The sequence below is a fragment of the Variovorax sp. W2I14 genome (genome assembly GCF_050435205.1).
Lineage (GTDB): Bacteria > Pseudomonadota > Gammaproteobacteria > Burkholderiales > Burkholderiaceae_C > Variovorax > Variovorax paradoxus_C.
The window spans coordinates 1,352,701-1,410,050 of record NZ_JBNDJX010000001.1 but is presented as its reverse complement, the minus strand read 5'-3'; the positions used below and the strand labels follow the sequence as shown (position 1 = coordinate 1,410,050).

The window sequence follows — 57,350 nt, the reverse complement described above, 5'->3', positions numbered from 1 at the left end:
CCTCGCGCAACTCGCGCTGACATGGACGCTGCGCGATCCGCGCGTGAGTTCGGCGCTGATCGGTGCGAGCCGGCCCGAACAGATCGTCGACAACGTCGCGGCCCTGCGCCATGCGCCGCTGAGCGCCGAAGAACTCGCCGAAATCGACAAGTACGCGGTGGAAGGTGGCGTGAACCTCTGGGAAAAGCCGTCGACCGACTTCGCGTAAGGACAGCCTTCGCTGCCGCGCTTATTCCAGCGTGAACCCGATCTTCACCGTCACCTGCCAATGCGCGACCTTGCCGTCCACCACATGGCCGCGCGTCTCGGTGACGGTGAACCACTGGATGTTGCGCACCGTCTCGTGCGCCTTGGTGATCGCGGTCTGCACCGCGTCCTCGATGCCGACGGGCGACGAGCCGGTCAGCTCGAGGGACTTGTAGACGTGGTTCGACATGTCTCTGCTCCTTGTGAATTGGCGTGGGGCCATCGTAGTCATGGCGTGCCGCGGCGGGTGGAATTTCTGCATCAGGTAACGCGCAATCCTTCTTTGAGAAAGCGAAGTGCCTGCGCAGAATCGCCCCAGCGTTCACCCGGAAGTTGTTCATGCCACAGCGCAGTCTCTATGTTTCCCCGGCGGCCCAGGCCCGCCACGTTCTCGCGCAGACCACGGCAGCGTGGCGCATCGCGCCGTCTTCGCCGCACGAGGTGGCGCGGCGTGCGCCGCACGGCTATGTGCCGATCCGCGCCATGCGGCGCTTCCACGCGGCAGCGGCCCTGGCCCTGCTGCCGCACTCATGGTGAGATGCTGATCGTTCTTTCAGGCTTGCCCGGCTCGGGCAAGACCACCGTCGCACGCGAGCTCGTGAGGCGGCTTTCGGCCGTCTATCTGCGCATCGATGCCATCGAGCAGGCGCTCGTGTCGGCGAAGGTGCTGGCGGGGGAGGTCGGCCCTGCGGGCTACGAGGTTGCCTATGCGCTGGCGCGCTCGAATCTTGCGCTCGGCCTCACGGTGGTGGCCGATTGTGTGAACCCGTTGCCGGTCACGCGCGAAGCATGGCGCGCGGTCGCGTCGAGTGCGTCGTCGCCTGTGCTGGAGGTCGAGATCGTTTGTTCGGATGTCGCGGAGCACCGCCGGCGCGTGGAGCTTCGCACGCCCGACATTCCGGGGCATGCGCTGCCCGACTGGGCCTCGGTCCTGCGACACGACTACGCGCCGTGGACCACGGATCGCCTCCTCATCGACACGGCCGCCTTCAGCGCGAGTGACGCGGCGCAGCGCATCGTGAGCGCCGCGCGCGCCTGAACACTCTGCAGATATCGATATAGGAAATCAGCGCAAACGGTGCGCGTGATGCCCAAGAGAATTCGCAGCAATTCTTTCAAAGGCATCCCTGCCGCACACCGTGTCCTATTCGCTCTCATTGCTCGACAAGAGCCTGATCCCCGAAGGTGCCGACGCCGCCCAGGCGTTCCAGCACACCATCGCGCTGGCACAGAGCGCCGAGCGCCTGGGCTACAAGCGCTACTGGCTCGCGGAGCACCACGGCAATCGCGGCTATGCCGGTTCGGCGCCCGAAGTGCTGGCCTCACACCTGCTCGCGAAGACGTCGCGCATCCGCATCGGCACGGGCGGCGTCATGCTTCAGCACTACAGCCCGTTCAAGGTCGCGGAGACTTTTCGGGTACTCGCATCGCTCGCGCCGGGCCGCGTGGACCTGGGTGTCGGCAAGGCGCCCGGCGGACTGCCGCTGACCAGCAAGGCGCTGCAGTGGCTGCACGATCCAGAGAAGAAGGAAGACTTCGCGGTGCGCCTCGCCGAGCTCGATGCGTTCCTGCACGACGGGGTCGCTGCGGACCATGCGCTGGCCGGCGCGGTCGCCACGCCGAACCCGCCGCAGTTGCCGCAGCGCGTGCTGCTCGGCGGCACGCCGGAGAGCGCGTTGCTCGCGGCGCGCCTTGGCTGGGAGTTCGTCTATGCGGGGCACTTCAACGGCGACCCGGTGAACATCGGGCAATCGATCGAGGCCTACCGCTCGGCCACCGGCCGCGCGCCTTTGCTCGCGCTCTTCGCCTTCGCGGCCGAGACGCATGAGAAGGCCGCTGAACTCGTCGGTGCGCTGCGCAGCTTCAAGGTGCACCTGCCCAGCGGCCAGAGCGTGAACCTCGGAAGCCTCGAGGCTGCAGCCGAGTTCGCGCGGCAGGCCGGCGTGACCGACTACCGCACCGAGGAGCGTCGCCCACACGTGATCGCAGGCACCGCCGACGAGGTGCGCGACGAGCTCGACGCACTGAGCGAGCGCTACGGCATCGAGGAGTTTGTCATCGACATCCCCGTTGCCGGTTTCGCCGAGCGCGCCACCGCCGTCGAACTGCTGGCCCAGGCGCACGAACCCGCGCTGGCCTGAACTCTTTCGCCTTTCCCTTTCCACCCCTAGAAGAACGAGTCGCGATGAGCAACATCAAGTTCGGCGTCATGCTGCAAGGTGCCGGCAGCCACATGAATTCATGGAAGCACCCGGGCGGTCCGGCCGATGCCAGCGTGAACCTCGACTTCTTCGTGCGCACCGCGAAGAAGGCCGAGGACAATGGCATCGCCTTCGCCTTCGTGGCGGACGGGCTCTACATCAACGAGAAGTCGATCCCGCATTTCCTCAACCGCTTCGAGCCTATCTCGATCCTGTCGGCGCTCGCGACCGTCACCTCGAAGATCGGCCTGGCGGGTACCGTCTCCAGTTCGTACAGCGACCCGTTCACGGTGGCGCGCCAGTTCGCCTCGCTCGACCTCATCAGCGGCGGGCGCGCGGGCTGGAACGTGGTGACCACGCCGCTCGAAGGCAGCGCGAAGAACTACAGCCGCAATCATCCCGAGCATGCGCAGCGCTACGAGATCGCCGACGAGTACCTCTCGGTGACGCAGGGCCTGTGGGACAGCTGGGATGAAGACGCCTTCACGCGCAACCGCGAGAGCGGGCAGTTCTTCGATCGAGAGAAGCTGCACACGCTGGATCACAAGGGACGCTTCTTCCAGGTCGCCGGGCCGTTGAACATCCAGCGTTCGCCGCAGGGGCAGCCGGTGATCTTCCAGGCCGGTTCGTCGGATGCGGGCGTGGGCCTTGCGGGCAAATACGCCGATGCGGTGTTCACTCATTCGCCCTCGATCGAGGAGACGCGCGCTTTCCTGAAGCAGGTGAAGGCCAGCGCGGTGGCGCAGGGTCGGCAAGCCGACGACGTGAAGATCTTCCCCGGCATCGGTCCGGTCGTCGCGGCCACCGAGGAAGAGGCCGAGGCCAAGTACCGAGCCATTCGCGAGCTGCTGACCATCGAGGAAGCGCTGGCGTACCTGGGCCGCTTCTTCGACCACCACGACTTCAGCCAGTACCCGCTGGACGAGGCCTTCCCCGAACTGGGCGACATCGGCCGCAACAGCTTCCGCTCGACCACCGACCGCATCAAGGCCAAGGCGAAGGCCGGCGGCCAGACCTTGCGCGAGGTGGCACTCGAAGTCGCGACGCCGCGCACGCAGTTCGTGGGCACGGGCGAGCGCATTGCGGACGAAATCATCCGCTGGGTGGACGAGGGCGCGGCTGACGGCTTCATCCTCGGCTTTCCGGTGCTGGGGCAGGGGCTGGACGACTTCATCGAGTTCGTGATTCCGGTGCTGATTGCGCGTGGTCGATACCAGCGCGAATTGCCCGGGCAGACCCTGCGCGATCACCTCGGGCTGCCGCGGAAGGCGAGCCGTTATGCGACGGCAAACAACGCCGGTGCGGCGAGAAAGGCCGCGTGATGAGCGAACAGTTCCTCTACACCACGCCCCTCGACCCGCGCGCCCAACCGCTGGTCGAAGGCCTGACCTTCGAATACGACAGCCGCTACGGCGACGTGCTGCGCGAGCCCGGCGCACCGCGCGAGATGGACCGCTATCCGCCCGAGGTGTTCGCACCGCCGCACGGCAACTTCGTGCTGCTGCTGCGCGGCGGCATTGCCATCGGCGGCGGAGCCTTCATGCGGCATGACGAACGCACCGCCGAACTCAAGCGCGTGTGGACGCACACCGATCTGCGTCGGCAGGGCCTTGCGAGCAAGGTGCTGCTGGAGCTGGAGGCGCAGGTGCGGCGCCAGGGCTACGAGCGTATCTATCTCACGACGGGATTTCGCCAGCCCGAGGCCGTGGGCCTCTACCGAGGCCATGGCTACACCGCGCTGTTCGAAGAGGTGGCGGACCCCGAGGTGCCGCGCAAGCTGCCGTTCGAAAAGCACCTTGTGGTGCCGCGCCACCATGGCCAGACCGCAGCGGTGCTGAGCGAGGCGGTGCAGCGATGAACACGACCACCCTCCTTGACGTCGGCGCCGAGCCGCGAAGCCCGGCGCCGTCCCGTCCTGTGGCCAGGCCCGAACCTCCGGCGCCGCTGCAAGTCGCGCCCGCCAAGGGCGACTACTCGCATTTCCGCGTGGTGCCCGCAAGGTACCCGGCGCGCACGGTGGGCACGGTGTTCGCAGTGCTGCTCATCGGCATCGTGCTGTATTCGGTGCTGACCAATCCGCGTTGGGGGTGGGGCGTCTTTGCCGAATGGTTCTTCGCCGAGCCGGTGCTCGCCGGGCTCGGCCGCACGCTGCTGCTGACGGCCTTGGGCGCGGTGTTCGGTTTCCTGCTCGGCACCGGGCTGGCGCTCGCGCGCGTCTCGCGCTCGCCGCTGCTGGCGCGGCTGTCATGGGTGTTCACCTGGCTCTTCCGCTCGGTGCCGATCATCGTGTTGCTGTTGATCATCAACAACCTCGGCTATCTCTACGAGACGGTGGCACTGGGCATTCCGGGCACCGACATCACCTTCTTCTCGTACCCGACCACGCAGTTGATCAGCCCGTTCGTCGCGGCACTGCTGGGCCTCACGCTGAACCAGGCGGCCTTTGCCTCGGAGATCGTGCGCGGCGGCATCCTGTCGGTGGAGCAGGGGCAGCTCGAAGCGGCGGCGGCGCTAGGGCTTTCGCGCAAGCGCCAGGCCTTTCGCATCGTGCTGCCGCAGGCGATGCGGACCATCTTGCCGACGGCGTTCAACGACATCATCGGCCTTGCCAAGGGCACGTCGAACCTCTACATCCTCGCGCTGCCCGAGCTGTTCTACACGATCCAGATCATCTACCGCCGCAACCTGGATGTGATTCCGTTGCTGATGGTGGCGACGGTCTGGTACCTCGTGATCCTCACGGTGCTGTCGGTCGCGCAGCACTACATCGAGCGGCATTTCTCGCGCGGTGCGCTGCGCAATCCTCCGCGCTCGCGGTTGGCCGGCGTGGCGCGCGGCCTGTGGCGGGCGAAGGCGCCGGTGGCCGCAGAGCCTGTGGTGTCGGCACCGCCCGCACCGGTGCTGGTGCCGCGCTGGACCGATCCGTTCACGCAAGGCGGCGAGGTCACGATCCACGGCGTCTCCAAGAGCTTCGGCGCGCTCAAGGTGCTCGACGATGTGACGCTCACCGTGCCGCAGGGCAGCGTGACCGTCATCCTCGGCCAGTCGGGTTCGGGCAAGTCGACGCTGCTGCGTTCCATCAACCACCTGGAGCGCGTGGACGACGGCTTCATCGCCATCGATGGCGAACTCATCGGCTACCGGCGCGACGAAGACACGCTGTACGAACTGCACGAGAAAGACATCCTCAAGCGCCGCGTCGACGTTGGCATGGTGTTCCAGAACTTCAACCTGTTTCCGCACCTCACGGTGCTGGAGAACCTCGTCGAGGCCCCGGTGTCGGTGCGCGGCCTTGCGCGGGCGGACGCCGAGGCGCTGGCTTCGGAGCTGCTGGTGCGCGTGGGCCTCGCCGACAAGACGCATGCCTATCCGCGCCAGCTCTCGGGTGGCCAGCAGCAGCGCGTGGCGATTGCCCGCGCGCTCGCGCTCAAGCCCAAGGTGCTGCTGTTCGACGAACCCACCTCCGCGCTCGACCCCGAACTGGTGGGCGAAGTGCTGGCCGTCATCAAGGAGCTTGCGCGCTCGGGCACCACGCTGGTCATCGTGACGCACGAGATCGGCTTTGCCCGCGAGGTGGCCGACACCATCGTCTTCATGGAGCAGGGCCGCATCCTGGAGACCGGCACGCCCGACAAGGTGTTCAACGCGCCTTCGCATCCGCGCACGGCCGAGTTCCTCGCCAAGGTGCTCTGATTTTTTCTTCTTTTCCCCCGACCGAAGTCCTTCCCATGATCCATCGCAAGAACATCCTTTCCGCGCTCCTGGGCGCCGCCATGCTGCTGCCTCTGGCGGCCTCCGCGCAGCAGCGGGCTGCTGCCGCCGACGACCTGAGTCCGGAACAGGCCGGCCGTCCGCGCTCGCAGAAGGTGGAGGAGGCCGTCAAGCTCGCCAAGGACTTCAAGTTCCTGAAGGAGGGCGTGCTGGTCGTCGGTACCACCACGGGACGGCTGCCGCTGGCGGCATACGCCACGGATACGAAGACGCCCGTGGGCAATGCGCCCGACATCGCACAGCTCGTGGCCGACAGCCTGGGCCGCAAGCTCGAACTCGTCTCCACCGTTTGGGCCGACTGGCCTCTCGGCCTGCAGTCGGGCAAGTTCGACGTGGTGGTGTCCAACGTGACCGTGACCGAGGAGCGCAAGGAAAAGTTCGACTTCTCCACCTACCGCAACGACCAGTTGGGCATCTACGTGAAGTCCGACAGCAAGCTCGGCGCGATCAAGGAGCCGAAAGACATCGCAGGGCTCAAGCTCATCGTGTCGGCCAGCACGAACCAGGAGCAGATCCTCTTGCGCTGGAACAAGCAGAACATCACTGCCGGGCTGAAGCCGGTGGAAATCCAGTACTACGACGACGATGTGGTGCAGCGCCTCGCGCTCCAGTCGGGCCGCGCCGATGCCTACGTCGGCCCCAATGCCCTGGCTGCCTACGAGGCGCGCGACGGAAAGACGCGGCTTGCCGGCCTGGTCTCCGGCGGCTGGCCGCTGAACGCCGAGATCGCGGTCACTTCGCGCAAGGCCTCGGGCATCGCCGAGGCGATCACCGTGGCGCTGAATGCGCAGATCAAGAACGGCAACTACGCGAAGGCCTTGTCGCGCTGGAACCTGAGCTCCGAGGCGATCGAGGTGGCGCGGACCAACCCGCCCGGCTTGCCGAAGAACTGAGGCGAGGGCAATGTCTTTCAGAAGCAAAGCCGGCGCACTGGTCGCCTTCGGCCTGATCGCAATGACGACGGCACATGCCGCCGACAAGTTCGACTTCAGCCCCGAGCAGAAAGGCCGCCTGCACACGGGCAAGGACGCCGAAGCGGTCAACGCCATTCCCCCGGGCTTCAAGTTCGTGAAGGAGGGCGTGCTGACCATCGCGATCGCACCCTTCGCGCCGCCCATCTCCACCTACGCAACCGATGCGAAAACCGTCGTCGGCTTCGACCCCGACTTCGCGCACCTCATTGCCGAGGCGCTGGGTCTGAAGCTCGAACTGCAGCCCGTCGCCTGGCCCGACTGGCCGCTGGGCCTCGCCTCGGGCAAGTACGACGCGGTGATCTCCAACGTGGGCGTGACCGAGCAGCGCAAGGAGAAGTTCGACTTCTCCACCTACCGGCTCGGCCTGCATGGCTTCTACGTGCGCACGGACAGCGCCATCAAGTCCATCAAGGAGCCGAAGGACGTGGCGGGCCTCAAGCTCACGACCGGCGCCGGCACGAACCAGGAGCGCATCCTGCTCGAATGGGACCGCCAGAACGTGGCCGCGGGCCTGAAGCCGATCGCGATCCAGTACTACGACGACGATGTGACGCGTTGGCTGGCGGTGACCACCAGGCGCGTCGATGCCAACTTCAACCCCAACGCACCGCAGGCCTACGAGGCGGCGAAGAACGGACAGCTTCGGCTGGTCGGCACGGTGAATGCGGGCTGGCCGCTGAAGTCGGATGTGGCGGTTGCCACGCGCAAGGGCAGCGGCCTTGCCACGGCGCTGAGCACCGCCGCCAACAACCTGATCCGCAGCGGCATCTACGGCAAGGCGCTCGCGCGCTGGAGCCTTGCGGAAGAGGCGCTGCCGAAATCCGAGATCAATCCACCTGGCCTGCCCAAGTTCTGAAAGCGGCGACACCGTGGCGATCCATCACATCGGCTTTCTCACACCTGGCAACTACGCCGAGGCGAATCCGCTCGCCGGCCTCGAAGCGGCGCTGGCGCTCTTCGAATTCGGCGAGCGGCGCGGCTTCGACAGTGCCTGGGTGCGGCAGCGGCACCTGGAGCGTGGCGTGTCGTCGGCCACGACGATCCTCGCGGCTGCGACGCAGCGCACGCGCCGCATCGAGCTGGGCGCCGCGGTGATCCAGATGGGCTACGAAAACCCGTTCCGCCTCGCCGAAGACCTCGCCACCGTCGACGTGCTCTCGCGCGGCCGGCTGCAGGTGGGCCTGAGTGCGGGCGTGCCGCCGCACGGCGCGTTGCTGGGCAACCGCTTTTACGACGCGGCGCCGAACACCATCGACTTCACGCACAAGCGCGTGGCACGCCTCAGGGCCAACCTCGAAGACGTGCTGCTTGGCGATGAAGACACCTTTGTCGAGTCGGCCGGCGGGCGTGTGCGACCGCGTGTGCAGCCCTATGCACCGGGGCTGATCGATCGGCTCTGGTACGGCGGCGGTTCGTTGCGCTCGGCCGAATGGGCGGGGCGCAACGGGTTCAACCTGCTCTTGGGCAACGTGCTTTCAGGCGAACACACGGACGACTTTCTGCAGGCGCAGTCGGCGCTCATCGAGCGCTACCGCGAAAGCGAGGCCGGGCCGCGCGCGGGCAGGGTGGCGTTGGGCCGCGTGATCGTGCCGCTCGATGGCGCCGATGCGGCCACGCGAAGGCGATACCGCGAGTTCGCAGCGAGCCGCATCGAACGCACGCTGACGCCGCAGGGCGAGCGGCGCACGCTCTTCGCGACGGACCTCGTGGGTACGTCAGACGAAATCCTGGAGCGGCTTCGCAAGGACCCGGTGCTGCCGCAGGTGAGCGAACTGCGCGTGGAGCTGCCCTACAACTTCGCGAGCGAGGAGTACGAACAGATGCTGGACGACCTCGCGCGCCGCATCGCGCCAGAGCTGGGATGGCGTGCCACGGCCGAGCCTGTGCGCGAACCGGCGCTGCTGGTCGCTTGATGCCGTTGCCCCTTTTTCTGCTGGGTGCATCTGCTGAATTGGTTATGGACTTATCGCAAACGCTTCGTTGGTGATCGGTGCCCGCTTGCCTAGAGTCCAGCCTGTCTTTTTCATGATCGTTCACAAGGAGTCCCGCATGTCGATTCTCAGCAGATGGTGGCGAGCCGCGTCCTTCGCCACGCTGACCTTCCTGGCCACATCGCCGGTCGCTTTCGCGCAGGCATCGGCCGACGGCAGCGGTCCGCTCGTCTCGACCGAGTGGCTCGAGAAGAACCTCAAGAACCCGAAGCTGCGCGTGATCGAGGTCAGCGTGAACCCCGGCCTCTACGAGCGCGGCCACATTCCCGGCGCCGTCAACTTCTCGTGGCACAACGACCTGAACGACCGCGTGCGGCGCGACATCGTGAGTCAGGCCGATTTCGAGAAACTGCTGTCCACGGCCGGCGTGGACAAGGACACCACCATCGTCCTCTACGGCGACAACAACAACTGGTTCGCGGCATGGGGCGCCTGGGTGTTCGATCAGTACGGCCTCTCGAACGTGAAGCTGCTCGATGGCGGCCGGAAGAAGTGGGAGGCCGAGAACCGGGGTCTGGACAACCGCGCGCCCGAATACGCCGCCACCCGTTTCAAGGTGACGCAGCCCAACCCGCAGGTGCGCGCGCGGCTGGCCGACGTGCTGGCCGTGGCAGAGGGCAAGAGCGACACGAAGCTGGTCGACATCCGTTCGGCCGACGAGTACAGCGGCAAGATCTTTGCGCCCGCTGGCGCCGCCGAGCTGGCGGTGCGCGCGGGCCACATCCCCGGTGCGGCCAATGTGCCGTGGGGCCGCGCGGTGAATGAAGACGGCACCTTCAAGTCGGCCGCCGAGCTGAAGGCGCTCTATGCCGGCGTGGGCATCGATGGCAGCAAGCCGGCCATCACCTACTGCCGCATCGGCGAGCGTTCGAGCCACACCTGGTTCGCGCTCAACAAGATTCTTGGCTACAAGAACGTGCGCAACTACGACGGCTCGTGGACCGAATACGGCAACGCCGTCGGCGTGCCGGTCAACAACCCGAGCGGCACGGTCTGGGCTTCCAGGTGAGCAATCTGGAGGTGGTTGAAGGATGAGTTCGAGGTGAGTCGGAGTCGGGTTGCCTTCATCGCAACTTGACGGACGACTTTTGAGCGAGCCCTCGGGCTCGCTTTTTTTATGGACTTTTTATGGATCTGCCGGAACGGACATGACGACTTCATCGCTTTCACTTTCCCGCACCGGCCTCGTTGCTGCAACCGCAACGCTGCTGCTGATCGCCGCCGGCGTGCACCTGCTCGGCGAACGCAGCGGTGGCCGGGCGCTCGCATTCGCGCTCGGGCTGGGCGCCGTGCTCGGCGTGGTGCTGCAGCGTTCGCGCTTCTGCTTCTATTGCCATGCGCGCGACTATTTCGAGGGCGGCGACGCGCGCGGGCTGCTCGCCATCGTGGCCGCGCTCGCGGTCGGCACGGTGGGCATGCACGTCGTCATGACGGGCTGGCTGCCGGTGCCGCAAACGGGCCGTTTGCCGCCCGATGCGCACATCGGCCCGGTCAGCTGGGCGCTGGTGCTTGCGGGCCTGGCCTTTGGCGGGGGCATGGTGGTTTCGGGCTCGTGCATCAGCGCGCACTGGTACCGGTTAGGCGAAGGCTCGCCGACCGCGCCGTTCGCGCTGCTGGGGGCCGCCGGTGGTTTTTTGCTGGGATTCAACAGCTGGAACTGGCTCTTCAGCGCCACGATCGCCACCGCGCCGGTGGTGTGGTTGCCGTATTACCTGGGTTATGCGGGGTCGGCGGTGCTGCAACTGGCGTTGCTCGGCGTGCTGAGCGCGGTGCTCTGGCGACGGTTGCCAACGCCCGAAGCACCGGCGACAACGCCGCGCAGCTTTGCCGCTGCGTTGCGCGGCTTGCTGCAAGGACGTTGGGCGTATGGCTGGGGCGGCATCGCGGTCGGTGCGATTGCGGTGATCGTCGTGCTGCGGCTGCGCCCGCTGGGCGTGACGGCCGCGCTGGGCAGCGCCGCGCGCGACCTCGGCAATGCGCAGGGCCTGCTACCGCAACGCCTGGACGGACTCGATGGCTTCGGCGGTTGCGTCACCGCCGTGGTCGAGAGCCTCTGGCAGACGCCCAATGCATTGCTGATCGGCGGCATCGTGGCCGGCGCACTGGCCGCGGCACTCGCGAGCGGGCAGTTCAAGCCCGCGTGGCCGAAGCCGGGTCAGATCGCGCGTGGCCTCGGCGGTGGCGTGCTGCTGGGGTGGGGCGCGATGACCGGGCTCGGTTGCACGGTCGGGAACCTGCTCTCCGGCACCATGGCCGGAGCGTTGTCGGGCTGGGTGTTCGGTGCGAGCGTGCTGTTTGCGGTGTGGGCGGGGTTGCGGGTGCGCCGGCTCAATCGCGGCCGATGAAAACGCCTGCGCACAGCGCAATGCCGACGACGTACAGCAGCCAGGTCCAGGGCACCGCGTAGGGATAGAACATGAGCGCCACGCCAAGCCACTTGCTGCGCCGGCGCCCGGAGCGTTTGCCCCACCGATACGCCGCGATGCCGGCGAGGCCGAACACCACGGCCCCGAAGATGTAGGCCGGGCTCGGCAGCGTGATGCCGAGCGACTGCAGTGCTTGCAAGTTGTCCATGGACGGGTGGGGTGGGATGGGGGGGGTGAGTCGCGCCTGCCTTGGTTACCGGCCGGGCTGCAATTGTTCCCTGAGGATGCGCCGGATCTCCAGAATGGCCAGCGGGTTCTCCTGCACGCTGTGCGCCGACCGAAGCACCAGCTCGGATGCCGCGCCGTCCAGGTGCGCGCTTTCGTAAGGCACGATGCCGTCGCTCGAAAGCGCCTGCACGACACCGGGCGTGTCGTTGCCGATGATCGAGTGGAAGCGCACGCGCGGGTTCATCGGCAGGTCTGACGACATCTGCACGAAGGCATCGCGGTCGCTCAGGTTGTCGATGCTGTTGGGAATGCGCAGCGGCCCGATGTCCTGCTTGCCGGGCGCAATGCGCATCAGCTCGCGGGAAACGTCGTTCAGCTGCCCCAGCATCGCCACCGGCAGCGTGATGAGGTTGGCCACCCAGCGTGCGATGCGGTTGTTGGCGAACGGCGTGCCGCGGTGCGGCGAGGCGATGAAGATCGCGTCGCTCACCTGCGGCAGCGGTTCGAAGCGCAGATAGGGCGCAAGCCGCTGCTCCATGCGCTGCTGCTGCGCACCCTGCATGGGGTAGCTCGCGAGGATCGTGTCCCACAGCTTGTCGCCCGACGAAGACACCAGGAGGCGCGAGAGCACGCCGCCCATGCTGTGGCCGATCAGCGTGATGTTACGCGAGGCCTCGGCCTGGCCCGTCGGGTCGAAGTGCGCGAGCGTCTCGGTGATGGCCTGCCGGATCGCGAAGTTGTTGAGCGCGAGCGGCGCGTTCGTCGGGTAGTACACCTGCCAGATCTGGTAGCGGCGGCGCAGCGTTTCATCGCCCAGCACTTCGTTGGCCACGTTGATCCACGCCTCGGGGCTGCTCGCCAGGCCGTGCAGCATGATGACCGTGCGCCGGTTCGGGTCGTAGGGCTGCATCAGGTAGATGCGCGGCTTGGTGAGGCCGTCGGCGCTGCCGAACAGACTGCGCAGCGCCTGCCGCGCGAAGTCGGAACGCGCGAGCCAGAGACCGTAGCCGGAGGTGAAGTTGGCGGCGAGCGGAACGTCCTGTTCGGCGAGCCGCGTGGTCGAGGTGCGGTAGGGGTCGAACACCACGATGCGCGCGGTGTGCGTGGCGAGCACCTGGCGCAGGTCCGTGCCTTCGAAGCGCAGGAGCGCGGTGAGGCCGGGGAAGGGCATTTCGCTGTAGGGCGGCGTGTCGTCCGCGGTCTTGTGGTCCGCAAAGGAGGGCGAGCGGGGCGAAGGGGGCGAGGGGCGCCGGCTGACTGGTCTCCACCACCAGTTCGGCGCCGAAGCCGTCGCGCCGGTAGGTGTTGCGCAGGCCCGAGAAGGTGAGCGAGGCGGCGGGAATCAGCGCCTGCGGCACCGGATCGTCGGGGCGCAGCTCGAGTGCGGACAGGTCGATGTCGATGCGCCAGGCGCCGACCTGCGGTACGCGGGGCTGCCTGTCTTCGCTTGCGCGGCCGTCCAGGCGGTAGCGGCTGAACAGGCCGGTGATCGCCTGCTGCACCGCGTAGTTGTAGTAGTCGCGCACCTGCGTCTGGCGGTCTTCGAAGGCCCGGTCGCGTGGCTTTCGTGCGGTGAAGAACAGATAGGCGTAGGCATGGCGCGCGCTCTCCAGGTACGCCTCGATGGTTTCGGGCGCGGCAGGCCCGGCGGCGGCACCGCTGGCCTTGCCGGCCGCAAGCGCGACCTGCAGCCACACTTCCGAGAGGGCGGAGAGCCGCTGTTCATCGCTGAGGCCGGTGGAGTCGGCCAGGGCCTGGCGGCAGGCTTGTCCGTTCGCGGTGCACTGGTCGGCGTCCGAGCCGATCACGCGCAGCACCTCCTCCGCCGAGGTGCTGAGCTTGCCGGTGATGAGCACGTCGCCGCGGCGTTGCGCCAGGTATTCGGAGGGCGAGATCGAGCCGACCGTGACGCCCGCGCAGCCGGCCAGCAGCAGTGCGGCGCACAACAAGGCCGGCAATGCGAGGAAGCGTGAAGTCGTCATGGCTTGGCCCCGGCATCGACTGCCATTTCGACACCCGGCAAATCGTTCCGAATGGCTTGCGAGAAGCTTTCCGTGCCGGGGTTCTTGTCGAAGGCGATCGCGCGTTCGGTGATGCGCCCGGCTGCGCGCAGCTGCGCCATGTCGTGGCCCGGTGTCAGGCCGCCCACGTCGTAAAGATAGTCGGGCAGGTAGCCCGAGGCCAGCAGCCGCCAGTCCATGGGCAGGCCCGGCACGACATGTTTGGCGAGCGCGTAGACGATGGTCGTGCAGTTGGCGGTGAGCGTGTTGTAGAAGCTCGGCGCGCGCACCAGCGCGGCGCCTTCGCCGAGATAGCCGAGGAACAGCGAGCGCATCTCCGATTGCGGCAGGCGCACGCGGTACATGTAGACGTCTTCGCCGCGCACGTTGGTGCGCACGCGCAGGATGTCGTGTTCGTCGGCCGCGACAAGGCTGGTTTCGAACTCCTTGAAGAAACCACCGACGGACGAGAAACTCTCGTCGCGTTCTTTTCGGATCTCGATGGAGAAGGTGACGAACTGGCCGTCGTCGAAGCCGAAGGACACGAGCGTATGGGCGATGGCCGGGCCGGCCCAGTAGGAGAGCGACACATCGACCGAGCGAATGCGGTCGAGGTCGTAGCCGCGGGTTTCCCAGCGCGGTGTGTAGTCGGTGTCGCTGCGCCAGTCGAAGTTGCGCACGTTCTCCATCGTGACCTTGTTCCCATAGACGCGCGCGACGAGTTGCCGCGCCACGTCGTCGGCCCAGATCCGGTTTTGCGAGGGCAGGATGGTGCCCCACCACGCGAGCACCATCGCGAAACCCACCGCATACGAGAGCAGGGCGCGTGAAGCCTTGCCGCGCCACAGCAGCGCGATCGCCGCGAGGCCGAAGCCGGCCCAAAGCACGCCAGCCGCGATCTTGAGGGCGGGCGTTGCCGGCAACTGGTACCACAGGGCGGCGCAGGCCCATGCGGCAGAGAGCAGCACGGCGAGCGAGGCCGCGAGACGGCCGAAAAAACACAACAAGGTTCGGATCATGAAGAGGGGGGAAGCTGCGAAGGCACCGAAGCATAGAGCTTGCCCAGGACCGATCCGAACCCTCACTGATCAACAACGCATCAGCAGCACGCCCTCAAATGCCCTCGAACGCTCCTTGTCCAAAGCCTACAACTGGTAAGTCACGAGCTTGAAGTCGGGGTCCTCGGGAAACGACTTCACCGTGAAGCCCAGCCGCCGCACCAGCTTCAGCATGTCGGGATTGTTGGCGAGCACGAGGCCGTCGACTTCTGCCAAGCCCCGATCGCGCGCCACGTCGATGATGCTTTCCAGCAGCCGCGAGCCGATGCCCTTGCCGCTGAACTCGTCGGCCACCACCAGAGAGAACTCGCAACTGGTCTGGTCGGGGTTGGTGACGTAGCGCGACACGCCCACGATGCGTTCGCTGTCGAGAATCGTGCCGTCGGGCGCGTTGCTGCGCTCCATCACCACGGCCACCAGCGCCATCTCGCGGTCGTAGTCGATCAGCGTGAAGCGCGAGAGCATCGAAGGCGGCAGCTCGTGGAAGCGCGAGACGAAACGGAACCAACGGCTCTCGGGCGAAAGGCCCTGCACCAGCGCCTGCAGCATCTGCGCGTCGTTCGGATGCACCGGCCGCACGGTGTAGATGTCGCCGCCCGTGCCAGGGAGCGGCCATTCGCGCCTGTAGCGCGCGGGGTACGGCATGATGGCCAGGTGCTGGTAGCCGCTGCCCACATGGCCCGCCACCGCCTGCGGGCTGCTGTCGACCACGATGCGCGCATCGACCGACACCGCGCCATGCTCGTCCACGATGATGGGGTTGATGTCCATCTCGCGCAGCTCGGGCAGCTCGCACACCATCTCCGACACGCGCAGCAGCACGTCTTCGAGCGCCTCCATGTTCACCGGATTCGCGCCGCGCCATTCGCCCAGCGTCTCGGCCACGCGCGAGCGCTCGATGAGGCGGTGCGCAAGGAACTGGTTGAGCGGCGGCAGCTCCATCGCGCGGTCGTTCATGAGCTCGATCATGGTGCCGCCCGCGCCGAAGACGATGACCGGGCCGAAGGGCTCGTCGGTCACGAGGCCGACGTAGATCTCGCGGCCGCGACGGGCCTTCACCATCTTCTGCACCGTCACGCCGTTGATGCGCGCCTCGGGCGCGAGGCGGGCGACGCGCTCCATCATCTCGACGTAGGTGTCGCGCGCGCTGGTGCCGTTCAGCACATTGAGCGCCACGCCTTCGACGTCGGACTTATGGCTGATGTCGGGCGAGTCGATCTTCAGCGCCACCGGAAAACCCAGTTGCGTCGCGATCATCATGGCCTCGTTGGCACTGCGCGCGAGCAGCGTGCGGGTGATCGGGATGTGGAAGCACGACAGCAGCGACTTCGACTCCATCTCCGTCAGCACCTTGCGCCGCTCGGCCAGCACGCTTTCGATGATGAGACGCGCGCCTTCGATGTCGGGCTTGGCGAGCGCGGAGAGCGGCGGCGGCGTCTGCTGCAGCAACTGCTGGTTCTGATAGAAGGCCGCGATGTTGCCGAAGGCGCCGACGGCCGCCTCGGGCGTGCGGAAGCTCGGGATCGTGGCCTCGGCCAACACGCCGCGCGCAGGGCCGACGGACGCGTCGCCCATCCAGCAGGCGAGCAGCGGCTTGTTCATGGGGCGCGGGATGTCGGCGAGGGCGCGCGCCGTGGCGGCGGCATCGACGCCGGCCTTGGGGGAAAAGATGGCCAGCACGCCGTCGATGTGGCTGTCGGCCGAGGCGGTGTCGATGGCGGCGCGGTAGTGCGCGGGGGTGGCGTCTTCGGAAAGGTCGATCAGGTCGGTGAGCGTGGCGAGCGGCGGCAGCGCGGGGTGCAGCAGCTTCTGCGCGGGCGCGGAGAGCTTGCCGAGGTCGAGGCCGATCTCGTTGATCCAGTCGGCCGCCAGCACGCCGGGACCACCGCCGTTGGTGACCACGGCAAGCCGCTTGCCCACGGGCCGGTAGCGCGAGGCCAGGCACTTGGCGGCGGAGAACAGCTCGACGAAGGAGCGCACCCGCACGGCGCCCGCGCGGCGCAGTGCGGCATCGAAGACGTCGTCGCTGCCGACGATCGATGCGCTGTGCGTCTGCGCCGCCGCGTTGCCCGCGGGCTTGCGCCCGGCCTTGAGCACCACCACCGGCTTGGCATGCGAGGCCGAACGCAGCGCGCTCATGAAGCGGCGCGCGTCCGAAATGCCTTCGAGGTACACGATGATGCTGTGCGTGGCCTGGTCGTTGGCGAGGAAGTCGAGCACCTGGGGAATGTCGACCGACGTATGCGGGCCCAGCGACACCACACTGGAAAAGCCGACGCCGTTCTGCCGCGCCCAGTCGAGCATCGAGGCGGTGAGCGATCCTGACTGCGACACCAGCGCGAGCGGCCCGGCCTTGGCCAATGGCCCTGCGACGCTGGCATTCAGATGCAGCAGCGGGCGCTGGAAGCCCAGCGAGTTGGGCCCGAGCAGGTGCACGCCCTCGCGGCGCGCGATCTTGCGCCACTGGGCCGCCTGCTCCGAGGCGATGCCGTTGGAGATGACCACCGCGGCCTTGCAGCCGATGCGCCCGGCGATCTCGAGGGCGGCCGCCACGTCCTGCGGCGCGAGCGCGATGAGGGCGAGGTCGGCATGCGTCTGCGAGAGTTCTTCGAGCGTGCCCTTGGTGCGCACGTCGAGGAAGCGCAGCGTGCCGTCGAAGCGGTTCGCGCGAAAGGCCTCGCGCAGCACGCGGCCCGATGCGGTCTGGCCGCCCGGGTCGCTGGCGTTGCCGACGAAGGCCACGGCGGAGGCGGGGGCGAAGAGCGGGGTCAGGAAGTGCTTGTCCATGGCTTAGTGTGCCCCGATCACCTGGGCTTGTGCGAGCTCCTGTACACTCCGCCTCCCATGTCGTGCCTCCAACTCCACACCGCATCCACCGCCGCCGCCCGCATGGGCCGGATGATGCCGCCTGCATTCCCGCAGGCAATGGGTGCACGAATGATTACCTCCATTACCACCGCGGCCACCTGAGCACGCGCAGGTGGCCGTTCCGGCAGCCACCTGGTGAATCGCTCTTCTCCCCGAAGGAATGAAACCCAGCTCTGGCAGCTGGGTTTTTTGTTTGTTCTTTCGTTCGGAGAAGCTCCATGTACCGCGATCCAGTCCTGTCCCTTCAGCCCCTTCACGGTGTTCCCGTGGCCATGCGCCCGCTGCGCGTGGGCATGATCGGCATCGGCACCGTGGGCTCCGGCACCTTCCGCGTGCTGGCTCGCAACCAGGCCGAGATTGCCGGCCGGGCAGGACGCGGCATCGAGGTGGTGATGGTGGCCGCGCGCAATCTGCCGCGGGCGGCCGGCATCGTGGGCGACGGCGTCCCGCTGACCGATGACCCGATGCATGTCGCCACGCACCCCGACGTCGACGTGCTGGTCGAAGTGGCTGGCGGCACGGGCCCGGCGCGCGACTGGGTGCTGGCGGCCATCGCGCATGGCAAGCACGTGGTCACGGCCAACAAGGCGCTGCTGGCGGAGCACGGCGCCGAGATCTTCGCGGCGGCGCGCCAGCACGGCGTGGCGGTGGCGTACGAAGGCGCGGTGGCGGTCAGCATCCCCATCGTGAAGGCGCTGCGCGAAGGGCTCACCGCGAACCGCATCGAATGGGTGGCCGGGATCATCAACGGCACCACCAATTTCATCCTGAGCAAGATGCGCGACGAGGGCCTGGACTTCGCCGCCGCGCTCGCCGAGGCGCAGGCTCTGGGCTACGCCGAGGCCGACCCGGCCTTCGACATCGAAGGCATCGACGCCGCGCACAAGTTGACGCTGCTCGCCGCCAATGCCTTCGGCTCGCCGGTGCGCTTTGCCGATCTGCAGGTGGAAGGCATCACCGCGCTGCAGGGCTTGGACGTGGCCTGCGCGGAACAGCTGAGCTACCGCATCAAGCTGCTGGGCATCGCGCGCCGTCGGGAAGAGGGCATCGAGCTGCGCGTGCAGCCCGCGCTCGTGCCCGCCGCGCACCTGATGGCGCATGTGAACGGCTCGATGAACGCGGTCATGGTGAAGGGCGACGCGTCGGGCGTGACGATGTACTACGGCGCTGGGGCCGGCTCGGAGCAGACGGCATCGGCCGTCATCGCCGACCTGGTCGACGTGGCGCGGCTCGATGGCACCCATGCCGGGCAGCGCGTGCCGCACCTGGGCTTTCATGCGCATGCGATGAACGAGCTGCCGGTGTTGCCACGCGCTGCAGTGCGGACTTCCCACTACCTGCGCGTCCCCGTGCATGCGGCAAATCAGATCGAAGCGGTTGCGGCCTTGCTGGCTGGACAACAGCTGCCGGTACAGCAGGTGGTGCTGGCGGCGGAGCGGCCAGAGACGGGGCCTCAGGTGCTGGTGCTGACCGGGCCGGCCGCGCAGAGCGCGATCGATCTCGCCGTGCATGCGCTGCAGGCGCACCCGGCAGTGAATGGCGCCGTGACGACGCTTCGCGTGGAGGCGCTTGCGAGCTGAATGACTTGAGGCACGTGCGCCTTGCGGAAAGCTTCGCGGAAGTGGCAAGAGTCTCGGACATGATCCGCGCGCTGCGAGCGCGCGTCAGGCCGGCAGTTGGCTGGCGCCGCCTTGCGGGAATGGCAGCACCACTGCCTCCGTGTCCAGCCAGCGAAGCTCGTCCGGCGCGAACGGCTGGGAGCGCGACATGCCGTCCATCCGGACCCTCACGGCCGCGGAACTGGTCGAGGTCACAGTACCCAACTGCCCGTGGAACTCGACCCGGGCACCTCGTTTGGCAGGCACGTTGTACCTGGCTCTGATGTGTGCGTAGTTCATGGATTGGAAACGATAGTAGTAATTTTCGTTTCAAAATGCAAGCCGGCGGCGGCAGGCACTGCCCATCCTCAACGAGCGGGCCGGCAGATCCGTTGTCAGGTTCGACCTGCCTGGGCCAGCAGCCACTGCCTGAACACCTGCAGCGACTGCATCTGCGCCGACTCTTCCGGGTACACGAGGTGGTAGCCCTTCGCATAGCGCCACTTGCGGCGAGACAGCCGGCGCAGCCGCCCCGACGCGACCGACTCGTCGCTCATGTACGGCGGCAGCAGCGCCACCCCCATGCCCGCCAGAGAGGCATTCAGGGCCATGGACATGATGTCGTAGCGCGGGCCCTCGCGGCCCGCTTCGGCCGCGATGCCTTCGCGCGCGAACCACTCGTCCCATGCGCCGGGCAGCGTCAGGTGGTGGATCAGCGCCGAGCGCGGCGTGTTCGCATCGACCGTCTTGCCGTGCGCGGCGATCCACGCAGGGGCGGCGTAGGGCGAGAGGTCCAGCGGCAGCACGAATTCGCTGTGCAGGCCCGGACGCTTGCCATCGCCGAATTCGAGTGACGCATCGACCGGCGTGGCGCTGAAATCCACCGGCCCCACGCGCGTGCCCAAGTTCAGCGTGATCTCGCCGTGGTCACGCGTGAACTCCGGCAGGCGTGGAATCAGCCAATAGCTGCCGACCGAGGCGCCGCACGACAGCGACAGCTCGCCGCCGCGCCCCTTGAGCGCCATCACGTTGGCTGTGGCGCGCTCCAGCCGCTGCAGCAGCGGTGCGACTTCGCCGAGGTAATAGCGCCCGGCGTCCGTCAGCGCCAGTGCCTCTCGCCGCCGCGTGAAGAGCTTCACGCCGAGCCGGTCTTCCAGCGTCTGCACCTGACGGCTCACCGCACCTTGCGTGAGCCGCAGCTCCTGCGCGGCGGCGGTGAAAGAGCGCAACCGCGCGCTGGCCTCCAGGCACATCAAGGACATCGTCGAAGGGGCGCGAACGTGCTGGTTCATGAGAAAAGAACAAGTCTGGTGCATGTGCTCTCTGGTGATAACCCTGAGCGCACCTGCACCGTGCATGAGGAAAGCTCATGCTAATCCCAGAAAACGTGGCTTGTCCAATGCGGCACGCGAACTGATCATCGGCCCACCGATCCCTCATCAGCCGGAGTTCTCTGCCATGCGTCCACGTGCCTTGCTGTGTGCTCTTTTCGTCGCCGCGTTCGCGGCGATTGCGATGCCGGCCTCTGCGGCCTATCCCGACAAGGCGATCCGCCTGATCGTGCCCTCGGCGCCCGGCGGTGCACCCGATTCGCTGATGCGCGCGCTGGGCGCGCAACTCTCGCAGCAGATGGGCGTGCCCATCGTCATCGACAACAAGCCCGGCGGCTCCTACACGATCGGCACCATGGACCTGGTGCATGCCGCGCCCGACGGCTACACGCTGGCCTACGGCAACATCGTCTCGCTGGCCACCAACCGCTCGCTGCTGCCCAACGTGCCGTACGACGTCGAGAAAGACCTGACGCTGGTCGCCAACACGCTGCGCCTGTCGAACCTGATGATCGTCAACAACGACCTGCCGGTGAAGAGCGTCGCCGAGCTCATCGCCTACGCGAAGAAGAACCCCGGCAAGCTGGCCTTCGCGTCCGACGGCAACGGCACCACCGCGCACCTGGGCGTGGAGCTTTTCAAGTCGATGACCGGCACGAACATGCTGCACGTGCCCTACAAGGCCGCGACGGCAGCGGTGACCGACCTCATCGGCGGCGGCGTGCAGCTGATGATGGTCAACACACCCGTTTCGGGTCCGCTTGCGCAGTCGGGCAAGGTGAGGGCGCTGGGCATCTCTTCGCGTCAGCGCTCGCCTACCTATCCGGACGTTCCGACCATCGCCGAAGCCGGCGTGCCGGGCTTCGAGGTCGAGGCCTGGGGCGGAATCATCGGACCGGCGCGCTTGCCCAAGGAGGTGGTGGCGCGGCTCAACGCCGAGATCCGCTCCGCGCTGGCCACCCCGGCGGTGCGCGAGCGCTTCAGGCTGCTGGGCGCGGAGACCGACTTCGGCACGGCCGAGCAGTTCCTCGACCTGTCGCGGCGCGAGACGGTCAAGTGGTCGAAGATCATCAAGGACTCGGGCGCAAAGATCGATTGAGTCGACTGAAGGCCAACGCACCATGACCCCCTGGAAAGCCGCAAGGCCCGGCGACCCCATCGGCGCCATCGACACCCCCGCACTCGTGCTCGACCTCGATGCGTTCGAACGCAACCTCGCGCGCATGGCCGAGGCGCTGCGTGGCAGCGGCGTGCGCTTGCGCGCCCATGCCAAGTGCCACAAGACGCCCGAGATCGCGCGGCGGCAAATCGCGCTGGGCGCGGCCGGCCTCTGCTGCCAGAAGGTGAGCGAAGCCGCCGTGTTCGTGGAAGCCGGCATCGAAGATGTGCTGGTCACCAACCAGGTGATCGGCGAGACCAAGCTGCGCCACTTGGCCGCGCTGGCCCGCAAGGCGCGCATGGGCGTGCTGGTCGATCACCCGCTGCAGGTCGAGGCACTGCGCGCCGTCGCAGAGGCGGAGGGCGTGACGCTGGACGTGTATGTCGAAGTCAACGTCGGCGCCAATCGCTGCGGCGTGGCGCCCGGCGAAGAGGCAGTGCGGCTCGCACAGCAGGTCGCGGACTGCGCACCGCAACTGCGTTTCATGGGCCTGCACTGCTATCACGGGCCCGCTCAGCACCTGCGCGCACCCGAAGACCGCGCCGCGGCCATCGACAGTGCCGTGGATGCCGCGCGCACGACCCGCGATGCCATCGAGACCTGCGGCATCGCCGTCGAGCGCGTGACGGGCGCGGGCACCGGCAGCTTCCAGCACGAGCGCGACTCGGGCGTGTTCAACGAGATCCAGGCCGGCTCCTACATCTTCATGGACCGCGATTACGGCGACAACCAGCGCGGCGCGCACGACATCGCGTTCGAGCACGCGCTCTTCGTGCGCACCACCGTCCTGAGCCGCGCCACGCTCCAACGCGCCGTGGTCGATGCGGGCCTCAAGGCTTCCAGCGTCGACTCGGGAATGCCCACCGTGTGGCAGCGGCCCGACCTGCGCTACGTGAAGGCGGCCGACGAGCACGGCGCGCTGGCCACGCCCGATGCGGCCGCGCTGTCCCTTGGCGACCAGCTGATGCTGGTGCCCGGCCATTGCGACCCGACCGTCAACCTCTACGACGAACTCGTGTGCGTGCGCGGTGGGCGGGTGGAGGCTCTGTGGCCCATCGCCGCACGCGGCGCGCTGCTCTAACTCTCTTCAATCCAAGGCATTCAAGGTACTCATTCGATGCAGGAAAAATTCGAGCTTCTCATCCGCAACGCCAGCATCGTCGACGGCACCGGCGCGCCGCGCTACACGGGCGACATCGGCATCCGCGGCGACCGCATCGCCCGCATCGGCGATCTCTCCGCCTCGCACGGCGAGGTCGAGATCGACCGGGCAGGGCGCATCGCCGCGCCCGGCTTCATCGACGCGCACACGCACGACGACCGCCTCATGCTCTCGAACCCCGACATGGCGCCGAAGGTCAGCCAGGGCATCACCACGGTGATCGCGGGCAACTGCGGCATCTCGCTCGCGCCGATGCCGGGCGGCATCACGCAGCCGGTCACGCCGCCGCTGAACCTGCTGGACGAGGAGGGCGGCTGGTTCTCCTTTCCGACCTTCGCTTCGTACATCGCCGAACTGCGCGCCAAGCCCGCGGCCACGAACTGCGCGCTGCTCGTGGGGCACACGACATTGCGCGTCGCGACGCTCGATGACCTGGGAATGCCGGCCACCAATGACCAGATCGTCCGCATGCGCGCGCTGGTCCAAGAGGCGCTCGAAGCCGGAGCGATCGGCGTTTCCACCGGCCTCTACTACGAGCCCGCGGTCGCCGCGCCGACCGAGGAAGTCATCGAGACCTGCCGCCCGCTGAAGGACTTCGACGGCGTCTACTGCACCCACATGCGCAATGAAGCGGACAAGGTGATCGACTCGCTCGAGGAGACCTTCCGCGTCGGCCGCGAGGTCGGCGTGCAGGTCGTCATCTCGCACATGAAGGTGGTCGGGCCCGAGAACCACGGCCGTTCGCAGGAGGCGCTGAGCTTCATCGAGAAGAACATGGCCACGCAGCCGATCTGCCTGGACTGCTACCCCTACACCGCCGGCTCGACCATCCTCTCGTCCGACCGGGCCGCGAGTTCGTCGCGCGTGATCGTGAGCTGGTCCAAGCCCATGCCCGAATACGCGGGGCAAGACCTCGACGCCATCGCGAAGCAGCTGGGCGTGAGCCAGGACGAGGCGATCCGCCAGCTCAGTCCCGCGGGCGGCATCTACTTCCGGCTGGACGAGGCCGACGTGCAGCGAATCCTGAAGTTCGACCAGACCATGATCGGCTCCGACGGCCTGCCGCATGACGCCTCGCCGCATCCGCGCCTCTGGGGCAGTTTTCCGCGCGTGCTGGGTCACTACGGCCGGCTGCTCGGGCTCTTTCCGCTGGAGGCGGCGATCTACAAGATGACGGGCCTCACCGCGAAGAACTTCGGCCTGAAAGACCGCGGCGTGCTGAAAGAGGGCGCTTATGCCGACCTGACCCTGTTCGACGCAGACACGGTGGACGAAGCCGCCACCTATGAATCGCCGATGGCGCCGGCGCGCGGCATCGAGGCGGTGATCGTCAATGGCGCGCTGGTGTGGCAGGGCGGCGGCCCGACGGGCGCGCGGCCCGGCCGGGTGCTGGCGCGCGAGTCTGAAAGGGCGAAGGGCTGAGAGGGATTGGCGATCCATCCACCGAAGTCACGACCGTTCAAGAACCCCGACCGTTCGGGCTGAGCTTGTCGAAGCCTTGCGCGGCGCTTCGACAAGCTCAGCGTGAACGGATTGTTTTCCTGAACGCAATTCGAGACGAGGAACCGAATCCTCACCAAGCATCCGCGCGTCCTTCCAGCGCACGCCTGGCCAGCAGGAAGGTCGCCGCATTCCAGCTCTGCCCGGCCATGCCCATCGGCGCCAGCGTCTTGCCGTGGAACCACTCGGTGAAGCGCCAGTCGCCGAGCGAATTGACATGCGCGAGCCGCGCGAGTTCGGCGTGTGCGAGATCGTGGCGGCCCACGTTGGCGAGCGCCATCACCCAGAAGCCGCCGACGAAGGGCCAGATGCCGCCGTTGTGGTACTGGTGCACGTCGTTCTGCTGGTGGCGTCCCATGTAGGGCCGCCACAGTTCGTGCTGGCGCGACAGCGGATGCAGCACGACGCGCACCGGGTACGGATCGGCCGCGCGCGAGTTCGCGATGGTGTCGACGATGCGGCCGGCCATCTCGGGTTCGGCGAGGCCGGCCTGTATCGCCAGTGCGTTGCCGAACACATCGCCCTCGTTGCCGACGAATGCGAAGTTGACGAAGCTGAGGTAGAGCGCCGGGTCGCGCCGGCCGCGTCGCGCGTAGTGCCGCAGCAGCCGCGCCCGGTGGTATTCGGGCAGGTCGCGCTGGAACGGATTGAACATGTGGTTGAAGTGGTGCCGCGTTTCCTCGGCATGGCCAAGCGCGAAGCGGCGCTTGACGTCGTACCAGAGCGCGTTGCTGTACAGCACGTAGCCCGAGCGCGGCATGATGTCGGCCCAGTCGCTCGCCTCGTTCTGCTGCAGCAGCCGAAAGTGCTGGTGCTCCTGCGCGAGCAGCCAGCCGATGGCGCGGGCCACACCGTCTTCCCAGTGGGATGCGCCGACCTTGCCATGGCGACGCACATGGTCCACCGCGATCAGCCACCACAGGGTCGCGTCGATGCAGCCGAGATACCAGAAGTCCGCATCCTGGCCCTCGGGATCGACGTACTTCGGAATCTGTCCGTTGGCCGCCTGCTGCGCCGCGAGCGCATCGAGGCTCGCGACCGCGCCCTGCTCCAGCGCGGGCACGCCGCTGCCGCACATGGCCATCACGCAGATCGCGGCATCGCGCCCGAAGATGCGCGTGTAGCGCCGGGCCACGGCGGCTTCGGTGCGGCTCGCGGCCAGGATGCCGTGCGGCGTCAGGTTGCTTTCGAGGAGCGCGATCGAAGCCTGCGAGCAGGCTTCGATCAGCGCGAGCGAATCGGAATCGGGCATCGTCGTCATGGCATGGATCGTAGGGGAAGCGCCCGGCAGCTCTTGTGAGACAAGGCGAGCCGAGGCCCGACTGCGCCTACACGCAGCCGCGCCCAAGCCCCACGGTGGCGCCGGGCACGGGCCGCAGGATGAAGTCTTCTGTCCATTCAACTCATGCATTTCAACGGACGGGACTTCGATCCAACCCTCTTTCAATTTTCCAAAGGAGCCACCATGGCAAAAGACCGCACATCCCTGCACCCTGACGATCTCAACCGCGATCCCATTTCCGGGGCACCCGGCGCGCATCCCGTCGGCACTGGCGTCGGCGCCACGGGCGGGAGCCGTGGCGGGTGCCGCGGTCGGCGCGGCCGGCGGCCCGGTGGGCGCTGCGGCAGGCCTTGTCGTCGGCGCGGTGGTCGGCGGACTCGGGGGCAAGGCCGTGGCCGAGCGCGTGAACCCGACCGCCGAGCGCAGCTACTGGGAGAACGCCTACGACCGCGAGCCCTATTACGAGACCGGGCGCACCTACGACGACTACGGTCCGGCCTACGAGCTGGGCTGGTCCAGCCGCAATGCCGCGGTCGATGAGTTCGCCTCGGTCGAGCCCTCGCTCGCGCGCGAATGGGAAACTCGCCGCGGCACTTCGTCGCTCGACTGGGAGCGCGCCCGTCCGGCCTCGCACGCCGCATGGGAGCGTGCCGACCGCCTGTATTTCCGCGAGGAAGACACAGCCATTCCCGAAGGCGAGCCGCTGTCGAACGAAGAAGTTGTCGATGTGCTGAACGACCTGCTCGAGAACACGCGCGACGGCGAATACGGTTTCCGCACCTGCGCCGAAGAGGTGGAAGCCGGCCGCTTGAAGGAGGTCTTCGCATCGCGCGCCGCGCAGTGCCAGGCGGCGGCGAGCCAGCTCGTCGAACTGGTCATCACCTACGGCGGCAAGCCTGCGGAAGGCGGCACCGCCTCCGGCGCCATGCACCGCGGCTGGGTCCATGTGAAGGGCGCCGTGGGCGCGAACAGCGAGCTGTCGATCCTCGAAGAATGCGAGCGCGGCGAAGACGCGGCGGTGGCCCGCTACCACAAGGCCCTGAAGCGCGCGCTGCCCGCGGGCGTGCGCCAGATCCTGCAGGCGCAGGCCCAGGGTGCGCAGCGCAACCACGACCAGATCCGCGACCTGCGCAATGCGGCGCGCTCGGCCAAGGCGCGCAGCTGATCCGCATCGCAACTCACACACCGCAACCCACAACAAGCGCGGCCTTCGGGCCGTGTTTTTTTTCAGAGCTGAACCGAGAGCACCGAGGCCAGATGCTCCATCGCCTTCTCGTGCAGGGGGCGGTTCTTCCAATCTTCGAGCGTGATGCGCCTGGACTGCGCCAGGTCGGCCTCGAACTGCACGGTCTCCGCGGCCGCGAATGCTTCGTCGTAGATGTTGAGGTTGGCTTCGTCGTTCAGCCGGAACGAGCGGTTGTCGAAGTTGGTGGAGCCCACCGACACCAGGAGCCCATCGACCATGAACACCTTGCAGTGAAACATCGTCGGCTGGTATTCGCTGATTTCCGCACCGGCCTCGAGCAAGGGCCCCCAACTCGCGCGCGATGCGGCGCGCACCGTCTGCGAATCGATGATCGGCCCCGGCGTGATGATGCGCAGCCGCACGCCGCGCCGCATGGCCGCCACCAGCGCGCCCACGGTCAGGTCGTCGGGCACGAAGTACGCGCTCGACAGGTCGATGGACTTGGTCGCCGCCGCGATCGACAGCAGGTACATCAGGTGCATGCTCTCGCTGCCGCCCGAGGGCGAGCTGCTGAACACCTGGGCGCGGCCATCGCCCACGGGTGCAAGGCGGGGAAAGTAGCGCTCGCCGTGCAGCACATCGCCCGACACCTTGATCCAGTTGTCCATGAACACCGCCTGCATCTGCGCCACCACCGGCCCTTCGACCTTGTAGTGCGAGTCGCGCCAGTGCTTCGCGTCCTGCGCATGGCCGGTCCACTCGGGCGCGATGCCCACGCCGCCGGTGAAGCCGATGCGTCCGTCCACCACCAGCAGCTTTCGGTGCGTCCGGTTGTTCATGCGGCCGATGTCATACCAGCTCGGCTTGTGGAAGCGGCGGATCTGCACGCCGGCCGATTCCATCTCCTTGATGAAGTCGTCGTCCACCTTGGCGCTGCCCACCCAGTCGAGCAGCACATGCACCGGCACGCCTGCCCGCGCGCGCTCCGACAGCGCATCGGCAAAGGCGCGGCCGATGTCGCCCGACCAGTAGATGTAGGTCTCGAAGGTGATGCTCTCCTTCGCGCCGCGGATGGCCGCGAGCATCGGCGGAAAGATGCGGTCGCCGTTGTAGAGCGCCTCGAAGCGGTTGCCGCCGGCAATCGGCGGGCCGAGCATCACGCCCAGCGCGCGCTGGTACTGCGCGTCGTGCAGCGAATACTCGCGGCGGATCTGCTCGTCCAGCTTCTTCTCGCTGCCACCCAGATTGACCACCAGCAGCGTGGCCGCCACGGTCAAGAGGAAGGTCCAGACGACCGCCTTGAGCGCCCTGCGGTGCCTCACCTTCAACCGCTCCGGAGATGACGCCGCGCGCTCAATCGATCAACTGCGTCTTGATGGCGTAGTAGGTGAGGTCGCTGTTCGTGGAGAGATTCATCTTCTCCATGAGCCGCGTGCGGTAGGTGCTGATGGTCTTGACCGACAGCGACAGCGCCTCGCCGATGCTGCCCACCGATTCGCCCTTGGCGAGCTTCAGGAACACCTGGAACTCGCGCTCCGACAGGTGCTTGTGCGGCGGCTCGCTGTCCTTGCGCTCCAGCTGGCCGGCCAGCAGTTCGGCCACCGAGGCCGAGATGTAGCGGCGCCCGAGCGCGACGGTGCGGATGGCGTTGGCGATTTCCTCGGGCTCGCATTCCTTGTTGAGATAGCCCGATGCGCCCTGACGGATCAGGTTGACCGCGTAGTGCTCCTCCGGATAGCCGCTCAGGATGAGCACGCCCAGTTGCGGCGCCTTGGCGCGCACCATGGCGAGCGCATCGATGCCGCTCTGGCCGGGCATGGAAAGGTCCATCACCAGCACGTCCATGTCGGTGGTGCGGACCATGTCGATCGCCTCGCGGCCAGTGGCGGCCTCGCCGACCACCCGGAAATCCACGAAGGTAGAGAAGAAAGCCTTGAGGCCTGAACGCACGACCGCGTGGTCGTCGACGATGCCGATCTTGATCATGATGGGGCTGCTCCTTCCGCGTGAACACAAAAAACGCCGCGTGTGTCGCGGCGGTGGAAACAATGCCACAACAGTGCGTCGTTTCACGATGGCGCATGCAGGTCGAGCGCTTGTCCTGCACGGGAATGCCGTTCAGTCCGCCACGAAGACGCGGCCCTGCGCCGATTCGTGGCACTGCGCCTACAGCGCATGTCCCGCCACGCCGACAGGGCGGTTCCGGATGCTGCAAAAGCATGAAGGCTCTTTTGCGAACCGCGAAGGAATTTTCGAAGGACCCGAACCATGGCATCCATCACCACCAGAACCCAATCCGATACCGATCCCATCGGCCCCCACGACGACAACCCGTCTTCGCGCGGCAAGCTCGAGCGCGGCGGAACGCCCGGCAGCGCCCCGCTGAATTTCGACGACGACGAAATCTATTCGGGCCGCGGCAAGACGCGCGACGGCGGCACCACGCACGCCGCCGGAGGCGACAGCGGCAAGGTCGGCCCACCGGCCGAGCAGCTCTCGGGCACCAATGCACCCAGCGATCCCGCCAACCGGAAGGGCCGGTCATGACGCAAGGCACTTCTCCCCTCAACAGCGGCGACGGCTCCCGTCCGACCACGGACGGCACGGTCGACAACATCGGCGGCGGCGAGCGCTTCGTGGCGCCCGACAAGGAAGGCGAGCGCACCGGGCCCCAGCCGCATGAACGTTTCGCCGAAAAGCGCAAGGACGTGGCAGCGAGCAAGAAGGACGATTCGGACGCCTTCCATCTGCACGAGGACCTGGACAGCGAGACCAACGAGGAAAATCCGCCCCCCGCGCCCGCTCCCTGAGGCGCAAGCGCGTGGCCACGCAGATCGCTCCGGTCGAGCCGATGCTCGCGAAGATCGCCGAGGAGGTGCCGCCCGAAGGCGAGTTTCTCTACGAGCCCAAATGGGACGGCTTTCGCGCCATCGTGTTCCGCGACGCGGCGGGCGTGCGCATCCAGAGCCGCGACCTCAAGCCGCTGGACCGCTATTTCCCCGAGCTGCATGAGGCGCTGCATGAAGGCCTGCCGGCGCGCTGCGTCCTGGATGGCGAGATCGTCATTGCCGGCGCGGCCGGGCTCGACTTCGATGCCTTGCTGCAGCGCGTGCATCCGGCGGCTTCACGGGTCGAGCGCCTCGCGCGCGAAACGCCGGCGTCGTTCGTGGCCTTCGACCTGCTGGCGCTCGAAGGCCGCGACCTCCAGCGGCGCAGCCAGAGCGAGCGGCGGATGCTTCTGGAAGCGTTCATGGCCGACGTCGGCCCGCCGATCCACCTCACGCCGATGACCGAAAGCCGCGCGGTCGCCCTGCAATGGCTCGACCACTTCGAGGGCGCGGGCCTGGATGGCGTGGTTGCCAAACGCGCCGACGGCGCCTACCTGCCGGGCGAGCGCGCCATGTTCAAGGTGAAGCACGTGCGCACCGCCGACTGCGTGCTGGCCGGCTTGCGTTGGCACAAGTCCGGCGACGACGCGGTCGGCTCTCTGCTGCTGGGGCTGTGGGACGCAGAGGGCGTGCTGCAGCATGTGGGAGCGACGTCGTCGTTCGACATGGCCACGCGCCGCGCACTGACGCGCGAGCTCGCGCCTCTCATGCGCAATGCCGGCCGCGGCCATCCCTGGATAGGCGCCGACGACGCGGCCACCGCGGCACTTCAGGCCCGCCAGCGCGCACCCGGCGCGCGGACGCGATGGAATTCCGGCAAGGATCTCTCGTGGGTGCCGCTGCGTCCCGAGCGTGTGTGCGAGGTGCGCTACGACCATCTGCAGGGCGACCGCTTTCGCCACGGCGCCATCTTCGTGCGGTGGCGGCCAGACAAGCCGCCGGCCGCCTGCACCTACGCGCAATGCGAGGTCACGCCGCCCTACGAACTGGCGCGGGTGTTCGCGGCCGAGCGCACGCGCCCGGCTTCGGCATGAAGCGCCGCGCCCCTCAACTCACACCGAGGACGATCGCGCCCGACTCGATGAACCGGTCGAACTCGATCTTGGGAATGGCGGCCGTGAGCGGCTGGCCGTCTTCGGTCCAGGTCAGCACGGCGCTGTCGCCTTCCACGATGACCTGGCATTCGCCTTCGCGAATCTCCAGCAGCGGGCCGTCGCCGGCACGGAACTCGACGGGCGCGACGATGCGCGCACTGATCTGGGTGGGGTTGGATGACATGTCGCAGATGTTTGCCGCGGCCATCGGGTGTGCGCGTGGGACGGCACCGCGTGAGAGGCGAGGGCAATGTCTTCAGGACCCAGCATGCGGCCGCGCATGCAAGCCATTCGGGCGTCGAACTCGCGAAGGTGCGTCGCGGCCTTGGCAGGCCCGCCGCGCGGGACTGTTCCCACGCAGAGGCGCAGCGCCTTCCGACCGCGCACCTCCCGAACCGGACAGCACCATGGCCGGGCGCCTTCCTTCTTCGAGGAGGGGCCCACATTGCCAGGAGCGCACCATGACCAAGGAACCGAAAGAGCAGAAGCCATTTCCCTTTCCCACGTCGGAGAACCATGGCAAGCCGGCCGAGCAGGAAAAACCCGTCGAGCAGCCCGCCAGCGAGGAAGCGCTGGACAGCGGGGTCGAGGAGTCCTTTCCCGCGAGCGATCCGGTGTCCGTCACCGTCACCAAGGTGAAGCTGCCTTCGGCGGACAAGGACGCGGACAAGAGCAAGGCACACCAGCGCTGACGGCACGGCAACCATCGACCACCACCGCCACCATGAAAACGGCCCTCCGACCCCGGCCCGCCGCAACGGCGTCTCCCGCCCCTCAGTCGCAGTTGCAATCACAGTTGCAGCCGCAGCCCCAGCCGCGCAGCCTCGTGACATGGAACCTCGATCCGGCGGCCTACTGCAGCGCGCATGAGCACGCCACCCGCAGCGACTTTGCGCGGCGGCTCGCCGTGCTCACGGGCTGCGCTTATGCCGGCGACTACGACGAGCGGCAGCCGTATACAACGGCGCCGTACTTCGTGCCCAGCAACACCGTGACCGACGCCGGCCTCGCGCAAGCCATGGGCATCGCCGGCGTGCACGACCTGTTCGGCGGCGTGGTGCCGCATCCGTTCATCGCCACCAAGGCCATCACCCATCCGGTGGCCGGGGGCAGTGCGCCGCAACCCGCGGGTTGGAACCCACGCTTCGCCCCCGAGATCGCCGGTTCGGCGCTGGCCGGGTTCTCGTGCTTCTCGCGTGCGGAAGCGCGCAGGGCAGGGCGCACGCTGCTCGGCGCGGGCGTGGTGCGCATCAAGCCGGTGACCGCGACCGGCGGCCGGGGCCAGGTCGTGGCGCACAGCGCCGATGCGCTGGACTGCTGCATCGATGCCATGGACGAGGCCGACATCGCCAGCCACGGCGTGGTGATCGAAGAGAACCTGGAGCGCCCTGTCACCTACAGCGTCGGGCAGGTGATCGTGGCGCGCATGGTCGTGAGCTACTACGGCCAGCAGCGCCTGGCGCGCGACAACGCGGGCGAAGAGGTCTATGGCGGCTCCGACCTCACGCTGGTGCGCGGCGATTTCGAAGCGCTGCTCGCCGCGCCCGGCCTCGCACCGCCGCTTCGCCACGCGATCGACCAGGCCCGGCGCTACCACCGCGCCGTGATCGATTGCTACCCGGGCTTCTTCGCCTCGCGCACGAACTACGACGTGGCCCAAGGCACCGGCCACGGCGGCGCCTGGCGCTCGGGCGTGCTGGAGCAGTCGTGGCGGGTGGGCGGCGCCACGGGCGCCGAGATCGCGGCGCTCGAATCGTTCCACGCGGACCCGGCCCGCGAGCGCGTTCGCGCATCGACCTTCGAGGTGTACGGCCCGGCCACGGTGCCCGCGCATGCCATCGTTTCCTACCAGGGCGTCGATCCGCAGGTCGGACCGCTCGCCAAATACACCCTGTTGAACCTTCATGCCGACTCGCCATAGCGCCATCGATATCGCCGTGGACGGCCAGCACCTCGAAGGCACGCTCTTCGCCGCCTCGACGACCGTGCCCGGCGTGCTGCTGGTGCACGGGTGGGACGGGAGCCAGGAGCAGTACATGAAACGGGCGCAGGAGATCGCCGCGCTGGGCTGCGTGTGCCTCACCTTCGACCTGCGCGGCCACGCCCGCCATGCCGCGCAGCGGATGGAAGTGACGCGCGAGGACAACCTGCGGGACGTGCTCGCCGCCTATGACGCGCTGGTCGGCCACCCGACCGTCGATCCGGCGTCCATTGCCATCGTCGGCAGCAGCTACGGCGGCTACCTCGCCGCGCTGGTAAGCGCGATGCGGCCGGTGCGCTGGCTCGCGCTGCGCGCGCCGGCGCTGTACCGCGACCGCGAGTGGGACACGCCCAAGGGCAAGCTGAGCCGCTCCGACCTGGTGACCTACCGCCGCTCGCTGGTCGGCCCCGCCGACAACCGGGCGCTCGCGGCCTGCTCCCGGTTCACGGGCGACGTGCTGATCGTCGAGTCGGAAGACGACCAGACCGTGCCGCACCCTGTGGTCGAGAACTACCTGGCCGCCTTCAAGCGCGTGCGCTCGGTCACCTACCGCGTGCTGTCGGGCGCTGACCATGCGCTGTCGAAGCAGGAATCGCGGCAGGCCTACGGTTCCCTGCTGGTGTCGTGGATCACCGAGATGACGCTCGGCGCCAAGGCCACTGCGACGATCACGAAGCCGGTGTCGAAGAGTCCGGCGTGAGCGGGCGCGAGCGGTGTAGGTAACTGCGCTGGTGCCGATGTAGGACGCGTCCTGCACGAACACGCGCCAAATCCATCGCCGCCTGTGGGCGCGCGCGCCTTCAATTCCTGCCGCGGCGCACCGCGCACAACGCCCCCAACACAGGAGACACGGCCATGGATTTCGAGGGTATTTACTGTTTCGACACCGCATCGGTGCGCCTTGCCGTCTACCCCGACGGCCCGCAGGGCGCACGTGTCGTGGCGCAGATTTCCGAAGACACCTTGCACGACGGTTTCGGCACGCGCGAGGTCGGACAGCGGCTGCTGGATGTCTGCAAGAACAACTTCCGCGCGATCGAGCTTGCCGCCGTCGCGCGCTACCGGGCGAACAAGCGTCAGTCGGTCATCACGCTGACGCTCGGCGACTTCACGGTGCACCGGAGCGCACAGGCTGCCAATGAGGCCATGCGCACAAGCAGCACCACGCGCGAGGACGACGCGATCGCCGCCTGAGGGCCCGAGGTTTACGGGAAGCCGTTTCATTCGAAGCAGCGCGCGGCGTTGCACGCCATTGCAGTGCACTGCTCGGGCAGCTCTCCGACACGGCGAGGGGGCAGAGGCCGTAACCGCGACGCCATTCGTTCTTGCAAATTGGTGGCAGCCATGCGGAGGCCAGCGTCGTTCCTTGAACAACCGTTCCGCGGGCCATTCAATGCAAGGAACGCCGGTGCCGTTGAACCATTCACTCCAGGGCGAGCGAGACGCTTATCTTTTTCGGGAAGGGACCCACTCCCGCCTGTATGACTTGCTGGGTTGTCATCCGCAGGAAGAGGGCGGAGCCCACTTCGCGGTGTGGGCGCCGAACGCGGAATCGGTTTCGGTGGTCGGCGACTGGAACTACTGGTCCGGCGACGCAGATCCGCTGCAGCCCAGCCCCGACGGCACGGGCATCTGGCGCGGGCATGCGCCGCACGCCGCCATCGGGCAGGCCTACAAGTACCGCATCCGTTCGCGCCATGGCGGCTACACGGTCGACAAGGCCGACCCGGTCGCCTTCAGCGCCGAGCCGCCGCCCGCCACCGCATCGCGCATCTGCGAGCTTTCGTACAAGTGGGGCGATGCGGAATGGATGGCCAACCGCGGGCCCTTCAATGCGCTCGATGCGCCGCAGTCGGTGTACGAAGTGCACCTGGGCTCATGGCGCCGCAAGGACGGCCAGTTCCTCGGCTACCGCGAGATCGCGCACCAGCTGGCCGACTACGTGACGAAGATGGGCTTCACGCATGTGGAGCTCATGCCGGTGACCGAGCATCCGTTCTACGGCTCGTGGGGCTACCAGACCACCGGCTACTTCGCGCCCACCGCGCGCTTCGGTTCGCCTCAGGACTTCATGTACCTCGTGGACCACCTGCACCAGCAGGGCATCGGCGTGCTGCTGGACTGGGTGCCCTCGCACTTTCCGACCGACGAGCACGGCCTGGGCTACTTCGACGGCACGCACCTGTACGAGCATGCCGATCCGCGCCAGGGCTTCCATCCCGAGTGGAGCTCGAGCATCTTCAATTACGGCCGGCCCGAGGTGCGCAGCTTCCTGGTGTCGTCGGGCCTGTTCTGGCTCGACCTGTACCACCTCGATGGCCTGCGGGTGGACGCGGTCGCCTCGATGCTCTACCTCGACTACGCGCGCAAGCACGGTGAATGGATTCCCAACCGCCACGGCGGGCGCGAGAACCTGGAAGCCATCGACTTCCTGCAGACGCTGAACCGCGCCGTTTATCGCGAGCACCCCGACACCGTCACCGTGGCCGAGGAATCGACCGCCTGGCCGCGCGTCTCGCGCCCCACCGATATGGACGGCCTGGGCTTCGGCGAGAAATGGAACATGGGCTGGATGCACGACACGCTGGCCTACATGAAAGAGGACCCGGTCAACCGCAAGTACCACCACCACAAGCTGACCTTCTCACTGGTGTATGCCTTCCACGAGAACTTCGTCTTGCCGCTCTCGCACGACGAGGTGGTGCACGGCAAGGGTTCGCTCATCAACAAGATGCCCGGCGACACCTGGCAGCAGTTCGCCAACCTGCGGGCGCTCTACGGCTTCATGTGGGCGCACCCGGGCAAGAAGCTGCTCTTCATGGGCGGCGAGTTCGGCCAGCGCCGCGAGTGGACGCACGACGGCGAACTCGAATGGTGGGTGTGCGAGCAGGAAGGGCACGGCGGTGTGCAGCGCCTTGTGGCGCAGCTCAACCGCGTGTACCGCGCGGCGCCGGCGCTGCACCAGGTCGACTTCTCCTCGTCGGGCTTCGAATGGGTCACGGCCAACGACGAGGCGCAGAGCGTGTTCGCGTTCCTGCGCAAGGCCGCCGACGGCAGCCCGCCGCTGCTCGTGGTGAGCAACATGACCCCGGTGCCGCGCACCAACTACCTGCTCGGCGTGCCGCTGGGCGGCCACTGGCGCGAGGTGATCAACACCGACGCCACGGAGTTCGGCGGCGCGGGCTGGGGCAATTTCGGGGGCGTCGAGGCGGCGCCCGTGCGTTCCCACGGACACAGGCAATCGGTGTGCATCACCTTGCCGCCCTTGTCCACGCTGATCCTGGAGCACCGGCCCTGATGAAGAACATTTTCTCGACCAAGCCGCTCGCCGCCGCGGGCGCCCTCGACGGCGCCGGCATCGGCTTCGACCACGGCGCCTCGCGCGCGGTCATCGACGCGGTGCTGCCCAACGTGGACAACGGCCGCTTCGCCGTCAAGTGCGTGGCGGGCGAGCGCGTGACGGTGCGCGCGCATTGCTTCACCGACGGCCACGACGTGCTGCGCGTGCAGCTGTGCTGGCGCGCGCAAGACCAGAACCAGAAGGAATTCCGCGAGGTGCCGATGAAGCCGCTGGTCAACGACGTGTGGGAGGCCGCGTTCTCCCCGCCGTCGGTGGGCCGTTACGTCTACACGGTGGTCGCGTGGGTCGATCCCTTCGAGTCGTGGCGCCACGAGATGACGCGCCGCGTCGATCCGCAGGACGTGCGCATCGCCGCGCAGGTCGGCGCGCTGGAAATCGCCGCCGCGGCTGCCCGCGCCGAGGGCAGCGACCGCGCCGAGCTGCAGCGCTGGGCCACTGAACTCGATGCCACGGCCGCCAACCCAGGTGCGGACGTGACATCGCTCAAGGCGCTGGCGCTGGACGACGAATACGCCGATCTGGTGCGCCGCCACCCCGACCGCCGGCATGCGGTGCGCCACTCGGTCGAACTGCCGCTGGTGGCCGACCGCGAGCGCGCGCGCTTCAGCACCTGGTACGAGCTCTTTCCGCGCTCGGCCGGCACCGTGCCCGGCGTGCACGGCACTTTCAGGGACGTGGAGGCGCGCCTGCCCGCCATTGCCGCAATGGGCTTCGACGTGCTGTATTTCCCGCCGATCCATCCCGTGGGCCGCATGCAGCGCAAGGGACCGAACAACGCGCTCGAAGCCGGGCCCGACGACGTGGGCAGCCCCTGGGCCATCGGCGCGGCCGAGGGCGGGCACAAGTCGATCCTGCCGGCGCTCGGCACCGAAGAAGACTTTCGGCACCTGCTCGCGCGCGCGGCGGACCATGGGCTGGAGATCGCGCTCGACATCGCCTTCCAGTGCGCGCCCGACCATCCCTACGTGAAGGCGCACCCCGACTGGTTCCGCTGGCGGCCCGACGGCACGGTGCAGTACGCGGAGAACCCGCCCAAGAAGTACCAGGACATCTACCCGTTCAACTTCGAGTGCGAGGACTGGCGCGGCCTCTGGGCTGAACTCAAGAGCGTGTTCGACCACTGGATCGGGGAGGGCGTGCGCATCTTCCGCGTGGACAACCCGCACACCAAGGCCTTCCCGTTCTGGGAGTGGGTCATCGGCGAAGTGAAGCGCGAGCACCCCGACACCATCTTCCTGGCCGAAGCCTTCACCCGGCCGAAGGTGATGCACCGGCTCGCGAAGCTGGGCTTCTCCCAGAGCTACACCTATTTCACCTGGCGCAACACGAAAGAGGAGCTGCAGGCGTACTTCACCGAACTCTCGACCGCGCCCGGCATCGACTACTTCCGCCCCAATGCCTGGCCGAACACGCCGGACATCCTGCACGAGCAACTGCAGACCGGCGAGCCCGCGGTCTACATGTCGCGCCTCGTGCTGGCCGCCACGCTCGCGGCCAACTACGGCATCTACGGGCCGGCCTACGAACTGCGCGAGCACCTGCCGCGCAGCCCGGGCAGCGAGGAGTACCTCGACTCCGAGAAGTACCAGCTTCGCCACTGGAATCACGACGACCCCGCCAGCCTTGCGCCTTTCATCGCGCGGGTGAACCGCATCCGCCGCGAAAACCCGGCGCTGCAGCGCGACCGGGGCCTGCGTTTTTTGCATGTGGACAACGACCAGTTGCTCGCCTATGCCAAGGCATCGCCGGACGGCGACAACGTGGTGGTCACCGTGGTCAACCTCGATCCGCACAACGCCCAGTGGGGCTGGGTCGGCTTGGAGCCCGGGAGCGTGGGCGTGAAGGACGGGCAGCCGTTCCAGATGCACGACCTGCTGAGCGGCCAGCGCTTCACCTGGCAGGGCGACTGGCACTACGTGCGCCTTGATCCGCACAGCGTGCCGGCGCACATCTTCGTGGTGCGCCGCCGCCATGGCGACGAGCGCGACTTCGACTACTTCCTGTAGCCAAGAAGCCAAGAAGCCGAGAAGCCGAGAAACAACAAAGAAACGAAGGAAGGTTTGTCGCCCATGAATGCACCCGTCTCCCACATCGCGCTTGAAACCGTCGAGATCGACAACAGCGACGATCCGCTGTGGTACCGCGACGCGGTGATCTACCAACTCAACGTCAAGGCCTTCTTCGACTCCAACAACGACGGCATGGGCGACTTCAAGGGCGTGACCGCCAAGCTCGACTATGTGAAGGAGCTGGGCGTCAACACCATCTGGCTGATGCCGTTCTACCCGTCGCCGCTGCGGGACGACGGCTACGACATCTCCGAGTACGAGGACGTGCATCCGCAGTACGGCACGCTGGACGATTTCCGCGAGATGCTGGCCGAGGCGCACAAGCGGGGCCTGCGCGTCATCACCGAACTGGTCATCAACCACACCTCGAGCGAGCACCCGTGGTTCAAGGCCGCGCGCCTGGCGCCGCCCGGTTCGCCCGAGCGCAACTTCTATGTGTGGAGCGACACCGACCAGATCTACCAGGGCACGCGGATCATCTTCACCGACACCGAAACCTCGAACTGGACCTGGGACCCGGTCGCCAAGCAGTACTTCTGGCACCGCTTCTTCAGCCACCAGCCGGACCTGAATTTCGACAACCCGGCGGTGATGGAAGCCATCCTGAAGACGATGAAGTTCTGGCTCGACATGGGCGTGGACGGCTTCCGCCTGGACGCCATTCCCTACCTGGTGGAGCGCGACGGCACCAGCAACGAGAACCTGCCCGAGACGCATGCGGTCATCAAGCAGCTGCGCGCGGCCATCGACGCGCAGTACAAGAACCGCTTCCTGCTGGCCGAGGCCAACATGTGGCCCGAGGACGTGCGCGAATACTTCGGCGACGGCGACGAATGCCACATGGCGTATCACTTCCCGCTGATGCCGCGCATGTACATGGCCATCGCGCAGGAAGACCGGCACCCGATCGTGGAAATCATGGCGCAGACGCCCGACATTCCCGAGGGCTGCCAGTGGGCGATTTTCCTGCGCAACCACGACGAACTCACGCTCGAGATGGTGACCAGCAAGGAGCGCGACTACATGTACACCATGTACGCGGCCGACATGCGCGCGCGCATCAACCTGGGCATCCGCCGGCGCCTGGCGCCGCTGATGGAAAACGACCTCGATCGCGTGAAGCTCATGAACGGCATGCTGCTGTCGATGCCGGGCTCGCCGATCATCTACTACGGCGACGAGATCGGCATGGGCGACAACGTGTTCGTGGGCGACCGCAACGGCGTGCGCACGCCGATGCAGTGGAGCCCCGACCGCAACGCCGGCTTCTCGCGCGCCGACCCGCAGCGCCTGTACCTGCAGCCGATCATGGACCCGATGTTCGGCTACGAGGCCCTGAACGTGGAGACGCAGGCGCGCGACAGCAGCTCGCTGCTGAACTGGACCAAGCGCATGCTCGCGGTGCGCAAGACCAGCCATGCCTTCGGCCGCGGCAAGCGGCGCTTTCTGAAGCCGGGCAACCGCAAGATCCTCGCGTACCTGAGCGAGTACGACGGCGACGTGATCCTCACCGTGTTCAACCTCTCGCGCGCCGCGCAGCCGGTGGAGCTGGACCTGTCGGAGTTCAAGGGCTTCGTGCCCATCGAGATGTTGGGCCGCGCGCCGTTCCCGCCCATCGGCGAGCTGCCGTACCTGCTCACGCTGGCCTCGTACGGCTTCTACTGGTTCAAGCTCACGGCCGAGGCCGATGCGCCCAGCTGGCATCAGGAGGGCGTGGCGCTGCAGGAGTGGCCCACGCTGGTGCTGTTCGACGGCTGGACCAGCTTCTTCCGCGAGCGGGTGATGCCGTGGCGCATCGGCATGTCCGAGCGCATGCGCACCCAGTTCGAACTGGAGACGCTGCCGCGCCACATCGAGATTCAGCGCTGGTATGCCTCCAAGGGCACGGCCATCCGCCGCGCGCGGGTGGTCGACCACGCCGTGTGGGAGGCCAACGGTCAGAGCTGGCTGCTGCCGCTGCTCGATCTGGACGGTCCGCCCGGCGGCGCCACTTACTTCATGCCGCTCGCGCTGGCGTGGGAAGAGCGCGACGAGGAGCGCATGGCCGGCGTGGCGCAAGCCGCGATCGCGCGCATCCGCCAGCAGGCGCAGGTCGGCCTGATGGGCGATGCCTTCTACGACGAGGCCTTCTGCCGCGAGCTGGTGCGCACCATCGGCAACGGCGCCGAGTTGCCCACGGCCAACGGCAAGCTGGTGTTCAAGCCGACGGCGGCCTTTGCGGAGATGGCGGTCGACATCGACGCGCTGCCGGTCGGCCGCCCGAGCGGCGTGAGCAGCAACACGGTGGTCACGCTGGACGAAACGCTGTTCCTCAAGGGCTATCGCCACGTGCGCGAGGGCATCAACCCCGAGCTGGAGATGGGCCGCTTCCTCACCGAGGTGGCGCGCTACCCGAACTGCGTGCCGGTGCTCGGCGCGCTGGAGTACATGACCCACGACGGCCGCACCATGACGCTGGCGATGGTGCAGAGCTACATGGCCAACCAGGGCGACGGCTGGGACTACACGCTGGGGTACCTCGAACGGTTCCTGCGCGACGTGGCCACCACCGACGGCAACGCGCCCGAGGCGACGGAGGTGGCCGACGTGCACGGCGGCTTCCTCGCGCTCATGGCCACGCTGGGCCGGCGCACGGCCGAGCTGCACCGCGCGCTCGCCACGCGCACCGGCGCCGCGGCCTTCGACCCCGAGCCGCTCGCCCCGGCCGACCACGCGGGCTTCAAGGCGCATGCGGCCGAGGACGCCACCGCCACGCTCGCGCTGCTGCGCGACCGCATCGACCTGCTGCCGGGCGCCGCGCAGGCCGATGCGCGCACGCTGCTCGAAGCGGCCGATGCGCTGCAGGCCGGCATCGCGTCGCGCCGGCCGGTGGAGGGCGTGGGCGTCAAGACCCGCTACCACGGCGACTACCACCTCGGCCAGGTGCTGGTGAAGGACAACGACTTCGTCATCATCGACTTCGAGGGCGAGCCCGCGCGCACCTTCGACGAGCGCCGCACCAAGGGCTCGCCGCTGCGCGACGTGGCGGGCATGCTGCGCTCGTTCAACTACGCGCGCTGGTCGGCACTGCGCCGGGTGGCGCAGAGCCCGGAGGAGGCCGAGCGCCTCGCCGCACCGGCCATCGCCTGGGAACAGGCCACGCGCGCTGCCTTCCTGGCCGGCTACGGCGATGCGGTGGACACCGAACTGCTCGCGCTGTTCGAACTCGACAAGGCGCTGTACGAGCTGCGCTACGAGCTCAACAACCGCACCGACTGGGCACAGGTCCCGCTGCACGGCGTGCTCGCGCTGATCCGGCCGGCCCGCGGCTGATCCGGCGACACGACACGAACGCACGCCACACACAACACGACATCGAGGAAGAACACACATGGAAAATTTCGGCATTCACCTGGAGCCGCTGCGCGCCATCCTCTACCAGGTCGGCGCCTTCATTCCGCGTCTCCTGATCGGGCTGGTGGTGGTCGTCGCCGGCTGGCTCGTCGCGAAGGCGGCGCGCTTCGCGGTGACCAAGGCGCTGCGCGCCATCAACTTCAACGTGCTCACCGAGCGCGCGGGCCTCGACAACTTCCTGCGCCAGGGGGGCCTCGCAGGCGACACGAGCAGCGTGTTCGGCATCCTCACCTACTGGCTGGTGATCCTGGCCTCGCTGCTCATCGCCTTCAACGGCATGGGCCTGAGCTACATCGCGGACCTCCTGGGGCGCATCGTCTGGTTCGTGCCGAACGTGTTCGTGGCGCTCCTGGTGCTGGCCTTCGGCTCGTACTTCGCGCGCTTCGTGGGCGAGGCGGTGTCCAGTTATTTCCGCGGCGTGAGGATGCAGGACGCGGTGGCGTTCGGCAAGGTCGCGCAGTACGCGGTGATGGCCTTCGTGATCCTGATTGCGCTCGACCAGATCAAGGTGGGCGGCGACATCATCCGCGAGAGCTTCCTGGTGATCCTGGCGGGCGTGGTTTTTGCACTGGCCCTGGCATTCGGGCTTGCCGGCAAGGACTGGGCGAAGGCGCAGATCGAGCGCTGGTGGCCCAGGCAGATCAAGGACAGCAAGGCGCCGACGCCCGGCGTGACCCCTGTGGGAACCCCTCCGCGATTCGACAGCGACCGGCCGCCGCGCTGAACCGATGAAGAGCGAACGCTGAACAAATGACCGAACAAACGACTGCACGAACGACTGAAACACCGGCTTCCTGAATGACACGAAAAACCAATCCGACGATCACCGCCATCTGGCCGGGCCGGCCTTATCCGCGAGGCGCCACCTGGGACGGGGAGGGCGTGAACTTCGCACTGTTCTCTCAACACGCCACCCAGGTCGAGCTGTGCCTCTTCGACGAGCGCGGCCGCCATGAGCTGCAGCGCATTCCGCTGCGCGAGCGCACCGACGGCGTGTGGCACTGCTACCTGCCCGAGGCGCGCCCGGGCCAGGCCTACGGCTACCGGGTGCACGGCCCCTACAAGCCGGAAGAGGGCCATCGCTTCAACGCCCACAAGCTCCTGCTCGACCCCTATGCGAAAGACCTGGTGGGCGACCTGCGCTGGGGCGATGCGCTCTACGGCTACACGGTCGGCAGCAAGCGCGAAGACCTCTCCTTCGACCGCCGCGACAGCGCACCGCTGATGCCCAAGGGCCGCGTGCTGGAAACCGCCTTCACCTGGGGCGACGACCGCCGCCCCTCGGTGCCGTGGCAGGACATGGTGATCTACGAAATGCACGTGCGCGGCTTCACCATGACGCACCCCGACGTGCCGACCGAACTGCGCGGCACCTACGCCGGCCTCGGCTGCGCGCCGGTGGTCGACTACCTCAAGCGCCTGGGCGTGACGACGGTCGAACTGCTGCCGGTGCACAGCTTCCTGAACGACCGACATCTCGCCGAGAAGGGCCTGCAGAACTACTGGGGCTACAACACCTTCGGCTACTTCGCCCCCGAAATGCGCTACAGCGCCTCGGGCAAGGTGAAGGAGTTCAAGACCATGGTGAAGACGCTGCACTCCGCGGGCATCGAGGTGATCCTGGACGTGGTCTACAACCACACCTGCGAGGGCAACCAGCTCGGGCCGACGCTCTCGATGCGCGGCGTGGACAACGCCTCGTACTACATCGTCAATGCCGAGAACCGTCGCTACTACGACGACTTCACCGGCTGCGGCAACACGGTGAACCTGGAGCATCCGCATGCGCTGCAACTGGTGATGGATTCGCTGCGCTACTGGGCCGAGGAAATGCACGTGGACGGCTTCCGCTTCGACCTGGCCTCGGCGCTCGCGCGCGAATCGGGCAAGGTCGAGAACCTCGGCGGCTTCTTCGATGCGATCCGTCAGGACCCGACGCTCAACCGAGTGAAGCTCATCGCCGAGCCGTGGGACCTGGGCCACGGCGGTTACCAGGTGGGCAACTTCCCGCTCGGCTGGGCCGAGTGGAACGACCAGTACCGCGATGGCCTGCGCGGGTTCTGGAAAGGCGACGGCGGACTCATCGGCGAGGTGGCCAAGCGCGTCACCGGCTCCGAGGACCTGTACGGCTGGTCGGGCAAGCGGCCCAGCGCCAGCATCAACTTCATCACCGCGCACGACGGCTTCACGCTGCACGACCTGGTCTCGTACAACGACAAGCACAACGAGGCCAACGGCGAAGACAACCGCGACGGCAACAGCCACAACGTGTCGTGGAACTGCGGTGTCGAGGGGCCGACCGACGACCCCGAGGTGGTGACCCTGCGCGAGCGCCAGAAGCGCAACCTGCTCGCCACACTGCTGCTGTCGCAAGGCGTACCGATGCTGCTGGCGGGCGACGAGCGCGGCCACACGCAGCAGGGCAACAACAACGTCTATTGCCAGGACAACGAGCTCGGCTGGCTCGACTGGACGCCCACGCCCGAACGCCTGGCGCTCGCGACCTTCGTGGAGCGCGTGGTGGCGCTGCGCCGCGCGCACCCGTCGTTCCGCCGCCGCACTTTCTTCGCGGGCAAGCCGGCCGAGGGCGAGACCGTGACCGACGTCTACTGGCTCAAGCCCGACGGCCAGGAGATGCGGCCCGAAGACTGGAACGACACCAACGCCCGCTGCATCGCGATGTACATCCCCGGCGGCGGCATCGCCGACCGCGGCCCGCGCGGCGAGGCACAGCACGACGACGACTTCCTGGTGCTGATGAATGCGCACCACGACGAGATCGCTTTCACGCTGCCCGCGGCGCCGCATGGTTCATGGCGGCTCTTGGTGGACACCGCGAGCAATTCGCCGCCGCCCACGACCGAGGACGCAGCCTCGCTCGCGCCGGCCTGGGCCGAGCCGGCCTATCCGCTGCAATGCCGCTCGCTCGTCGTGATGAGCCGGCCGGATGTGCGGCCATGAGCCGCCGGGCCGCCCCCAAGGCGAATGCCGCAGCGCGAAGCGCGGAGGTCAACCAATGAGCAGCCATTCGCATCGCATGCCGTTCGGCGCCACGGTGCAGGCCGACGGCGTGGCGTTCGCGCTCTGGGCGCCGTCCGCGGAAACCATCGTGCTGGAACACCAATCCGAGTCTCGCGCGATGACCCGCGATGGCGGCTGGCATCGCCTGACGGTGCCGAGCGCCAAGCCCGGCGACCGCTACAGCTACCGCCTCGCCGACGGCACGCGCGTGCCCGACCCGGCCTCGCGCTGCAACCCCGACGACGTGCACGGCCCGAGCCTGGTGATCGACCCGGCACGGTTCGCATGGACCGACGACGGCTGGCGCGGCCGGCCATGGGAAGAGGCGGTGGTCTACGAGATGCACGTCGGCACCTTCACCGACGAGGGCACCTTCAACGCCGCCCGCGAGCGGCTGGGCGCGCTCGCCGAACTCGGCATCACAGCCATCGAAATCATGCCGCTCGCGGATTTCCCGGGCCGGCGCAACTGGGGCTACGACGGCGTACTGCACTACGCGCCCGATGCCTCGTACGGCACGCCCGACGAATTGAAGGCGCTGGTCGACACGGCGCACTCGCTCGGCCTGATGGTGCTGATCGACGTGGTCTACAACCACTTCGGCCCGGAGGGCAACTACCTGCACGCCTACTGCCCCGAGTTCTTCAACGCCGGCAAGCAGACGCCGTGGGGCGCGGCGATCAACTTCGACGGGCCGCAATCGCGCACGGTGCGCGACTTCTTCGTGCACAACGCGCTCTACTGGATCGAGGAGTTCCGCTTCGACGGCCTGCGCATGGACGCGATTCACGCGATCCACGACGAGACCCGGCCGCACATCGTGCGCGAGATCCGCGAGGCGATCGATGCCGGTCCGGGGCGGGAACGCCATGTGCACCTGGTGCTGGAGAACGAGACCAACCAGGCGTCGATGCTCGCGCGCGACGGCCGCGGCCAGCCCGTGGCCGGCACCGCGCAATGGAACGACGACCTGCACCATGCGGTGCATGTGCTGGCCACCGGCGAGCGCGACGGCTACTACATCGACTACGCCGACGAGCCGGGGCGGCGCCTCGCGCTCGCACTGGCCGAGGGCTTCATCTACCAGGGGCAGGCTTCGGCGTTCCGCCAGGGCGAGCCGCGCGGCGAGCCGAGCACTGGCCTGCCGCCGCAGGCTTTCGTGTCGTTCCTGCAGACGCACGACCAGGTCGGCAACCGCGCATTCGGCGAGCGCATCCACGCGCTGGGCGACCCGGTGCTGGTGCGCGCGGCCATGGCCTGCCTGCTGCTGTCGCCGCATGTGCCGATGCTCTTCATGGGCGACGAGTTCGCGGCCTCCACGCCGTTTCAGTATTTCTGCGACTTCGGCCCGGAGCTGGCGAACGCGGTGTCCGAAGGGCGGCGCTCGGAGTTCGGCGGCTTCGCAGCCTTCAAGGACGAAGCGGCCCGTGCGCGCATTCCCGATCCGAATGCCGAGGCGACCTTTCTCGCCTCGAAGCTGCGCTGGCGCGAGCGCGGCACACGCGCGCATTTCTCGCGGCTCTGCGAGGTGCAGCAGCTGCTGGACCTGCGCCACAAGCGAATCGTTCCGCACCTTGCGGGCATGGCCGGCGCGGGCACCTTCCGCTGCGAGTACGACACGCTGCGCGTGCAGTGGGACCTCGGGCCCGCCGCCGATGGCGCGCCGCCGTTGCGGCTGCACATGCTGGCCCACTTCGGCGCCGAACCGGCAGAGGGCGTGGAGATGCCGCCCGGCGAGACGATTCACAGCGATGGCGTTGGCGGCCATGAAGGCGCACGGCAACTCGCGCGCGGCGCGGTGCATGTGACGCTGGAGGCAGTGCATGGTGGATGAGGCGAACCACGGCCCGGTCGGCGGCGATCTCGGGCGGTTGTGCGAACACTTCGGCATTGCGACAGGTTATTTCGACGCTTTCGGCGTGCGGTGCGAAGTCTCCGCACAGAGCCTCGTCGCGCTGCTCGCCGAGTTCGGCGTGAAGCTCGAGAACACGGGCGATGCAGGCCGTGCACTCGATGCAGCACGCCGTGCGCGCTGGGCCGAGGCACTGCCTCCGGTGCAGGTCGTGCAGGCCGGCAATCCCGCATGGTCGGTGACGCTGCGGGTGCCGGCGTCGATGGGCCGGCTGCGCTGGCGGATCGGCGACGAGCACGGACGGGAAGTCGAGGGCGAGATCGATGCCGACACGCTCCACGAAAACGGCCGCAGCGAGATCAACGGGATGCTGCTGTGCGAACGCGTGCTGCATGTGCCGCTCGCGCTCGAAGCCGGCTATCACCGGCTGCGCATCGAAGGCCTGCGCGGCGAAACGCTGCTGCTCGCCACGCCGGGCCACTGCTATCGCCCCCCCGCGGTGCGCGAGGGCGGCCGCGTCTGGGGCACGGCGGTGCAGCTCTACAGCCTGCGCTCGCCGCGCAACTGGGGCATCGGCGATTTCGGCGATCTGGAAGACCTCGCGGTGCGCATGGCGGCGCAGGGTGCCGACGTGATCGGCCTCAACCCGCTGCACGCGCTGTTCGCGAGCACGCCGTCGAACGCGAGCCCGTACAGCCCGTCGTCGCGCCAGCAACTCAATGTGCTCTACATCGACGTGGAGGCGGTCGACGGCTTCGCGGACTGCGCGCCGGCCCGCGACCGGGTGCATTCGCCCGACTTCCAGGCACGGCTCGCGGCACTGCGCGCGACCCCGCTGGTCGACTACGCCGGCGTGGCCCAGGCCAAGTTCGAAGTGCTGGCCTTGCTCTTCGGCGGTTTCTGCGCGCGGCACCTGCCCGCCGAGGGCGCGCCCAGCGAGGAAGGCCGGGCGTTCCTGGCCTTCGTCGCGGAGCGCGGCGAGGCGCTGCGGCAGCACGCGCTGTTCGAAACGCTGCAGGCCCACTTTCTCGAGACCGAAGGCGGCGCGTGGGATTGGCACGACTGGCCCGCGGCCTACCGCGACGCCGATTCCGCCGAAGTGACCGCCTTCGCCGTGGCGCACGCACAGCGCGTGCAGTTCCACCAGTACCTGCAATGGCTCGCGACGCGCCAACTGGCGCGGGTGGCGGCGCGCTGCGAAGCGCTCGGCATGGGCGTCGGCCTGTATGTGGACCTCGCGGTGTCGGTCGACCGCGCCGGCTCCGACACCTGGGGCGCGCAGCGGGTGTTCGCGGACGGCGCCAGCGTCGGCGCACCGCCCGACGAGTTCAACCCCGCCGGCCAGGGCTGGGGCCTGCCGCCGCTGCGGCCCGACCGCCTGCGTGAAGACGGGTACCGCTTCTTCATCGAGACGCTGCGCGCCGGCATGCGCGGCGCGGGTGCACTGCGCATCGACCACGTGATGGGGCTGATGCGGCTCTTCTGGATTCCGCAGGGCCGCAGCGCGCGCGAGGGCGCGTACGTGTATTACCCGCTCGAGGAGATGCTGGCCATCGTCGCGATCGAAAGCCACCGGCACCGCTGCATGGTCGTGGGCGAAGACCTCGGCACCGTCGAGGACGCGGTGCGCGAGGCGCTGGCCCGGGCCGACGTGCTCTCGTACCGGCTGCTCTATTTCGAGAAGCGGCATGACGGCGGCTTCAAGCCGCCGGAGGCTTATCCGCCGGCCGCGCTGGTTGCGATCAGCACGCACGACCTCGCGACCTTCGCAGGGTGGTGGACCGCTGCCGACCTGCGCGAACGGCTGGCACTCGACCTGTTCCCGGACCCCGCCGTCTTCGACAAGCAGCTGATGGACCGGGCGCGCGAACGCATCGAACTGATGCAGGCCTTGCAGCACGCAGGACTGCTCTCGCGCGAGGAGGCGGCAGAGGCCGCAGGGCTCGCGAGGCCATCGCCGCGCCTCGTCGAAGCGGCGCATGCCTTCCTGGCCGCGACGCCCTCGGCGCTGCTGATGGTGCAGCTCGAAGACGTGGCCGGCGTGGTGGCGCAGGCCAACATGCCCGGCACGGTGGACCAGCATCCGAACTGGCGGCGCAAGCTCCCCGAGCCGGTCGCCGCGGTGGCGGACGGCGACGGCATGCGCGGGCTGGGCCAGGCGCTGCGCGCGGCGCGGCCACGCCGCATCGATGCTGGCGAAGGCGAATCGCCCGGCCTGCAGACCCGCGTGCCGCGCGCCACCTACCGGCTGCAGTTCCACAAGGACTTCGGCTTCGACGATGCGATCCGCGTGCTGCCGTACCTCGCGAAGCTGGGGGTGAGCCATGTGTACTGCTCGCCGATCCAGCGCGCGCGGCCGGGCAGCATGCACGGCTACGACGTGGTGGCGCATGCCGAGGTGAACCCCGAGCTCGGCGGCGAGGAAGGATTTGCACGATTCGTCGCGGCGCTGAAGGCCAACGGCCTTGGCCAGCTGCTGGACATGGTGCCCAACCACATGGGCGTGTTCGGCGCCGACAACGCGTGGTGGATGGACGTGCTGGAGAACGGCCCGGCCTCGCTCTTCGCGCAGCACTTCGACATCGACTGGCATCCGCTCAATGTCGAGCTGACCGGCAAGGTGCTGCTGCCGGTGCTGGGCGTGCATTACGGCGAGGCGCTGGACAACGGCGAGCTGGTGCTGCGTTTCGAGGACGCCACGGGCAGCTTCGCTGTCACTTATTACGACCATCGGTTTCCGCTTGCGCCGGAGAGCTATCCGGTGGTGCTGGAGCGGGCGCTCTCGCGTCTCGGCGATGCGGCGGCGGCGGCGCGGCTCGCCAGCCTTTCGACGGCGTTCGGGCACCTGCCGCCGCGGGACACGAGCGATCCGAAGGCGCAGGCCGAACGCGTGCGCGACAAGGAACTGCTCAAGGCCCGGCTCGCGCGCCTCGCGGAGCGCCATCCGGCGGTTGCCGAGGCACTCGTCGCTTCGGTGGCGGAGCTGAACCTCGCCTCGCACGAGACGCGCGATGCGCTGCACCGGCTCATCGAACTGCAGGCCTTCCGGCTCGCGCATTGGCGCGTGGCGGCGGACGAGATCAACTACCGGCGCTTCTTCGACATCAACGACCTCGCGGCGGTGCGCATGGAGCGCGACGAGGTGTTCGAGGCCACGCAGTCGTTCGCGCTGGACCTCGCGGCGTCGGGCACGGTGGACGGCTTGCGCATCGACCACCCTGACGGGCTCTACGACCCGGCGGACTATTTCCGCAAGCTCCAGGAAGGCTTCGCACGGCGCGCCGGGCTGGTGCTGCCGACGCACGACGCAGAGGGCCGGCCCGCGCGGCCGCTTTACGTGGTCGCCGAAAAGATCGCGGGCGCGCATGAGGAAGTGCCCGAGAGCTGGCATGTGCACGGCACCACCGGCTACCGCTTCGCCAACGTGGCGAACGGCGTGCTGGTCGACACCGCCGCCGAGGCGGCCGTGCTGCATGCATGGCAGCGCTTCACCGGCGAGACGGAGGACTTCGCTTCGATGTCGCGCGCCGGTCGGCGCGAGGTGATGCGCAATGCGCTGTCGTCGGAGCTGAACGTGCTTTCGACCGAGCTGCTGCGCATCGCGCGGGCCGACCGCAGCACGCGCGACTACACGCTCAATGCGCTGAGGCGCGCGCTGGCCGAGGTCGGCGCGTGCATGCCGGTGTACCGGACCTACATCGTCGAGCACCCGTCGGCGCAGGACGAGCGCTTCATCGACGAGGCCGTGAACGAGGCCGCGCGGCAGAGCGGCGATGCCGACCGCAGCATCTTCGACTTCGTGCGCAGCGCGCTGCGTGGCGAAGCGGTCGCCTCGGCGCCGGCCGCGCTCGGCGAGCGGGTGCGGCGCTTCGCGGTCCGCTTCCAGCAGTTCAGCGCGCCGGTGGCGGCGAAGGGCGTGGAAGACACGGCGTTCTACCGCTACTTTCCGCTCAGTTCGCTCAACGAGGTGGGCGGCGAGCCCGACCAGTTCGGCATCGACGTGGCGACCTTCCATGCGCTCAGCGCCGACCGAGCGAAGCGCTGGCCGCACACCATGCTCGCGACCTCGACGCACGACAACAAGCGCTCCGAAGACGTGCGCAACCGCATCGACGTGCTCTCGGAGATGCCCGACGAATGGATGCAGGCACTGAGCCGCTGGCACGGCCTGTGCCGCGGCGCGCGCAAGAAGCTGGAAACCGGCGCGGCGCCGTCGCGCGCCGACGAATACCTGCTGTACCAGACGCTGCTGGGCGCCTTGCCGCTCGGCGGGCTGGACGCCACCACCGCGCCGGCCTTCGCCGACCGCATCTGGCAGTACATGCAGAAAGCCGCGCGCGAAGCCAAGCTGCGCACGCGCTGGTCGCATCCCGATGCCGACTACGAAGCCGCGCTCGAAGGCTTCGTGCGCGAGCTGCTGGCCGATGCGAAGGAGGGCGGTTGCCTTGCGGACATCCAGCGGCTTGCGGACCGGCTCGCCTGGTTCGGCGCATGGAACAGCCTCACGCTCACGCTGCTGAAGTACGGCTCGCCCGGCGTGCCCGACCTCTACCAGGGCAGCGAACTCATCGAACTGAGCCTGGTCGATCCCGACAACCGGCGGCCGGTGGACTACGCGCTGCGCCAGCAGCAGCTCGATGGGCTGCATGCGATGGCCGACCAGGACGGGCTCGCCGCGCGCATCGGCGGCCTGGCCGCTGCGCCGCACGACGGGCGAGCGAAGCTCTGGTTCATCTGGCGATTGCTGTCGCTCAGGGGCCGGCATCCGCTGCTGTTCCGCGAAGGCGGCTACGAACCGCTGGTGGTCGAAGGGCCGATGGCACGGCATGTCGTGGCGTTCGCGCGCCGGCACGAAGGGCAGACGCTGGTGATCCTTGCGGGCCGGTTGTTCGTCGGGCTATCGGCGGACGCCGCAGCAGCGCCGACGCTGCCGCCGGCCGCGGCTTGGAACGGCACGACGGTGCGCCTTCCCGAAGGGCTCGGCACGGCGGCGCTTGGCAACCTGCTGACCGGTGAATCCATTCCGGTCGATGACGGTGCGCGCACGGTGCGTCTGGCGGACGCCTTCCGCCACATGCCGTGGGCGGCGCTGGTGATCGAACAAACCCGGTCCTGATCAGCCCAGCACGCGCGGCACCAGCTGCACGGTGAGCGCGCCCAGCACGCCTTGCGCGGTGACGCAGTGCCACATCAGCGCCGTGTTGTCGAGCGTTGCACGGGCGGCGGGCTGCAGCCTGCCGGTCCATGAGCGCACGAGCACATAGCCGCCCATGAGCAGCAGCACCGCGACATGGAAGGCCTGGTAGCCGAGCAGCATGCCGACGCTCGCGCTCCAGGCCTCGTCGCGCGGATCGAGGCCGGCGCGCCAGTGGCCCGTGAGGTCGAAGCCGAGCGCACAGGCGGCAGAGAGCATCGCAAGACCCGCAAGCCATCGCACCGTGCGCTGCGTGGGCGGCTGCAGCGGCCTTCGAACGGCCACCGCCATGGCGGCCGAGCCCAGCAGCAGCAACACGCCGGACGCCAGCGGCCATTGCAGCGGCGGTAATGCAGCACCCGGCGGTGGGCACACCTCGGCGGCCATCGACAGGTGCACGTGCGTGAACAGGAAGGACACGAAGATCGTCATGTCCACCGCGATGAGCACGATCACCGCCCACCACGAATGCGAGGCCGTGCCCGCGGCGTTCACCGGCAGGCGCACGCCGTGGCCCACGTCGGCGGTGGCGGTCGGCGGCGGCTGGTCGGACGCCCACAGCCACCAGAGGATGGCGACGATCGCGAGCAGTCCGAACGCAAATGCGAGCACCGCCTGCGAGACGGTCAGCAGCAGGAAGAATCCGGCCGTGCCCACCGCCGCGACGAACGGCGGCCAGCCATCGGTCGGCAGGCGCAGCAGGTGCAGGGGCCGTGCATCGCGCATGCTGGTAACCAGCGTTTCGCGCCCGCCGAAGACGGTGCCCGGCAGCCAGTGCCGGCCGGCCTCGACTTCTTCGGGCAGCGCTGGCTGGCGCCACAGCGGATAGCGCGAATCCACCTCAGGAATGCTGCGCACGCCGTAGTCGCGCGCAGGCAGCCATTCGAGCGTGCCCGCGCCCCAGGGATTGCCATGGTCCTTTTCGGGTCGTCGCAGCGTGCGCGCCGCGTCGATGAAGAACAGCAGCACGCCCGCCGCGAGCACGAAGGCGCCCACGGTCGACGCCATGTTGAGCCCATTCCAGCCCAGGTCGCCCGGGTAGGTGTAGACGCGGCGCGGCATGCCCATGAGCCCCGCGATGTGCATCGGGAAGAACGCGAGGTTGAAGCCGCCGAACATCAGCCCGAACACCCAGCGGCCCCAGCGCTCCGAGAGGCGATGCCCGTTGAACACCGGCGCCCAGTAATAGAAGCCCGCGAACACCGGAAACACCATGCCGCCGATCAGCACGTAGTGCAGGTGCGCGACGATGAAGTAGCTGTCGTGCGCCTGCCAGTCGAAGGGCAGCACCGCCACCATCACGCCGGTGAGCCCGCCCAGCACGAAAATGAAGTGAAAGCCCAGCAGGAAGAGCGTGGGCGCATCGAGCGTGACGCGGCCGCGCCAGAAAGTGGCGATCCAGGCGAACACCTGCAGCCCGCTCGGAATGGCCACCATGAAGCTCGCGGCCGACACCACCAGCATCGAGAGGTTGCCAAGACCGGTGGTGAACATGTGGTGCGCCCACAGCAGGAAGCTCACCACGCCCACGCCGATGAGCGCCATCACCACCGCGCGGTGGCCCACCAGCGGCGTGCGCGCGAGCGTGGCCACCATCACCGAGACCATGCCGGCCGCGGGCAGGAAGATGATGTAGACCTCCGGATGCCCGAAGAACCAGAACAGGTGCTGCCACAGCACCGGGTCGCCACCGCGCGCGGCGATGAAGAAGGGCCAGTCGAAGGCGCGTTCGAGTTCCAGCAGCATCGTGGCCGCGATGACCGCCGGAAACGCGAACACGATCATCAGCGCGCTCACCAGCATCGCCCATGCGAACACCGGCATGCGCATGAGCGTCATGCCCGGCGCGCGCGTGAAGAGGATGCCGATGATCAGCTCGATGGCACCCGCGATGGCCGAGATCTCGATGAAGCCGATGCCCAGCAGCCACCAGTCGGCGCCGCGTCCCGGCGAGAACTCCTTGCTGGTGAGCGGCGGGTACATGAACCAGCCGCCGTCGGGCGATTCACCGAAGAAGATCGTGCAGAAGAAGGCCAGCCCGCCGATCGCATAGGCCCAGAACGCATAGGCCGAGAGCCGCGGGAACGGCAGGTCGCGCGCGCCGAGCATGCCCGGCAGCAGGTAGACCGCGATGGCCTCGACGATCGGCACCGCGAAGAGAAACATCATCACGGTGCCGTGCATCGTGAAGAGCTGGTTGTAGGTCTGCGCGCCTACGAGGTCGTTGCCCGGCACCGCGAGCTGCGTGCGCATCACCAGCGCGAGGATGCCGGCCAGCACGAAGAAGAGCATCGCGGTCACGATGTAGAAAACGCCGATGTGCGTGTTGTTGACCGCCGAGAGCAGTTGCCAGCCGCGCGGCGCACGCCAAGCGCGTTCGAGCGCTTCGCGTTCGCCTTCGGGACGTTCGGGGCGTGGTTCGGTGGGCTGCGTCATTTCAGTTGCCCGAGGAAAGCCGCGATGGATTGCAGCGTCGCCGCGTCGATGCGCTCGCCCGACGAAGGCATGCGCGCGCCGGGCTTGAGCTGCTGCGTGTGGGCGACCCACGCGGCGAGGTTTTCGGCATTGTTGGGCACGGTGCCCGCGCCGAGATACAGCCGGCTGCCGACGTGCGTGAGGTCGGGGCCGAGGCGGCTTTCCTCGCTCACGCCGCGCACCGTGTGGCAGGCATTGCAGCGGTTCGCGAGGAAGGCTTCGCGACCGCGTTCGATGTCAGGAGAGGAAGAGGAAGAGGAAGAGGAGGAGGAGGGCGGCGCAGCCGGCTTCGCCTGTGCCGCGAGCCACGCATCGAACTCGGCCGGCGCTTGTGCCACCACATGCAGCGCCATGCGCGCATGCTGCTCGCCGCAGTATTCGGCGCACTGCCCGCGGTACGTGCCGGGGCGGTCGGCCTGCAGCAGCAGGTGCTGCACGCGGCCGGGCAGCATGTCCATCTTGCCGCCGAGCGCCGGCACCCAGAAGCTGTGGATCACGTCGGCGCTGCCGAGGCCGAAGTACACCGGCCGGCCGACGGGAATGCGGATCTCGTTGGCGGTCGCGATCTCCGCGCCCGTCGCCGGGTCGCGGTAGCGCACCTCCCACCACCACATGTGCGCGGTGATGCCGACGATGAGCGCGTCTTTCGGCGGCACGGCCCGCCAGGTCGGCCGGTGCCATTCGCTGTACGCGAAGAGCGCGACCAGCACGACGGTCGGAAACACCACGCCGCCGCCGATGACCCAGAGCCGCGCATGCAGCGTGCCGTCGTGCCGACGCGCCGCGAACACCAGCAGCGCCATGACGCCGAGGAAGATCACCGCCGCGCCGCCCACCAGCAGGCCGGTGACGCCGAGCAGCGTGTCGGCGACCGGCCCCGCGGCCTGCAATGCCGATTGCGATGGCAACGGTGCGGTGCTCATTCGAGCGCGAGCAGGTAGGCCGCCATGTCGCGCGCATCCTGCGGCGACACGCCCATGGCGGGCATCGCGGTGCCGGGCACCAGGGCGGCCGGCGCGACGATCCACTGCGCAAGCGTGTCGGGCCGGTTCGGCAGGTGGCCCGCGATGTAGCTGCGCCGTCCGTAGGCGCTGAGCGGCGGGCCGACCGCGCCCTGTGCGATGGGCACGCCGGGAATCGCATGGCAACTGCCGCACTGGTACTGCGCGAGCAGGCGCTGGCCCGCCACGCGCTGGGCGGAGGGCGCGCCGCCGTAGGGCAGGTCGCGTTCGCCGAGTTCGCAGCCGCTGGCCAGGGCGGCGAGCAACAGCGCGGCGAGGGCGGCGGAGGTGGCGGAGGGCGCGGCCATCCGCGGATTCTGCGAGCGCGAACGGGGCTTCCGCCGACACGGCATGCCCTGGTGCGCGTCGGACAATGCCGCCAAATGGGGACGCCCAAGACCATCCTCCTCACCCTCGCGACGCTCGGCCTGGCCGCGGCGGCCGGTGCGGCATGGATGGCGTGGGGCGGCGTCTACAACGTGGCCGCCACCGAGCAGCACACGCAGCCTGTCTACTCGCTGCTCGAGACGGCGATGCGGCAGTCGGTGCGCCTGCGGGCGCGCGGCATCGAGCCGCCGGATCTTGCCGACGCGCAACGGGTGGCGCGCGGCGCGGCCTGCTTTCGCGACAAGTGCGTGCAGTGCCACGGTGCGCCGGGCGTGGCGCAGGGGGACATCGGCAAGAGCATGCAGCCGCTCCCTGGCCCGCTGGTCGATGCGCGGCAGCGCTGGAATGCGCGCGAGCTCTACTGGGTGACGAAGCACGGCATCAAGATGAGCGGCATGCCGGCTTGGGAGTACCGGCTGTCCGATGAAGACCTGTGGGCCGTGGTCGCATTTCTGCAGCGGCTGCCCGACATGACGCCGCAGCAGTACGCAGAGGCGAGCGCGCCGATGCTGCCCGCCGGCCAGGGCACGCCGGCCGCGCCCTCATGCGGACCCGGCGTGCGCGCGGCCTCGGCGGAAAAGGGCGACGAGGTGCGGCGCGGCCAGCGCGCGCTCTACCAGTACGCCTGCAATGCGTGCCACACGATTCCCGGCATCACGGGTTCGTTTCCGAACGTCGGCCCGCCGCTGGCCGGCATGGCGAAGCGCTCGCTGATCGGCGGCAAGCTCGCGAACACGCCCGACAACATGGTGCGATGGCTGCGCCACACGCGCGAGGTCGATCCGCTCACCGCGATGCCCGAACTGGGCGTGACCGAGCAGGACGCGCGGGACATCGCGGCCTACCTGGCCACGCTGGATTGACTGCATTCGGCAGCGCTCGGCGTGGCGCCAACACGCTGACGCGCTGTCTGCCTACACCCGTGCGCGAGCGAAAGAGCGACTGTCCAGCGCATGACGCGGGCCGTGTTCATCGTGGAAGACGAACCGACGATCCAGGACAGCCTGAAGGTCGTGCTGGAGGGTTATCTGCGCGCGGAGATCGTAGGCACCGCGCCTTCTGAGGCGGAGGCTGTGGCGTGGCTGAAGGCGAACCGCGATAGCTGGCATCTGCTGGTGGTGGATCTGCTTCTGAAGCAGGGCAGTGGCCTCGGCGTGCTCGCGGCGCTGGCCGCCCTCGGGCCCAAATGCGGACTGGTGGTGGCGCTGACGAACGCGGCATCGGCGGACAACCGCGCGCAATGCCTGACCTTGGGCGCCGACGCGGTTTTCGACAAGGCCGCGGAGATCAACGAGTTTTTGGCGTTCTGCGCGGACGGGCTCGGCGAGAAAGCCTGAGCCTCTCTTCAGGACTTGTCGAGCAGGCGCGCGAGCAGCCCTTCGAGCTGCTGCGCATCGACCGGCTTGGTCAGGTGCGCGTAGAAGCCGGCCGCGAGGCTCGCGTCCCGGTCCGAGCCCTGGCCGTAGCCTGTGACCGCGACCAGCGTGGGCGGATGCGGGACCTCGCGGCGCACCCGCAGTGCGACTTCGACGCCGCTGAATCCCGGCAGGCCGATGTCCAGCAGCACGAGGTCCGGCTGCTCGACCTTGATTGCCTCCAGCGCCGAGGGGCCGTCGGCGGCCGTGCGGGTCACATAGCCCAGGCTTTCGACAAGGAGGCACATCGTCTCGGCCGCGTCCTGGTTGTCGTCGACCACGAGGACCATCTTCCGGC

The 57,350-nt window shown here is 68.2% G+C and carries 47 protein-coding genes and 1 pseudogene (2 of these 48 only partly in view); 34 read left to right on the top strand and 14 right to left on the bottom strand.

The window, feature by feature from the left end:
- Window positions 1-208 carry the 3' portion of an L-glyceraldehyde 3-phosphate reductase gene (gene mgrA / locus QF040_RS06590; RefSeq protein ID WP_429610352.1) on the top strand. The gene continues 833 nt to the left of window position 1, outside the view, so only the last 208 of its 1,041 coding nucleotides appear in the window; its start codon lies off the left edge, out of view; its stop codon occupies window positions 206-208.
- A 21-nt stretch (window positions 209-229) separates the two neighbouring features.
- Here the strand turns inward: mgrA and QF040_RS06585 are convergent, their stop codons facing one another.
- Window positions 230-436, bottom strand: coding sequence for a dodecin (locus tag QF040_RS06585; RefSeq protein WP_429610351.1), 207 nt, complete (start codon window positions 434-436; stop codon window positions 230-232).
- Between the two features lie 149 nt (window positions 437-585).
- Here QF040_RS06585 and QF040_RS06580 point away from each other — a divergent pair, with 149 nt between their 5' ends.
- The 11 genes from QF040_RS06580 to QF040_RS06530 all read left to right on the top strand — a co-directional run bounded on the left by QF040_RS06580 (window position 586) and on the right by QF040_RS06530 (window position 11,528).
- The gene (locus tag QF040_RS06580) at window positions 586-783 is read left to right on the top strand and encodes a hypothetical protein (RefSeq protein WP_429610350.1); all 198 of its coding nucleotides are present in this window, start codon (window positions 586-588) and stop codon (window positions 781-783) included.
- Between the two features lies 1 nt (window position 784).
- On the top strand, window positions 785-1,285 hold the full coding sequence (locus QF040_RS06575) for an AAA family ATPase (protein WP_429610349.1): 501 nt from the start codon (window positions 785-787) through the stop codon (window positions 1,283-1,285).
- 100 nt (window positions 1,286-1,385) lie between these two features.
- Complete coding sequence (locus QF040_RS06570) at window positions 1,386-2,387, top strand: LLM class flavin-dependent oxidoreductase (protein ID WP_429610348.1); 1,002 nt, start codon at window positions 1,386-1,388, stop codon at window positions 2,385-2,387.
- A 44-nt stretch (window positions 2,388-2,431) separates the two neighbouring features.
- Entirely contained in the window at window positions 2,432-3,769 is a 1,338-nt protein-coding gene (locus tag QF040_RS06565) for an LLM class flavin-dependent oxidoreductase (RefSeq protein ID WP_429610347.1), read from the top strand.
- On the top strand, window positions 3,769-4,305 hold the full coding sequence (locus tag QF040_RS06560) for a GNAT family N-acetyltransferase (RefSeq protein WP_429610346.1): 537 nt from the start codon (window positions 3,769-3,771) through the stop codon (window positions 4,303-4,305). The genes QF040_RS06565 and QF040_RS06560 overlap by 1 nt, the downstream gene beginning before the upstream one ends.
- Window positions 4,302-6,140, top strand: coding sequence for an amino acid ABC transporter permease/ATP-binding protein (locus QF040_RS06555; RefSeq protein WP_429610345.1), 1,839 nt, complete (start codon window positions 4,302-4,304; stop codon window positions 6,138-6,140). The genes QF040_RS06560 and QF040_RS06555 overlap by 4 nt, the downstream gene beginning before the upstream one ends.
- A gap of 35 nt (window positions 6,141-6,175) precedes the next feature.
- Window positions 6,176-7,111: an ABC transporter substrate-binding protein gene (locus QF040_RS06550; RefSeq protein WP_429610344.1), complete on the top strand. Its 936-nt coding sequence runs from the start codon at window positions 6,176-6,178 to the stop codon at window positions 7,109-7,111.
- A 10-nt stretch (window positions 7,112-7,121) separates the two neighbouring features.
- On the top strand, window positions 7,122-8,048 hold the full coding sequence (locus tag QF040_RS06545) for an ABC transporter substrate-binding protein (RefSeq protein WP_429610343.1): 927 nt from the start codon (window positions 7,122-7,124) through the stop codon (window positions 8,046-8,048).
- Window positions 8,049-8,061: 13 nt separating this feature from the next.
- Window positions 8,062-9,105: an LLM class flavin-dependent oxidoreductase gene (locus QF040_RS06540; RefSeq protein ID WP_429610342.1), complete on the top strand. Its 1,044-nt coding sequence runs from the start codon at window positions 8,062-8,064 to the stop codon at window positions 9,103-9,105.
- Between the two features lie 136 nt (window positions 9,106-9,241).
- Window positions 9,242-10,192: a sulfurtransferase gene (locus tag QF040_RS06535; RefSeq protein ID WP_429610341.1), complete on the top strand. Its 951-nt coding sequence runs from the start codon at window positions 9,242-9,244 to the stop codon at window positions 10,190-10,192.
- A 139-nt stretch (window positions 10,193-10,331) separates the two neighbouring features.
- On the top strand, window positions 10,332-11,528 hold the full coding sequence (locus QF040_RS06530) for a YeeE/YedE family protein (protein WP_429610340.1): 1,197 nt from the start codon (window positions 10,332-10,334) through the stop codon (window positions 11,526-11,528).
- On the opposite strand, the gene QF040_RS06525 is transcribed toward QF040_RS06530, so the two are convergent.
- A complete protein-coding gene (locus QF040_RS06525) occupies window positions 11,512-11,757 on the bottom strand; it encodes a hypothetical protein (RefSeq protein WP_429610339.1) in 246 nt (81 codons plus the stop codon). The two genes, QF040_RS06530 and QF040_RS06525, sit on opposite strands and share 17 nt — an antisense overlap.
- A 45-nt stretch (window positions 11,758-11,802) precedes the next feature.
- Complete coding sequence (locus QF040_RS06520; protein ID WP_429610338.1) at window positions 11,803-12,948, bottom strand: esterase/lipase family protein; 1,146 nt, start codon at window positions 12,946-12,948, stop codon at window positions 11,803-11,805.
- Between the two features lie 16 nt (window positions 12,949-12,964).
- On the opposite strand from QF040_RS06520, the gene QF040_RS06515 reads away from it, so the two are divergent.
- The gene (locus tag QF040_RS06515) at window positions 12,965-13,750 is read left to right on the top strand and encodes a hypothetical protein (RefSeq protein WP_429610337.1); all 786 of its coding nucleotides are present in this window, start codon (window positions 12,965-12,967) and stop codon (window positions 13,748-13,750) included.
- Between the two features lie 5 nt (window positions 13,751-13,755).
- Here the strand turns inward: QF040_RS06515 and QF040_RS06510 are convergent, their stop codons facing one another.
- Window positions 13,756-14,796, bottom strand: a complete 1,041-nt coding sequence (locus tag QF040_RS06510; protein ID WP_429610336.1) for a DUF4105 domain-containing protein — start codon at window positions 14,794-14,796, stop codon at window positions 13,756-13,758.
- A gap of 126 nt (window positions 14,797-14,922) precedes the next feature.
- The gene (locus QF040_RS06505) at window positions 14,923-17,622 is read right to left on the bottom strand and encodes a GNAT family N-acetyltransferase (RefSeq protein WP_429610335.1); all 2,700 of its coding nucleotides are present in this window, start codon (window positions 17,620-17,622) and stop codon (window positions 14,923-14,925) included.
- Between the two features lie 299 nt (window positions 17,623-17,921).
- On the opposite strand from QF040_RS06505, the gene QF040_RS06500 reads away from it, so the two are divergent.
- On the top strand, window positions 17,922-19,283 hold the full coding sequence (locus QF040_RS06500; RefSeq protein WP_429610334.1) for a homoserine dehydrogenase: 1,362 nt from the start codon (window positions 17,922-17,924) through the stop codon (window positions 19,281-19,283).
- A gap of 413 nt (window positions 19,284-19,696) precedes the next feature.
- Here the strand turns inward: QF040_RS06500 and QF040_RS06495 are convergent, their stop codons facing one another.
- Window positions 19,697-20,593 (bottom strand): LysR substrate-binding domain-containing protein, encoded by an 897-nt coding sequence (locus QF040_RS06495; protein WP_429610333.1) that lies wholly within the window; start codon window positions 20,591-20,593, stop codon window positions 19,697-19,699.
- Between the two features lie 166 nt (window positions 20,594-20,759).
- On the opposite strand from QF040_RS06495, the gene QF040_RS06490 reads away from it, so the two are divergent.
- The 3 genes from QF040_RS06490 to QF040_RS06480 are packed head-to-tail and all read left to right on the top strand — an operon-like array spanning window position 20,760 to window position 24,375.
- A complete protein-coding gene (locus QF040_RS06490; protein ID WP_429610332.1) occupies window positions 20,760-21,731 on the top strand; it encodes a Bug family tripartite tricarboxylate transporter substrate binding protein in 972 nt (323 codons plus the stop codon).
- A gap of 22 nt (window positions 21,732-21,753) precedes the next feature.
- The gene (locus QF040_RS06485; RefSeq protein WP_429610331.1) at window positions 21,754-22,872 is read left to right on the top strand and encodes a DSD1 family PLP-dependent enzyme; all 1,119 of its coding nucleotides are present in this window, start codon (window positions 21,754-21,756) and stop codon (window positions 22,870-22,872) included.
- A 36-nt stretch (window positions 22,873-22,908) separates the two neighbouring features.
- Window positions 22,909-24,375, top strand: a complete 1,467-nt coding sequence (locus tag QF040_RS06480; protein ID WP_429610330.1) for an N-acyl-D-amino-acid deacylase family protein — start codon at window positions 22,909-22,911, stop codon at window positions 24,373-24,375.
- A 151-nt stretch (window positions 24,376-24,526) separates the two neighbouring features.
- On the opposite strand, the gene QF040_RS06475 is transcribed toward QF040_RS06480, so the two are convergent.
- The gene (locus QF040_RS06475; protein ID WP_429610329.1) at window positions 24,527-25,714 is read right to left on the bottom strand and encodes an amylo-alpha-1,6-glucosidase; all 1,188 of its coding nucleotides are present in this window, start codon (window positions 25,712-25,714) and stop codon (window positions 24,527-24,529) included.
- Window positions 25,715-25,918: 204 nt separating this feature from the next.
- Here QF040_RS06475 and QF040_RS06470 point away from each other — a divergent pair.
- A pseudogene (locus QF040_RS06470) lies at window positions 25,919-26,900 on the top strand (ferritin-like domain-containing protein).
- A 62-nt stretch (window positions 26,901-26,962) separates the two neighbouring features.
- Here QF040_RS06470 and QF040_RS06465 read toward each other — a convergent pair.
- Together QF040_RS06465 and QF040_RS06460 are read right to left on the bottom strand one after the other, a co-directional pair.
- Window positions 26,963-28,243, bottom strand: a complete 1,281-nt coding sequence (locus QF040_RS06465) for a phospholipase D-like domain-containing protein (protein WP_429610328.1) — start codon at window positions 28,241-28,243, stop codon at window positions 26,963-26,965.
- A gap of 31 nt (window positions 28,244-28,274) precedes the next feature.
- Window positions 28,275-28,907, bottom strand: a complete 633-nt coding sequence (locus tag QF040_RS06460; protein WP_013541409.1) for a response regulator — start codon at window positions 28,905-28,907, stop codon at window positions 28,275-28,277.
- Between the two features lie 282 nt (window positions 28,908-29,189).
- Here QF040_RS06460 and QF040_RS06455 point away from each other — a divergent pair, with 282 nt between their 5' ends.
- The 3 genes from QF040_RS06455 to QF040_RS06445 are packed head-to-tail and all read left to right on the top strand — an operon-like array spanning window position 29,190 to window position 30,843.
- Window positions 29,190-29,468: a hypothetical protein gene (locus QF040_RS06455; protein ID WP_429610327.1), complete on the top strand. Its 279-nt coding sequence runs from the start codon at window positions 29,190-29,192 to the stop codon at window positions 29,466-29,468.
- Window positions 29,465-29,731 carry a hypothetical protein gene (locus QF040_RS06450; RefSeq protein ID WP_306879412.1) on the top strand — a complete coding sequence of 89 codons (267 nt, stop codon included), beginning with the start codon at window positions 29,465-29,467 and terminating at the stop codon, window positions 29,729-29,731. Before QF040_RS06455 ends, QF040_RS06450 begins: the two co-directional genes overlap by 4 nt.
- Before the next feature lie 11 nt (window positions 29,732-29,742).
- Entirely contained in the window at window positions 29,743-30,843 is a 1,101-nt protein-coding gene (locus QF040_RS06445; protein ID WP_429610326.1) for an ATP-dependent DNA ligase, read from the top strand.
- Between the two features lie 13 nt (window positions 30,844-30,856).
- On the opposite strand, the gene QF040_RS06440 is transcribed toward QF040_RS06445, so the two are convergent.
- On the bottom strand, window positions 30,857-31,087 hold the full coding sequence (locus QF040_RS06440) for a hypothetical protein (protein ID WP_041943608.1): 231 nt from the start codon (window positions 31,085-31,087) through the stop codon (window positions 30,857-30,859).
- A gap of 277 nt (window positions 31,088-31,364) precedes the next feature.
- Here QF040_RS06440 and QF040_RS06435 point away from each other — a divergent pair, with 277 nt between their 5' ends.
- From QF040_RS06435 to QF040_RS06385, 11 genes are all read left to right on the top strand, one after another.
- The gene (locus QF040_RS06435) at window positions 31,365-31,595 is read left to right on the top strand and encodes a hypothetical protein (RefSeq protein ID WP_429610325.1); all 231 of its coding nucleotides are present in this window, start codon (window positions 31,365-31,367) and stop codon (window positions 31,593-31,595) included.
- A gap of 32 nt (window positions 31,596-31,627) precedes the next feature.
- Window positions 31,628-32,824 carry a DUF3182 family protein gene (locus tag QF040_RS06430; protein ID WP_429610324.1) on the top strand — a complete coding sequence of 399 codons (1,197 nt, stop codon included), beginning with the start codon at window positions 31,628-31,630 and terminating at the stop codon, window positions 32,822-32,824.
- Complete coding sequence (locus QF040_RS06425) at window positions 32,808-33,584, top strand: alpha/beta hydrolase family protein (protein ID WP_429610323.1); 777 nt, start codon at window positions 32,808-32,810, stop codon at window positions 33,582-33,584. The genes QF040_RS06430 and QF040_RS06425 overlap by 17 nt, the downstream gene beginning before the upstream one ends.
- A 155-nt stretch (window positions 33,585-33,739) precedes the next feature.
- Entirely contained in the window at window positions 33,740-34,078 is a 339-nt protein-coding gene (locus tag QF040_RS06420; protein WP_429610322.1) for a hypothetical protein, read from the top strand.
- A gap of 199 nt (window positions 34,079-34,277) precedes the next feature.
- Window positions 34,278-36,182: a 1,4-alpha-glucan branching protein GlgB gene (gene glgB, locus QF040_RS06415; protein WP_429610321.1), complete on the top strand. Its 1,905-nt coding sequence runs from the start codon at window positions 34,278-34,280 to the stop codon at window positions 36,180-36,182.
- Window positions 36,182-38,251 carry an alpha-1,4-glucan--maltose-1-phosphate maltosyltransferase gene (locus QF040_RS06410; RefSeq protein WP_429610320.1) on the top strand — a complete coding sequence of 690 codons (2,070 nt, stop codon included), beginning with the start codon at window positions 36,182-36,184 and terminating at the stop codon, window positions 38,249-38,251. Before glgB ends, QF040_RS06410 begins: the two co-directional genes overlap by 1 nt.
- Window positions 38,252-38,314: 63 nt before the next feature.
- The gene (gene treS, locus QF040_RS06405) at window positions 38,315-41,626 is read left to right on the top strand and encodes a maltose alpha-D-glucosyltransferase (RefSeq protein ID WP_429610319.1); all 3,312 of its coding nucleotides are present in this window, start codon (window positions 38,315-38,317) and stop codon (window positions 41,624-41,626) included.
- A gap of 58 nt (window positions 41,627-41,684) precedes the next feature.
- Window positions 41,685-42,431, top strand: a complete 747-nt coding sequence (locus QF040_RS06400) for a mechanosensitive ion channel family protein (protein WP_429610318.1) — start codon at window positions 41,685-41,687, stop codon at window positions 42,429-42,431.
- A 74-nt stretch (window positions 42,432-42,505) separates the two neighbouring features.
- A complete protein-coding gene (gene glgX, locus QF040_RS06395; RefSeq protein WP_429610317.1) occupies window positions 42,506-44,668 on the top strand; it encodes a glycogen debranching protein GlgX in 2,163 nt (720 codons plus the stop codon).
- A 55-nt stretch (window positions 44,669-44,723) separates the two neighbouring features.
- Window positions 44,724-46,562: a malto-oligosyltrehalose trehalohydrolase gene (gene treZ / locus QF040_RS06390; protein ID WP_429610316.1), complete on the top strand. Its 1,839-nt coding sequence runs from the start codon at window positions 44,724-44,726 to the stop codon at window positions 46,560-46,562.
- Window positions 46,552-51,696, top strand: a complete 5,145-nt coding sequence (locus QF040_RS06385; protein ID WP_429610315.1) for a malto-oligosyltrehalose synthase — start codon at window positions 46,552-46,554, stop codon at window positions 51,694-51,696. Before treZ ends, QF040_RS06385 begins: the two co-directional genes overlap by 11 nt.
- On the opposite strand, the gene ctaD is transcribed toward QF040_RS06385, so the two are convergent.
- The 3 genes from ctaD to QF040_RS06370 are packed head-to-tail and all read right to left on the bottom strand — an operon-like array spanning window position 51,697 to window position 55,558.
- Complete coding sequence (ctaD, locus tag QF040_RS06380; RefSeq protein WP_429610314.1) at window positions 51,697-54,210, bottom strand: cytochrome c oxidase subunit I; 2,514 nt, start codon at window positions 54,208-54,210, stop codon at window positions 51,697-51,699.
- A complete protein-coding gene (gene coxB / locus QF040_RS06375) occupies window positions 54,207-55,172 on the bottom strand; it encodes a cytochrome c oxidase subunit II (RefSeq protein ID WP_429610313.1) in 966 nt (321 codons plus the stop codon). The genes ctaD and coxB overlap by 4 nt, the downstream gene beginning before the upstream one ends.
- Window positions 55,169-55,558, bottom strand: a complete 390-nt coding sequence (locus tag QF040_RS06370; protein ID WP_306879433.1) for a c-type cytochrome — start codon at window positions 55,556-55,558, stop codon at window positions 55,169-55,171. Before QF040_RS06370 ends, coxB begins: the two co-directional genes overlap by 4 nt.
- 75 nt (window positions 55,559-55,633) lie before the next feature.
- On the opposite strand from QF040_RS06370, the gene QF040_RS06365 reads away from it, so the two are divergent.
- Together QF040_RS06365 and QF040_RS06360 are read left to right on the top strand one after the other, a co-directional pair.
- Complete coding sequence (locus QF040_RS06365; RefSeq protein WP_429610312.1) at window positions 55,634-56,500, top strand: c-type cytochrome; 867 nt, start codon at window positions 55,634-55,636, stop codon at window positions 56,498-56,500.
- Between the two features lie 90 nt (window positions 56,501-56,590).
- Complete coding sequence (locus tag QF040_RS06360; RefSeq protein ID WP_429610311.1) at window positions 56,591-56,974, top strand: response regulator; 384 nt, start codon at window positions 56,591-56,593, stop codon at window positions 56,972-56,974.
- An 8-nt stretch (window positions 56,975-56,982) separates the two neighbouring features.
- On the opposite strand, the gene QF040_RS06355 is transcribed toward QF040_RS06360, so the two are convergent.
- Window positions 56,983-57,350, bottom strand: the final stretch of a protein-coding gene (locus tag QF040_RS06355; protein ID WP_429610310.1) for a hybrid sensor histidine kinase/response regulator. It continues 1,576 nt past the right edge of the window; the window shows 368 of its 1,944 coding nt (coding positions 1,577-1,944); its start codon lies beyond the right edge, outside the window; it ends in the stop codon at window positions 56,983-56,985.

What these genes read in the sequence shown, in the direction of transcription:
- QF040_RS06585 (WP_429610351.1), bottom strand. Translation starts at nt 436, where the DNA reads ATGTCGAACCACGTCTACAAGTCCCTCGAGCTGACCGGCTCGTCGCCC.
- QF040_RS06580 (WP_429610350.1), top strand. Translation starts at nt 586, where the DNA reads ATGCCACAGCGCAGTCTCTATGTTTCCCCGGCGGCCCAGGCCCGCCAC.
- QF040_RS06575 (WP_429610349.1), top strand. Translation starts at nt 785, where the DNA reads ATGCTGATCGTTCTTTCAGGCTTGCCCGGCTCGGGCAAGACCACCGTC.
- QF040_RS06565 (WP_429610347.1), top strand. Translation starts at nt 2,432, where the DNA reads ATGAGCAACATCAAGTTCGGCGTCATGCTGCAAGGTGCCGGCAGCCAC.
- QF040_RS06560 (WP_429610346.1), top strand. Translation starts at nt 3,769, where the DNA reads ATGAGCGAACAGTTCCTCTACACCACGCCCCTCGACCCGCGCGCCCAA.
- QF040_RS06555 (WP_429610345.1), top strand. Translation starts at nt 4,302, where the DNA reads ATGAACACGACCACCCTCCTTGACGTCGGCGCCGAGCCGCGAAGCCCG.
- QF040_RS06550 (WP_429610344.1), top strand. Translation starts at nt 6,176, where the DNA reads ATGATCCATCGCAAGAACATCCTTTCCGCGCTCCTGGGCGCCGCCATG.
- QF040_RS06545 (WP_429610343.1), top strand. Translation starts at nt 7,122, where the DNA reads ATGTCTTTCAGAAGCAAAGCCGGCGCACTGGTCGCCTTCGGCCTGATC.
- QF040_RS06535 (WP_429610341.1), top strand. Translation starts at nt 9,242, where the DNA reads ATGTCGATTCTCAGCAGATGGTGGCGAGCCGCGTCCTTCGCCACGCTG.
- QF040_RS06530 (WP_429610340.1), top strand. Translation starts at nt 10,332, where the DNA reads ATGACGACTTCATCGCTTTCACTTTCCCGCACCGGCCTCGTTGCTGCA.
- QF040_RS06525 (WP_429610339.1), bottom strand. Translation starts at nt 11,757, where the DNA reads ATGGACAACTTGCAAGCACTGCAGTCGCTCGGCATCACGCTGCCGAGC.
- QF040_RS06520 (WP_429610338.1), bottom strand. Translation starts at nt 12,948, where the DNA reads ATGCCCTTCCCCGGCCTCACCGCGCTCCTGCGCTTCGAAGGCACGGAC.
- QF040_RS06510 (WP_429610336.1), bottom strand. Translation starts at nt 14,796, where the DNA reads ATGATCCGAACCTTGTTGTGTTTTTTCGGCCGTCTCGCGGCCTCGCTC.
- QF040_RS06505 (WP_429610335.1), bottom strand. Translation starts at nt 17,622, where the DNA reads ATGGACAAGCACTTCCTGACCCCGCTCTTCGCCCCCGCCTCCGCCGTG.
- QF040_RS06500 (WP_429610334.1), top strand. Translation starts at nt 17,922, where the DNA reads ATGTACCGCGATCCAGTCCTGTCCCTTCAGCCCCTTCACGGTGTTCCC.
- QF040_RS06495 (WP_429610333.1), bottom strand. Translation starts at nt 20,593, where the DNA reads ATGAACCAGCACGTTCGCGCCCCTTCGACGATGTCCTTGATGTGCCTG.
- QF040_RS06490 (WP_429610332.1), top strand. Translation starts at nt 20,760, where the DNA reads ATGCGTCCACGTGCCTTGCTGTGTGCTCTTTTCGTCGCCGCGTTCGCG.
- QF040_RS06485 (WP_429610331.1), top strand. Translation starts at nt 21,754, where the DNA reads ATGACCCCCTGGAAAGCCGCAAGGCCCGGCGACCCCATCGGCGCCATC.
- QF040_RS06480 (WP_429610330.1), top strand. Translation starts at nt 22,909, where the DNA reads ATGCAGGAAAAATTCGAGCTTCTCATCCGCAACGCCAGCATCGTCGAC.
- QF040_RS06475 (WP_429610329.1), bottom strand. Translation starts at nt 25,714, where the DNA reads ATGACGACGATGCCCGATTCCGATTCGCTCGCGCTGATCGAAGCCTGC.
- QF040_RS06460 (WP_013541409.1), bottom strand. Translation starts at nt 28,907, where the DNA reads ATGATCAAGATCGGCATCGTCGACGACCACGCGGTCGTGCGTTCAGGC.
- QF040_RS06455 (WP_429610327.1), top strand. Translation starts at nt 29,190, where the DNA reads ATGGCATCCATCACCACCAGAACCCAATCCGATACCGATCCCATCGGC.
- QF040_RS06450 (WP_306879412.1), top strand. Translation starts at nt 29,465, where the DNA reads ATGACGCAAGGCACTTCTCCCCTCAACAGCGGCGACGGCTCCCGTCCG.
- QF040_RS06440 (WP_041943608.1), bottom strand. Translation starts at nt 31,087, where the DNA reads ATGTCATCCAACCCCACCCAGATCAGTGCGCGCATCGTCGCGCCCGTC.
- QF040_RS06435 (WP_429610325.1), top strand. Translation starts at nt 31,365, where the DNA reads ATGACCAAGGAACCGAAAGAGCAGAAGCCATTTCCCTTTCCCACGTCG.
- QF040_RS06430 (WP_429610324.1), top strand. Translation starts at nt 31,628, where the DNA reads ATGAAAACGGCCCTCCGACCCCGGCCCGCCGCAACGGCGTCTCCCGCC.
- QF040_RS06425 (WP_429610323.1), top strand. Translation starts at nt 32,808, where the DNA reads ATGCCGACTCGCCATAGCGCCATCGATATCGCCGTGGACGGCCAGCAC.
- QF040_RS06420 (WP_429610322.1), top strand. Translation starts at nt 33,740, where the DNA reads ATGGATTTCGAGGGTATTTACTGTTTCGACACCGCATCGGTGCGCCTT.
- glgB (WP_429610321.1), top strand. Translation starts at nt 34,278, where the DNA reads ATGCAAGGAACGCCGGTGCCGTTGAACCATTCACTCCAGGGCGAGCGA.
- QF040_RS06410 (WP_429610320.1), top strand. Translation starts at nt 36,182, where the DNA reads ATGAAGAACATTTTCTCGACCAAGCCGCTCGCCGCCGCGGGCGCCCTC.
- treS (WP_429610319.1), top strand. Translation starts at nt 38,315, where the DNA reads ATGAATGCACCCGTCTCCCACATCGCGCTTGAAACCGTCGAGATCGAC.
- QF040_RS06400 (WP_429610318.1), top strand. Translation starts at nt 41,685, where the DNA reads ATGGAAAATTTCGGCATTCACCTGGAGCCGCTGCGCGCCATCCTCTAC.
- glgX (WP_429610317.1), top strand. Translation starts at nt 42,506, where the DNA reads ATGACACGAAAAACCAATCCGACGATCACCGCCATCTGGCCGGGCCGG.
- treZ (WP_429610316.1), top strand. Translation starts at nt 44,724, where the DNA reads ATGAGCAGCCATTCGCATCGCATGCCGTTCGGCGCCACGGTGCAGGCC.
- QF040_RS06385 (WP_429610315.1), top strand. Translation starts at nt 46,552, where the DNA reads ATGGTGGATGAGGCGAACCACGGCCCGGTCGGCGGCGATCTCGGGCGG.
- ctaD (WP_429610314.1), bottom strand. Translation starts at nt 54,210, where the DNA reads ATGACGCAGCCCACCGAACCACGCCCCGAACGTCCCGAAGGCGAACGC.
- coxB (WP_429610313.1), bottom strand. Translation starts at nt 55,172, where the DNA reads ATGAGCACCGCACCGTTGCCATCGCAATCGGCATTGCAGGCCGCGGGG.
- QF040_RS06370 (WP_306879433.1), bottom strand. Translation starts at nt 55,558, where the DNA reads ATGGCCGCGCCCTCCGCCACCTCCGCCGCCCTCGCCGCGCTGTTGCTC.
- QF040_RS06365 (WP_429610312.1), top strand. Translation starts at nt 55,634, where the DNA reads ATGGGGACGCCCAAGACCATCCTCCTCACCCTCGCGACGCTCGGCCTG.
- QF040_RS06360 (WP_429610311.1), top strand. Translation starts at nt 56,591, where the DNA reads ATGACGCGGGCCGTGTTCATCGTGGAAGACGAACCGACGATCCAGGAC.